Origin of the sequence: Coleofasciculus sp. E1-EBD-02, assembly GCF_040218245.1 — a bacterium.
Taxonomy (GTDB): Bacteria; Cyanobacteriota; Cyanobacteriia; order Cyanobacteriales; family Coleofasciculaceae; genus Coleofasciculus.
In genome coordinates this window covers 1-42,027 of the sequence record NZ_JAVJQN010000071.1, presented here as the reverse complement: position 1 = coordinate 42,027, position 42,027 = coordinate 1, and the positions used below count along the sequence as shown (strand labels likewise).

At 45.1% G+C, this 42,027-nt stretch carries 26 protein-coding genes and 1 pseudogene; 14 read left to right on the top strand and 13 right to left on the bottom strand.

Annotated features, from left to right (window positions below; all coding sequences use genetic code 11):
* Positions 1-493: 493 nt before the first annotated feature.
* Both alaS and RIC07_RS12395 read right to left on the bottom strand, forming a co-directional pair.
* Complete coding sequence (alaS, locus tag RIC07_RS12400; protein ID WP_446394808.1) at positions 494-3,130, bottom strand: alanine--tRNA ligase; 2,637 nt, start codon at positions 3,128-3,130, stop codon at positions 494-496.
* Positions 3,131-3,361: 231 nt separating this feature from the next.
* Positions 3,362-6,205, bottom strand: a complete 2,844-nt coding sequence (locus RIC07_RS12395) for a HEAT repeat domain-containing protein (protein WP_446394807.1) — start codon at positions 6,203-6,205, stop codon at positions 3,362-3,364.
* Between the two features lie 436 nt (positions 6,206-6,641).
* Here RIC07_RS12395 and RIC07_RS12390 point away from each other — a divergent pair, with 436 nt between their 5' ends.
* From RIC07_RS12390 to RIC07_RS12380, 3 genes are all read left to right on the top strand, one after another.
* The gene (locus tag RIC07_RS12390) at positions 6,642-7,808 is read left to right on the top strand and encodes an RRXRR domain-containing protein (protein WP_446343359.1); all 1,167 of its coding nucleotides are present in this window, start codon (positions 6,642-6,644) and stop codon (positions 7,806-7,808) included.
* A 55-nt stretch (positions 7,809-7,863) separates the two neighbouring features.
* Complete coding sequence (locus RIC07_RS12385; protein WP_446394806.1) at positions 7,864-9,216, top strand: ATP-binding protein; 1,353 nt, start codon at positions 7,864-7,866, stop codon at positions 9,214-9,216.
* A gap of 246 nt (positions 9,217-9,462) precedes the next feature.
* Positions 9,463-14,214, top strand: a complete 4,752-nt coding sequence (locus RIC07_RS12380; protein WP_446394805.1) for a WD40 domain-containing protein — start codon at positions 9,463-9,465, stop codon at positions 14,212-14,214.
* A gap of 69 nt (positions 14,215-14,283) precedes the next feature.
* Here the strand turns inward: RIC07_RS12380 and RIC07_RS12375 are convergent, their stop codons facing one another.
* From RIC07_RS12375 to RIC07_RS12365, 3 genes are all read right to left on the bottom strand, one after another.
* Positions 14,284-14,919 (bottom strand): restriction endonuclease subunit R, encoded by a 636-nt coding sequence (locus tag RIC07_RS12375; protein ID WP_446394804.1) that lies wholly within the window; start codon positions 14,917-14,919, stop codon positions 14,284-14,286.
* A gap of 132 nt (positions 14,920-15,051) precedes the next feature.
* Positions 15,052-15,666, bottom strand: a complete 615-nt coding sequence (locus RIC07_RS12370; protein WP_446394803.1) for a restriction endonuclease subunit R — start codon at positions 15,664-15,666, stop codon at positions 15,052-15,054.
* Between the two features lie 375 nt (positions 15,667-16,041).
* Complete coding sequence (locus RIC07_RS12365; protein ID WP_446394802.1) at positions 16,042-16,788, bottom strand: DUF6920 family protein; 747 nt, start codon at positions 16,786-16,788, stop codon at positions 16,042-16,044.
* Positions 16,789-17,051: 263 nt separating this feature from the next.
* Between RIC07_RS12365 and RIC07_RS12360 the strand changes: the two genes are divergently transcribed.
* Positions 17,052-17,951: a phosphodiester glycosidase family protein gene (locus RIC07_RS12360; protein WP_446394801.1), complete on the top strand. Its 900-nt coding sequence runs from the start codon at positions 17,052-17,054 to the stop codon at positions 17,949-17,951.
* A gap of 640 nt (positions 17,952-18,591) precedes the next feature.
* Here the strand turns inward: RIC07_RS12360 and RIC07_RS12355 are convergent.
* From RIC07_RS12355 to RIC07_RS12345, 3 genes are all read right to left on the bottom strand, one after another.
* Positions 18,592-20,172, bottom strand: a complete 1,581-nt coding sequence (locus RIC07_RS12355; RefSeq protein ID WP_446394800.1) for a BamA/TamA family outer membrane protein — start codon at positions 20,170-20,172, stop codon at positions 18,592-18,594.
* 128 nt (positions 20,173-20,300) lie between these two features.
* Entirely contained in the window at positions 20,301-20,603 is a 303-nt protein-coding gene (locus RIC07_RS12350; protein WP_446394799.1) for a helix-turn-helix domain-containing protein, read from the bottom strand.
* Entirely contained in the window at positions 20,600-21,202 is a 603-nt protein-coding gene (locus RIC07_RS12345) for a hypothetical protein (protein WP_446394798.1), read from the bottom strand. Before RIC07_RS12345 ends, RIC07_RS12350 begins: the two co-directional genes overlap by 4 nt.
* A 221-nt stretch (positions 21,203-21,423) precedes the next feature.
* Here RIC07_RS12345 and RIC07_RS12340 point away from each other — a divergent pair, with 221 nt between their 5' ends.
* From RIC07_RS12340 to RIC07_RS12320, 5 genes are all read left to right on the top strand, one after another.
* Entirely contained in the window at positions 21,424-21,642 is a 219-nt protein-coding gene (locus RIC07_RS12340; protein WP_446394797.1) for a hypothetical protein, read from the top strand.
* 191 nt (positions 21,643-21,833) lie between these two features.
* Complete coding sequence (locus RIC07_RS12335) at positions 21,834-23,114, top strand: restriction endonuclease subunit S (RefSeq protein ID WP_446394796.1); 1,281 nt, start codon at positions 21,834-21,836, stop codon at positions 23,112-23,114.
* On the top strand, positions 23,115-25,136 hold the full coding sequence (locus RIC07_RS12330) for an HsdM family class I SAM-dependent methyltransferase (RefSeq protein WP_446394795.1): 2,022 nt from the start codon (positions 23,115-23,117) through the stop codon (positions 25,134-25,136).
* A gap of 29 nt (positions 25,137-25,165) precedes the next feature.
* Positions 25,166-26,701, top strand: coding sequence for an AAA family ATPase (locus RIC07_RS12325; RefSeq protein ID WP_446394794.1), 1,536 nt, complete (start codon positions 25,166-25,168; stop codon positions 26,699-26,701).
* Positions 26,698-27,930 carry a hypothetical protein gene (locus RIC07_RS12320; RefSeq protein ID WP_446394793.1) on the top strand — a complete coding sequence of 411 codons (1,233 nt, stop codon included), beginning with the start codon at positions 26,698-26,700 and terminating at the stop codon, positions 27,928-27,930. Before RIC07_RS12325 ends, RIC07_RS12320 begins: the two co-directional genes overlap by 4 nt.
* A gap of 34 nt (positions 27,931-27,964) precedes the next feature.
* On the opposite strand, the gene RIC07_RS12315 is transcribed toward RIC07_RS12320, so the two are convergent.
* Positions 27,965-31,459 (bottom strand): alpha-mannosidase, encoded by a 3,495-nt coding sequence (locus RIC07_RS12315; protein ID WP_446394792.1) that lies wholly within the window; start codon positions 31,457-31,459, stop codon positions 27,965-27,967.
* 207 nt (positions 31,460-31,666) lie between these two features.
* Positions 31,667-32,344: a PEP-CTERM sorting domain-containing protein gene (locus tag RIC07_RS12310; RefSeq protein ID WP_446394791.1), complete on the bottom strand. Its 678-nt coding sequence runs from the start codon at positions 32,342-32,344 to the stop codon at positions 31,667-31,669.
* A 291-nt stretch (positions 32,345-32,635) separates the two neighbouring features.
* Here RIC07_RS12310 and RIC07_RS12305 point away from each other — a divergent pair, with 291 nt between their 5' ends.
* The 3 genes from RIC07_RS12305 (at position 32,636) to RIC07_RS12295 (ending at position 37,100) form a co-directional block, all read left to right on the top strand.
* Positions 32,636-34,597 (top strand): hypothetical protein, encoded by a 1,962-nt coding sequence (locus RIC07_RS12305; RefSeq protein ID WP_446394790.1) that lies wholly within the window; start codon positions 32,636-32,638, stop codon positions 34,595-34,597.
* Between the two features lie 411 nt (positions 34,598-35,008).
* Positions 35,009-36,343, top strand: coding sequence for a TrkH family potassium uptake protein (locus tag RIC07_RS12300; protein WP_446394789.1), 1,335 nt, complete (start codon positions 35,009-35,011; stop codon positions 36,341-36,343).
* 61 nt (positions 36,344-36,404) lie between these two features.
* Entirely contained in the window at positions 36,405-37,100 is a 696-nt protein-coding gene (locus RIC07_RS12295; RefSeq protein ID WP_446374477.1) for a potassium channel family protein, read from the top strand.
* Between the two features lie 234 nt (positions 37,101-37,334).
* Here the strand turns inward: RIC07_RS12295 and RIC07_RS12290 are convergent, their stop codons facing one another.
* Together RIC07_RS12290 and RIC07_RS12285 are read right to left on the bottom strand one after the other, a co-directional pair.
* A complete protein-coding gene (locus RIC07_RS12290) occupies positions 37,335-38,066 on the bottom strand; it encodes an HAD family hydrolase (protein ID WP_446394788.1) in 732 nt (243 codons plus the stop codon).
* Positions 38,067-38,337: 271 nt separating this feature from the next.
* On the bottom strand, positions 38,338-38,916 hold the full coding sequence (locus RIC07_RS12285) for a CAP domain-containing protein (protein WP_446394787.1): 579 nt from the start codon (positions 38,914-38,916) through the stop codon (positions 38,338-38,340).
* A gap of 146 nt (positions 38,917-39,062) precedes the next feature.
* On the opposite strand from RIC07_RS12285, the gene dnaG reads away from it, so the two are divergent.
* Positions 39,063-41,030 carry a DNA primase gene (gene dnaG / locus RIC07_RS12280; RefSeq protein WP_446394786.1) on the top strand — a complete coding sequence of 656 codons (1,968 nt, stop codon included), beginning with the start codon at positions 39,063-39,065 and terminating at the stop codon, positions 41,028-41,030.
* 214 nt (positions 41,031-41,244) lie between these two features.
* Here dnaG and RIC07_RS12275 read toward each other — a convergent pair whose 3' ends face one another.
* Positions 41,245-41,742, bottom strand: a complete 498-nt coding sequence (locus RIC07_RS12275) for a pentapeptide repeat-containing protein (protein ID WP_446394785.1) — start codon at positions 41,740-41,742, stop codon at positions 41,245-41,247.
* A 151-nt stretch (positions 41,743-41,893) separates the two neighbouring features.
* Between RIC07_RS12275 and RIC07_RS12270 the strand changes: the two are divergent.
* Positions 41,894-42,027: pseudogene (locus RIC07_RS12270) on the top strand (MerR family DNA-binding transcriptional regulator); the annotation flags it as partial.

Genomic DNA, 42,027 nt, shown 5'->3' with positions numbered 1-42,027 from the left:
TCCCGCCATCTCGGTTAAGATGTCTTGACTTAACAACAGCCCGACAAAAGGCTTTAGATTTAATCCGGACTAGGGAAACATCCGGGTGTCTGTACCAAACCGAGACTCTATGCGGTATTCAACGTTTAATTGTCGTTTGTCTGACAATCCCTGACTTCAAGCGTTAGCTAAGTCAGGGTTGTTGAATGTAATTCCTTTCATCTCGATCTTGCCGTAACGCACCACTATAAGTTGCCTAATTCATACGGCAAAAAAGGTGGGCAATGCCCACCCTACTGGCTTGGCAAGCTTAAAACAGTGGTCAAGTATTTTCTCAAACCCTTATGAGAGTAGCGATCCAGAAAAATTTTACCCACAACTTTAAGCTTGCCAGCCTACTGTCGTGACCCAGCTTAAGTGTGACTTTATAAAAACGCTACAACCCTTATATTACATGGCTTGGCGCTAATTTGCTATTGCACCATTTTAGCTGGGTCACGCCACTACTACATGATTACTGCAACTGTTCAATTAACTGACGTTTGGCTGTATCCAAGGCTTCCGGTAACTTACTGGAATCTCGTCCCCCAGCTTGGGCTAGGTTGGGGCGTCCCCCACCGCCACCGCCACACAATTTGGCAATTCCACCAATAAATTTACCTGCTTGTAGTTTCTTCTCTTTGTGGACTTTGGTACTAAACGCCGCTACTAAACTAACTTTCCCTTCTGTGGGTACAGAACCTAAAATAACCGCACTTTCGCCCAGTTTTTGCTGAAGTCGTTCCGCTGCGGTTTTCAGGGCGTCGGGTTCAATGTCTCCCAGATTGGCGACTAAAACCTTGAACTCACCCACGGATTCAGCTTGACTTAATACCTGATCCGATTTGGCTAATGCCAATTCTTGTTTCACGGCGTCTAATTCTTTCTGAGACGCTTTGAGTTCGTTCTGGAGATTGGTAATGCGATCAGGGATTTCTTCCGGTTTTGCCTTAAAGCGATCGCTTAATTCTTTGACCACTTTATCCCGCAGATTCAGATAATCCAATACCGCCGGACCCGCTACCGCTTCGATGCGCCGAATCCCGGACGCTACGCCAGTTTCAGCGACAATTTTAAACACACCTATTTCAGCGGTATTATTCACATGAGTTCCGCCGCAGAGTTCCATCGAAACACCGGGGAAATCAATGACTCGTACCTCATCGGCATACTTTTCACCAAACATGGCGATCGCACCTTTTGCCTTAGCATCTGTAAGTGCCATAATCGCCACATCTGCACCGTGGGCTTCAGCAATCCAGGTATTAATTTGCTCCTCAATTTGGGTTAATTCCTCTGGTGTCAGGGAACGGGAAGAGTTGAAATCAAACCGCAGCCGATCAAATGCGACTAAGGAACCGGCTTGGGAGATCGACGGATCAACAATCTTTTTCAGCGCCGCTTGTAATAAATGAGTCGCCGTATGATTGGCTTGGGCGCGACGGCGACAAGCGCGGTCAATTTGGGCGGTAACAGTATCGCCTAGGTTTAGGGTTCCCCGTTCCACGCGACCAAAATGGACAAAGAAGTCGGATTCTTTCTTAACATCTTCAATCCGTACCACTAAATTATCGCCCGACAAATAACCGCGATCGCCAATTTGTCCCCCAGATTCGGCATAGAATGGGGTTTGGTCTAAAATAATCTGCACCTCTGTACCCGATGGGGCAGAGTCTACCGCTTTCCCTTCGACTAACAAGACTTCGATTTGAGCCGTAGACTGGGGTTCACTATACCCTAGGAATGTCGTGCCATGGATATGTTCAGCTAACTTATCCAAGCTTCCCTGTACCGTCAAATCAATGGTTTTATGGGCATCTCTTGCCCGTTGGCGCTGCTTCTCCATTTCCACGTCAAAGCCAGCCAAATCTACCGGAATCCCTTGTTCTTCGGCAATTTCTTGGGTTAATTCCAAGGGGAACCCGTAGGTATCATAGAGGGTAAAGGCATCGATTCCAGAAATACTATCCGGCTTTTTCGCCAGAATCTCTGCCAATAGCTTCTCGCCGTTTTCGATGCGTTTCAGGAATTGAGATTCTTCGCGTTGCAATTGCGCTTTAATCGAATCATCCCGTTGTCGCACATTCGGATAGGCATCTTCAGCCAGTGCGATCGCGGTTTCGGCGACTTGGGTGGTAAACTCGCCTTGGGCAATGCCAATTAAGCGTCCATGACGCACCACTCGCCGGATTAAACGGCGTAGGATATAGCCACGACCCGTATTTGACACGGTAACGCCATCAGCAATCAGATGAACGACGGCGCGAATGTGATCCCCAATCACCTTTAGGGATACTTTGGTTTTCTCGTCACTCTTGGCGTAATCAAGTCCAGCAATCTCAGCCGCCGTCTTGATAATCGGGAAAATCAGATCCGTTTCGTAGTTATTAGGAACCTGCTGGAGGATTTGCGCCATCCTCTCTAATCCCAACCCGGTGTCAATATTTTTATTCTGTAGGGGGGTGAGATTCCCATCCGCATCCCGGTTGTATTGCATGAACACCAGATTATAGTATTCGATAAACCGGGTGTCGTCTTCTAAATCGATGTCCTTGTCACCCTTTTCCGGGTGGAAGTCGTAATAGATTTCTGAACAGGGACCACAAGGACCTGTAGGACCCGATGCCCAGAAGTTATCCTCTTCGCCCATCCGCTGGATACGATGGGCGGGGATACCAATTTTATCCCGCCAGATGGCAAAGGCTTCGTCATCCTCTCGAAACACACTCACCACCAGGCGTTCTGGGGGTAATTCAAAGACTTGTGTAGATAACTCCCATGCCCACGCGATCGCTTGTTCTTTAAAATAATCGCCAAAGCTAAAATTGCCCAGCATTTCAAAGAAGGTATGGTGTCGCGCCGTGCGTCCCACATTTTCAATATCGTTGGTGCGGAGACATTTTTGCGAGGTGGTGGCGCGGGAAAAGTCCGACTGGCGTTGTCCCAGGAATATCGGCTTAAAGGGTAACATCCCGGCGATAGTGAGTAAGACGGTGGGATCGTCCGGGATTAAGGAAGCCGACGGCAAAACCTGGTGTTGCCGTTTGGCGTAGAAGTCCAGGAATTTTTGTCGGATTTGGTTACCACTGAGGGATTTGGGAGATTTGGGCATGGTGTTTCACTCAAGGCTAGGAATGGATTGGTAGGATTTTGGAGTTTAGACGCTTAGAGTTATCCATCCTAGAGATAACAAGGTTTATCAGTTCAATTGGGATCTATTTTTACTTATGTTATCGATTGTTGCAGGGTTTTGGGTTCTCATCCCGGTATCCGAGTTAACTGGGCGGTTTAAACCGCAGCTACACAAAGTTGCACCCGCCTGCGCGGGTTTCCACACCCTCGATTAGTCCTTGTCAAGCGAACTTTGTTTCGTTTGGTTCCGCGATTTCCTTTTCAACAGGGCTGATTTCACTCCTCTTTTCGTGGAGCGTAAATCCTGGATGACTGCCTCAACCGTATCAGCTTGAGGGAAGTTTCCGGCTTTGAGGTTATTGTAATGGCGTTGGAGTACATCACTATCCTGGGATTGCCAAGAGACAAGACGAGTCACTACGGCTATCTTTTCGGCTAAGTCATTTTGCAGTTGGGGTAAATCCTGAGCATTGTCCCAAACTTGGAGAAACAGTTCCAGCGTTTTTTTGCCTTCTTGATAGTTGAGTGCAGTGGGAATTGATTTAGGCAAGCCAACCCATTTCAACAGGGTTTTTACTTCATCCGTTCCCCCACTTAAAAAATAGGTTAAGAATCGCCATCGTTCCAAATATGAATAATAATTATAATTAGTATGTTCATAGACATTACTCAGGATAATAATAGCCTCATTTAATCTCAGTTTTATGATATTGACTAATTCTTCAGCCGTCCGGCGACGAACCCATGAGGAAATGCCTTTATCCTGGATTAACATGAGAATATTAGGAATATATGCAGCACTATTTTTATCCATTTTTCCTAATAGCTCAGTTACCGCACCGCGAGCCTGTTCATAAACGATTTCATCCTGGAGTAAGTTAAGAACAGCAGGAATGTATTCGCTGCTAACTTCCTCAAAGTTGCTTAAGCGATAAACCAGATAGCGACGCGCATCGTTGCTAACAGTTTCATTTTGAATAAAATTGAGGAGTTCAGGAATGTATGTAGGTCTTGCTTCCCCCAAATCAACTAATTCTCGAGCTACCCAATAATGAGTCCTTAAGCCAGCGGTTTCATCCTGAAGGATTTTGGCAAGCTCAGAAGCATATTTTGTTCTGGATTCTCCTAGATTTTCTAATGTTTTAGCGACTTGAAAACGCACCCATGAGTTAAGGGTTTTATCCTGAATAATATTGGTAATTTTAGGGATATATTTGGCAGCAAATTCTCCCAGATTCCCTAATGCATAAGCTGCCGAACTACGAACTCCGTAATCAACAGTTTTATCTTGGATAATGTTGAGGATTTCAGGGATGTATGTGGCAGTAAATTCCCCCAGATTACCTAATGCTTCAGCCACCTCACTACGAACCTCTGAGTCAACGGTTTCATCTTGAATAATGTTGAGTATGTCAGGAATGTAGGGGGCGCTAACTTTCCCCATATACCCTAATGCCTCAGCCACATCACTACGAACGTAATCATCAACGGTTTCATCCTGGATGATGTTGAGAATTTTCGGAATGTATGGAGCGCCAGTTTCTCCTAGATTACCTAATGCCTCAGCCACATCACTACGAACGAATGATTCAACGGTTTCATCCTGGATAAATTTGAAAATATCAGATAGGTATGGGGTACTGGCTTCCCCCAAATTTATTAATGCCTCAGCCGCCTCAGCACGAACTTCATCATCAACGGTTTCATCCTGGAAAATCTTGGCAATCTCAGGAGCATATTGGGTTGCGGCTTCTCCCAAATTCCCTAATACATTAGCCGCCCAACGACGAGCGTATGGCTCAATGGTTTTATCCTGGAGTAACTTGAGAATATCAGGGATGTATTGGGCGTCGGCTGTATCCAAATTCTTTAATTGATAAGCCACCCGGGAACGAACTCTATGATCAACGGTTTTATCCTGGAGGAAATTAAGAATCTCAGGGATGTATGGGGCGCTAGCTTCCTCCATATCCTCGAATACCTCAGTCGCCGAGACACGAACCCCATCATTAACAGTTTCATCCTGGAGGAAATTAAGAATCTCAGGGATGTATGAAGCGCTGGCTTTCCCCAAATACCTTAGTCCTCTAGCCGCTCTTTCACGAGCGTTATGATCAGCGGTTTCATCCTGGAAAAAGTTGAGAATCTGTGGGATGTATGGGACACCTGCTTCCTCTAGATCTAGTAATGCATAAGTTGCCTCGACACGAACCTGAGCATTAACTGTTTTATCTTGGACAAGGTTGGCAATCTCAGGGGCATATTGGACAGCGACTTCTTCCAGATTATCTAATGAATCCGCCGCCCAACGACGAGCGTCTGAATCAACGGTTTCATCCTGAAGGAAATTAAGAATCTCAGGAATGTATAGAGCGCTAGCTCCTCCTAGACTAAGTAATGCCTCAGCTAACTCGCCACGCACGCTATCATCACAGGTTTCATCCTGAAGAATGTTAGCCATTTCCGGGATATATTTGGCGGAAGCTTCCCCTAGATTCCTTAATGCATTAGCTGCCAAGTCACGAACTTCTGAGTCAATGGTTTCATCCTGGATAAAGGTGAGAATCTGTGGGATGTATTGGACACTTGCTTCCCCTAGATATCCTAATGCATAGGCTGCCGAGATACGAACCTCTGAGTCAATGGTTTCATCTTGAAGAAAGTTGAGAATCTGCGAGATGTATTGGGTGTCTGCTTCCTCTAGATATCCGACTAGATGTCCTAGTGCATAAGCTGCCGAGCCACGAACTTCTGAGTCAACGGTTTCATCTTGAAGAATATTGGCAACTTTCTTGGCAATATCTTCGGGTGTGTCCACCACAGCTTGAAAGTCGCGAAACTTCGAGTAATCAGCTAATTTCTGCAAAGCATACTCTTTTACCTGGTCATGCCCATCATCCAGAGCCGCGACTATGCCGTCAATCTCCCAAGGTTGAGGCTTAGGTAGTTCTTGAGCGCTAACCCAAGGAAAGGCAAGCTGAAGCGTCAAAAATAGGGTAAAAAGGAAGATAAAAAAGAAAGAAAATGGTTTGGTTTTATGAATAGTTTTTAACATAGTAAAAATTGTGCTAAACCAGAAAGGCAGAACACTCCAAGACAGAAAGAAGCAGGCAAAGGATGTAGCTGGTTCCTTATCAGGAGCGAGTAGGACGTAGCTTGGTTAGCACTTCGCGAGTAGGACAAATGACCAATGACCAATGACTGACCAATGACCCATAACTAAGCTATGGTATCGAATAATGCGTTAAACGCGAAGGAACTGGGAAATTCAACAACCCTGACTTGAGGAACGCTTGAAGTCAGGGATTGCCGAGCAAACGGTGATTTAAAACGTTGAATACCGCATAGAGTCTCGACTTGGTACAGACTACCGGATGCCTCCCTAGTCCGGGTTTATCTCTAAAACTCTTTGCTGAGTTGTTGTTAAGACAAGACATCTTAGTCGAGATGCGGGAAGGGACTAAATACTTTCACTCGTGAGGTTTATCACCATGCTACGAGTACCAGTTTTATCAAAATCGGGTAAACCCTTAATGCCCACCAAGCCTAGCCGCGCCAGACGTTGGCTAAAGGAAGGCAAAGCCAAAGTTGTGTACAACGACTTAGAATGCTTTGCCATTCAGTTAACTTTTGAAACAGGAGAGGAAACGCAACCTATAGCCGTGGGCATAGATCCCGGCAAAAGGTATTCGGGAGTTGGGGTTCAGTCGAGTTCCGTCACCCTTTGGATGGGACATTTAGTCTTACCGTTTAAGACGGTCAAGGAGCGGATGGAACTGCGGCGAGTGATGCGCCGAGCAAGACGCGGTAGACGGATTAACCGTAAACTCCCCTACTCTGAACGTTGCCACCGCCCAGCCAGGTTTGACAACCGAAGACAAGGCAAGTTGTCTCCATCAATCCGAGCCAACAGGCAGTTAGAGCTACGAGTAATCAAAGAGTTGTTCAAGCTGTTTCCCGTTAGTGCTATCCACTATGAGCTAGTCATGGCTGATGTGGATAAAACCAGTGGTCGCAAATCGGCTCGTAGGAGTGTCGGATTCTCTCCAGTTATGGTGGGTCAACGGCAAATGCTCAACTGGCTATCCGAATTAGCTCCGGTGATAACCCATCAGGGATGGCAACGGAATGGTAACGGAACTAGCCAGCTAAGGCAGTGGTTGGGATTAGCCAAGGACAAGAAAAATAAGGACAAACAGATACCTGCAACCCATGCTGTTGATGGTGTGACCCTGGCAGCGTTTGAGTTCACTCAATGGCAAGAGTGGCACTCTGACAATGCCAAGCACGGCGGATGGTGTGGTGATGTTCAAATCACACCTGCACCATTTGCAATAATCCGTAGACCGCCAATCAGTCGTAGGCAGTTACACCTGTGCGTTCCATCTAAGGGTGGTAAACGGCGCAAGTATGGCGGTACAGTTACCCGCCATGGGGTCAGCAAGGGCGACAAAGTTAGAGCCGAAAAATCCGGAAATACTTACATCGGTTGGTGCTCTGGAGACACCGAGAAACAAGTTTCAGTTAGCGATGCTAAATGGAAACGACTAGGACAGTTTACCGCCAAAAAAGTCCAGTTGTTGCAGCGAAGCACGGGATTAATCGTCGTGCCTACAACTGGATCGTCAAACCTTACCACATTGAGTGGTTTGGTTTGACCTCTATCCCTCCCCGCATTGCTTCGCTGAATGCGGGGTCTCACGAGGCAAAGCGATGAAGGTAGAGTTACAGACATTTTTTAAAGCAACGAACCCTAGCCGGACGTTGGTTGTGGACAATCCGGAAGACCAGAAATTTTATATCGACTTTTCCCCAGTGCGCGGGGGGAAGATTATTGAGGAACTTAAGGATAATATTACCTTTTTCTCCCCCGATGAACCCACCTGCGCCTTATTTACCGGACATATTGGTTGTGGCAAATCCACGGAGTTATTGCGACTGAAGGCAGAACTAGAAGAAGATGGCTTTCATGTCGTCTATTTTGAGTCCAGTGAAGACTTGGAAATGGCGGATGTGGATATTGGGGATGTGCTACTGGCGATCGCACGGCGGATTTCTCAAAGTTTGCAAACCATCCAACTCGGCAAATTGGCGGGGTTACAGACGCTGGTACAAGGCGCAGCCAGGGTATTAAACGCCGAGGTGCAGGGGGTGAGAATTAAAGTGCCTAACCTGGGAGATGTGGGTGTTGTCTCTCAAAATGATACCGTTTCCCTGGCGTTTGGGATTGGTGAAATCACCGCGAAGACGAAAAGTGATGCGACAATGCGACAGCGGCTGAATCAGTACCTCGGACCTCAGAAAACCCAACTCTTGCAGATGATTAATCAGGAACTCATCGAACCTGCGATCGCCAAACTGAAACAGCAGGGTAAAAAGGGGTTAGTCGTGATTGTCGATAACCTGGATCGGATCGATAATAGCCCAAAACCGTGGGGGCGTCCACAACAGGACTATTTATTTGTGGATCAGGCTGAATGTTTAACCAAGCTGCATTGTCATCTCGTTTATACTATGCCCTTGGCGCTGAAATTCTCCGATGATTATGGTGTATTGACGCAACGATTTCCCGAACGACCGAAAATCTTGCCCATGGTTCCGGTACAGTTAAAAGATGGCAGTGATTGTCAAGCCGGAATCCGTTTACTGCGACAGATGGTTCTCGCACGGGCATTTCCCGATTTAGGCGAACAGGAACGCCTGGAAAATTGTACTGAAATTTTCGATAATTTGGAAAGCTTAGACTATCTCTGCTACCGGAGTGGGGGTCATGTGCGCGATTTGTTAAAGTTACTCAATGATTGGATTAAAAAGGAACGGACGTTTCCCTTGTCACGCCCGACGCTGGACAAGTTAGTTCGACAATATCGCAATGAAATGACATTGAGAATATCGGATAATCAGTGGGAGTTATTGCGACAAGTGCAGCAACGAAAATGGGTGAGTGATGATCAGGGTTATGAACTGTTGATTCGCAGTCGGCTGGTGTTTGAATATTATTATGAGGATGAGTCTTGGTTTGATGTTAATCCGATTTTGGTTGATGCTCAAGAGTTGCAGGGATAATATTTGAGGTAGGGGCGCAAGGCTTGCGCCCACTATTTCAGCCCTCACCCCCAATCCAGCCCTCACCCCCAGCCCCTCTCCCAAGCTTGGGAGAGGGGAGCAAGAAAAGAGCAAAAGGGGAACCTTATAGAGACTTGTCCTGGCGCGTCTGGAAGTGATGGTTCCCCTTCTCCCATCCAGGGAGAAGGGGTTAGGGGATGAGGGTGAAACGGTTAAGAAAATAGCCTCCATTATATAAAATGTAATATGGATAACTATATAGACGAGAGTACCATTGATAATCAAGAAGCTTTAGAGGAATTAACCTGGGCAATTGAAGCCTCTGAAGGACGTTTTTACATCATGCTGGCGCGGTGTAATTATGCGTATTTGCAAGACCGTTTAATCCAGCAAGTGCAAGACCAATGCGCCCTTAATATTCGAGTCATTCACCTGAAGCAATCAGATAGAACCCTTTACTCGACCATTTGCGCTCAATTAGGACAGGAAAAGCCCGCCGCTTTGATGGTGTCTGGATTAGCCACGGTGGATAATTTAGATGATATGCTGAGGGCAACCAATCAGGTGCGGGAGGAGTTTCGCAAGAATTTCCACTTTCCGGTTATTTTGTGGATTAATGACGCCGTTCATGTCAAATTCCTGAGAATTGCCCCCGATTTTGAGAGTTGGACAACCACAACTCGATTCGCCATACCCACAGATGAGTTAATTGAGGTTCTCCAGCAGAATGTCGAGTCGTTATTTGCCACGGCATTAGCTGTTAATTCCTCTCAATCCTTATACAAGTTAACCGATGTTTTAGCGCAAGGGTGCTTAAGTCATTCAGAACTTGACTTGGCGTTAAAAGAGTTACCTTATCGCGTGCAAGACTTAGACCCCCAGCTTGAGGCGGGATTACAGTTTATTCGCGGGTTAAATGGTGGGGATAGTCCCGAAGCATTAGAGTATTTTCAGCAAAGTCTCAGGTTTTGGCAGCAGGTAGAGGCGGGTTTAACCGATAAGGTGTCTAATCAAACCGATAACCTAACTCAACCCGCCCCGATTGACCCAAATATCGGGGAACTTGATAACGAAATTCAACCCACCCCGATTAATGCCAAATTAAAAGCTGGATTGGTTTTATTTCAGATTGGACTCTACCACTATCGCACAACTGACCGCAAAAAACACCAGGATGTTAACTGGCAAACATCTAAGATTAACCTCCAGCACTGTCTAGAAATATTTGACCAAGAAAACCGCCCCGATTTAGTAGCAAAATGCATTACTCAATTAGAACGAGTGCTGCAACGGATGCAAGCGTGGGATGAATTAGAACAGGTAGCGAAAAAGGCTTTACCTTTACATAAACAGTATGGCAGTACCAGTAAATTAGCCCAAGATTATAGCTTTTTAGCCGAAGTCGCCTTACAGCAACAGCGCTGGGATGATGCGCGTCAAGCGGCACAGCAGGCGGAGGAAATTATCACTCAACTTCCGAAACATAAACAGTGGATTCAGGGATTAAATTTGCTGTTTTTAGCCCAAGCAGAACGGCAGTTAGGAAATAAGCAAGCCGCAATTTATCATTTAGTTAAAGCCAGAGAGTTGGGTGATTTTGGACATCCCCTGATTTATGTCCGTATATTAGAAGAATTACGAGACCTTTATTTTGAAGACAGGCAATATTTAGCCGCGTTTGCCACAAAACAACTCCGACGTTCCATTGAACAGCAATATGGCATTCGTGCTTTTATTGGTGCGGGACGACTGCAACCACACCGACAAGAAGCTTCAGCCAAAACAGATAATCAGGAGTCAGTCGCGCCGGAAATTGTCGCCTCTGGACGACAGCGAGATTTAGAGCGATTATTAGAACGGATTGGACGGAATGATTGTAAATTAATTGTTATTCACGGACGGTCTGGGGTGGGAAAAAGTTCGTTAGTGAATGCGGGATTAGTTCCAGCATTGAAGCAAAGCATTATTGGCACTCAGAAGAATGTTCCGATTGCAATCCGAGTTTATACCAATTGGATAGAGGAATTAGAAAAGCAGCTACTTAATGACGATGAACCCGTAGGGGCGGGTTTAGACGATAACCTTTCGGTAAAAACAATAACCGCTCAACAAAACCGATCTAATTCTTCTGATTTAGAGGATAACTGTCCCGAAAAACCAACAACATATCCACCCAATCCCCCTTATGCCAAAATCCTGGAACAGTTACGAAAGGATGAACAGCGCCAGCGGCGGACGGTGCTAATTTTTGACCAGTTTGAGGAATTCTTTTTTGTTTATACTAATCCGGCTGAACGGCGACTATTTTGGCAGTTTTTGGCAGACTGTTTGAATATTTTATCCGTGAAGGTGATTCTGTCGCTACGGGAAGATTATTTGCACTATTTGTTAGAGTGCAATCGCCTAGATAGCATGAGTGTGATTGGTCATGACATTCTGGGGAAAAATGTGTTGTATGAATTGGGGAATTTTTCGCCAACCGATGCCAGAGCCATTATAGAAGATTTAACCACGCGATCGCGCTTTTATTTAGACCCTGCTTTAATTGACCAACTGGTCAAGGATTTGGCGGTTACAACAGGGGAAATCTTACCGATTGAGTTGCAGGTTGTGGGGGCGCAGTTACAGGCGGAGAATATTAAAACGCTGGCGGAGTATCGGGAGTTAGGGACAAAAGAAGAATTAGTCAAGCGGTATTTAGAGGAAGTGGTTGAGGATTGTGGTGCTGAGAATCAGCAGGCGGCGGAATTGGTGCTGTATTTGCTTACGGATGAAAAAGGAACTCGTCCACTAAAGACTCATGCTGAATTGGAACGGGATTTAGAGGGATTAGCGGCAGATTTGACAACGGAAGCGAATAAGTTGGATTTGGTATTAAGAATTTTTGTTGATTCTGGTTTAGTTTTTCTGTTGCCAGAAACACCTTATGAGCATTATCAATTAGTTCATGATTATTTAGCAGAATTTATTCGCAAAAATCAAAAAATTGGATTATTAGCGGAATTGGCAGAAGCGAAAGAAAAGCAGAAAGTAACCGAAGCAAAATTAAGGCAAGCGCTACAGGATAAAGAGGAACTTCTGTGCCAGGAAAAACAGGATCGTAAGCGTGCAGAAATTGCTGAGATTGAAGCCTTAAGTTCATTATCGCAAGCTTTACTTTTATCACACGATCAGTTAGGAGCATTATTAGCTAGCGTCAAGGCAGGTAAAAAATTACAGCAGACAGAAGTGCCATCTGAGAGTAAGACTCGGATAGTGGGGAGATTATGGCAGGCAATTTATTCAGTACAAGAATATAATCGCTTTCAAGGTGATAATAGCGCTCTTAAGAGTATCAGTTATAGTCCTGATGGACAAATACTTGCCTCTGGTAGCGAAGACGGTATCGTGAAACTTTGGGGTAAAGATGGAACAATCTGGCAAACTTGGCATGGACATAGTAAAGAGGTGTGGAGTGTCGGCTTTAGTCCCGACGGACAAATAATTGCCTCGGCTAGTCTTGACTGTACAGTTAGACTCTGGCGTTTAGATGGTACAGAAGTGCAAACTTTTCGGGGGCATAGTGCTTGGATTACCAGCGTCAGTTTTAGTCCTGATGGACAGATGATTGCTTCAGCCAGTCGTGACCGTACTGTCAAACTCTGGCGTTTAGATGGTACAGAAGTGCGAACTTTTCGGGGGCATAGTGCTTGGATTACCAGCGTCAGTTTCAGTCCTGATGGACAGATGATTGCTTCAACCAGTCGTGACCGTACTGTCAAACTCTGGCGTTTAGATGGTACAGAAATACGAACTTTTGAGGGACATACTGATCAGGTTTGGAGTGTTAGCTTTAGTCCAGATAGTCAGATGATTGCTTCAGCTAGCTATGACCAAACCATTAAACTTTGGCATCTAGATGGCACACTGTTACGAACTTTCCAGGGACACAGCAATTGGGTAATCGGTGTTAGTTTCAGTCCCGATGGACAAATGATTGCCTCGGCTAGCACAGATCATACTGTAAAAGTTTGGCGTCTAGATGGCAAAGTCGTGCGAACGTTTGTGGGACATAGTAGTTCCGTTTATAGTGTTAGTTTCAGTCCTGATGGTCAGATGATTGCTTCGGCTAGCCGTGACCGTACTATCAAAGTTTGGCGTCTATACGACACCGCTATGCAAATCTTTCAGGGACATAAAGATTGGGTCAACAGCCTCAGTTTTAGTCCTGATAGTTCCACATTTGTCTCAGCCAGCCGTGACCGTACCGTTAAACTCTGTCATTTAGATGGCACGGTTGTGCAAACGTTCCGAGGACATAAAAGTTCGGTTTATAGTGTCAGTTTTAGTCCTAATGGTCAGATGATTGCTTCGGCTAGCCGTGACTGTACCGTAAAACTCTGGCGTCTAGATGGTACACTTATACAAACTTTTAAGGGACATAGTAGTTGGGTCAATCATCTCAGTTTTAGTCCCGATGGGCAGATGATTGCCTCAGCTAGCACCGACCACACCGTAAAACTCTGGCGTCTAGATGGTACACTTGTGCAAACTTTTGATAGACATAGGGCTGGAGTTAATAACCTCAGCTTCAGTCCCGATAGACAGATGATTGCCTCGGCTAGCACAGATCAAACTGTTAAACTTTGGCGTCTAGATGGCACTGTTTTACAAACCTTTCACGAACACAGCGCCGGGGTCAAAAGCGTCAGCTTCAGTCCTGATGGGCAGATGATTGCCTCGGCTAGCGATGACCGCACTGTCAAACTCTGGCGTTTAGATGGCACTGTTGTACAGACCTTTTACGGACATAGTGCTGGGGTTAGAAGTATCAGTTTCAGTCCCGACGGTCAGATAATTGCCTCGGCTAGTGATGACCGCACCGTGATCCTACGAAATTTGGATCTAAATAATTTACTGATAATTGGTTGCAATTGGTTACGAGATTACCTGAAGACTAACCCAAATGTGAGTGAGAGCGATCGCCGCATCTGCGACGGTATTAATAGTAACAGTTAGTTGTATAGTCAGTGCGCGTAGGCGCACCATTCTTTGTATGGCTGCGATTTCCAATCGCCAGGTGTTATCTTATGGCTGATTACCTATTAATTCTTGTTGCCATCGCTTCAATACTCCCAACACTCCATATAACTCATTCCCTCGCCGCCTCAGCGTAAACTCATCCGACAGACCATATTGAGGCGTATCTTGCCGCATCAATTTAATAAACATAAAGTGACTCCCATTTGTCACCAATCCAAACGTGGGTTGTAAAGGATTCGGACTATTGAGCATATAAAACAACGCCTGCGGTAACGCTTCACTCAAACTAAACCGCTTACTTTTTGACTCAATCAACGTCACCCACAATTGCTGATGTAGCACCAAAACATCAATCCGTCCCCGCACCACTTCATCCTTTTCTTCAATCACAATTTCCACTTGTTTCTCAGCTACCGGACGAAAGGGATAGCGAAACAAGCCAGCTAGGGACAATAACGGCGACAATACGACCATTTTGACAATTTCTTCATGGACGGGATTTTTTTCTAGTGCCAAAAAATCTGCCTTAACTTGGTCTAGCCATTCCTTTTGAGTTGCTGTAATTTCGGGTAATTCACCCTGCCATTCCCCAAAAAACTGCTCATCCTCAACTTGTTGCAGGTGAAATTTCTCTTCCACATCATGCAAGGTTAATTCACTCGCTTGAATTACTTGTGCCATAAGTATTGAGTCCTTGGCTAGCATTCTTTTAGTATAAGGGTTTGAGCCGCTGATGGAACGGGACGCGATCGCTCATCCTTGTAGTGCGAGCATCTTGCTCGCTACTAATACCCAATTTAAATGCATGACAGCTTATTCTGTTTGTTGCCATCGCTTCAATACAGCCAAGACTTGATACAACTCATTTCCTCGCCGCCTCAGCGCAAACTCATCCGACAACCCATATTGAGGCGTATCTTGCCGCATCAATTTAATAAACATAAAATGACTTCCATTCGTTGCTAATCCAAATGTCGGTTGAGACGAATTCGGATTTCTGAGCATATAAAACAACGCTTGCGGTAATGCTTTATCCACACTAAACTGCTTATTTTTTGCTTCAACCACCGCTACCCATAATTGCTGCTTTAACACCAAAACATCTATCTTTCCGCGCACAAGTTCTTCCTCATCCTTTGCTGCAACTTGTACCTCAGCATCTGGGTGAAAAGGATAACGAAAGAAGCCAGCCAGTGAAAGCAAAGGCGCTAACACGACCATCTTTACAACCTCCTCATGTAGAGGATATTCGGAAATTGAAATAAAATCCGCTTTGACCCGATCTAACCATTGCTTTTCCGCATCCGTTACCTCTGGCAAATCATCCTGCCATTCTCGGAAAAATTGTTCATCATCAATCTGCTGGAGGTTAAACTTTTCTTTGACATCATGCAGGGTTAATTCACTTGCTTGAATTACTTGTGCCATAATCGTTGAGTTCTTGGCTAGCATCCTTTGATTATAAGGGTCTGAGCCGCTTATGGAATGGGACGCGATCGCACATCTGAAAGGTGATCATATAAGCGCTTCCGAATTTAACCCTTAATGTCAATAATAGCGCCATCTTTGTAGTACGATAATCTTGATCGCTACTCATGAGAAAAGGGCGACCCGATCAAATTGAGAGGACTGGAGTTTTTAATTAATGCAAGCGGGTCGCCCCTACAAATGATTTAACGTTCAAATTGAGAGGACTGGAGTTTTTAATTCGTGCAAGCGGGTCGCCCCTACAAATGATTTAACGTTCAAATTGAGAGGAATAGTGTTTTTAATTCGTGCAAGCGGGTCGCCCCTACAAGAAATTTAACGATAGATTGCCTGATCAATAGTCACTCGAAAAAATGCTCCCTCTGACTCAAAACGTTCGCTACCAAAGTGCCATCCAACCAACAAGCAAGTGGGGATAGTGTAGCCGCCAAACGTCCCTTCTGCTTCCACCAAGCCGCCGAAGTCTACATAATGAAACTCAGCACCTTCAGGATTGTTCCAGCGCCTCAGCTTGACACTCTCCAACTGCCCCTGATTATCAATTGTGAGGATAAGATCGGTACTCTCGCCAAATAGGGTTAAACTAGCATGGGCATGAACTGCATCTGGTGTCGTCCACGATACATCACGTTGGCAAAGAACAGACGGTAACCAGACAAGTTCTGCCAGCATTCGACCCACAGTTGATCGCGTAATATCTGCACCCGAAGCTGTCATCACCGGAAACAGCCCTAACAGTTTCCACCGCATCCCGCCAACGCCATCCACCATCCGATCAGAACCCCACACAGGTAAGCCATTCATCCGTACCGCCGCCCGCCAGATAAAACCTCGACGCCAACAGATGACTTGTTCGGCGGTGAAAGGAAGCCAACCCCGCAGTTTAATTTCACCATGCATCCGCAGTCGCACCGCAGAGGCTAATTTTGTTCCTGGCGCGATCGCATGGTTCAGATAGCGTTGTACCACATCAGGAAGCCCCACCAATTGATCAGCTTGAAAAACCGACTCGCTGGGTGGCGTTGACTCCCACAACTCCTCTAGGGAAACCGCTTGACTCATAATTACCTCCAACCCCGATTCATAAAAACAATTGTCCGGATTAAATCTCTATAATCCAGTATTTATTGTCAGCGAAGCAAACCGATTCATCAGGTTGCTAGAGGAAGAAAAAAATCTGTTCTCAGACTACACAAACCTTCCCTCTTCCGTAATCAGCATTCTCCAATCACGAATCATCAATTACCAGGTTGCAATCCACCGAGTCATAAACCTAGCCAATTCAGTTGGCGTTTATAACTGCTAGTCCTATTGAAATTGTACCGATGTCACGTCAACATTTATCCAGTCCTCAGCGAAAATTCACTCGACGTTCATTTCTAGTCCTGGGTGGTGCGGCTTTAGCCCAAGGGTTGGGACTTGTTTCCCCAGTCGCCGCCGAATCAGTCAGTCTTCGTCGCAGTACGATTCTCGGTGTTCCCCTCTATCAAACTCATATTGATCTGACGAACCCCGATACATTTATCGCCATTGGTTTAGCCAATAATTCCACTCTGGGAAATCATCAAGGGGCGATTGGTGAAGAATCGTTTGGTAATATGGTTCGTCGCTATCACGCGGCTGTCGTCGCCAGTGGCACATTTTTTAGTAAAAAAGACCCAAAACGGCTGATGGGAAATATGGTATCCGCCGGAACGTTTCTTAAATACAGTCCCTGGGAAAATTATGGCACGACGCTGGGATTGCGGGTAGGAAATAAACCCGAATTGGTGACAGCGCGAGTCGATGGAAAACCAGACTGGGGTCAACATTGGTTTTCGCTGACTGGGGGTCCAAGACTGCTGAGAAAGGGAAAAGTCTGGTTAGCGCCGCGTAGTGAAGGATTTACTGACCCCCGTGTTATGGGTGTGGCGCATCGCTGTGCGATCGGGTTTCCAGCTAGTGGCAAAAAATTAGTCTTAGTCACGTTTCTCGCACCGTTACCCTTATGGAAAGAAGCGAAGGTAATGCGGGCAATTGGCTGTAGTGAGGCGGTGAATTTAGATGGCGGCGCATCTAGCGCATTATACAACAGGGGGAGGATTTTGGTGAATCCAAAACGGACGCTGACGAACGCGATCGTTGTGTATGATTCCCATCATCCTGCACCAACATTCTTACGCGAGACTTGGCAGAAGTTTCAACGGGGAGAACGACCTGTTGTTCCCCAGTTATTCAGGGTTTGAAGGATTAAAAAATATATCGTTTTAAAAAGAGCGATCGCCTGTCAGATCCCTGTAGGGGCGACCCGCTTAGCCTAATTAACACCACCCGTCCATTTAATTTTATCGGGTCGCCCTCTCCTCAAACCTTTGGGTTAAAACGTGTTTATGTAAGAATGTTTGCCCAGGACTATTTGAAACACCAAGTAATTGTACTTATGTTAATGCCATTTGGTTCTGAGTTATCAAAACTAAATGCCATCTATAAAATTAATTTAGATTAGATAGGATAATGGTAACTTTTAATGGCAGAGAATTAATATGAAACGAATCCTAGTAATAGTTATTTTGAGTGCAGCCGTTGTTAGCGTTAATGACCAACCGATTTTCCCAAGGTAATATACTCCTGTTTTTGATGGAATTGACAAGACTGGAAAAATGTTAATTCGTGACCCTTAGCCAGCCCTCACCCCCAGCCCCTCTCCCAAGCTTGGGAGAGGGGAGTAATGTTTTAGCTGATGATGGTAAAATCCGCTTCTGTTAATTTGAATCAGGGCGGGTTTAGTCAAGTTATCCGTTTTTGCCAAATGTTATCAGTAAAACCCGCCCCTACACGATAACGTTTGACAGATGCGCCATTTTAGTATCTATATACCGTTTAACTTCAAAACCGTTCCCCTACGCCAAAATGCACCTGAGAGTCCCCCTGATCATTTAAGCCAAAATCAACCTGTACTGGACCAAAGGGCGATCGCACTCTCACCCCAACCCCATAACCCAATCCACTCCCTGGCTTATCCCGCACCTCTCCCGGTTCCCCAGTAACGGTATCTCCTGAGCCTAAATCTGTGGCATAATCTGCAAATATCCGACCCCCCAACCAAGTAAACACCGGAAACCGATATTCCGCCGTGGCTTGCAGGTAAGACCGACCTGCACCTACTTCCCCACTCTGATAGCCGCGCACGGAACTCCCTCCGCCAAGGCTAAAGGCTTCATAAGCAGGTAAATCCCCAATCACGGTTCCTCCCTGAAGATTAAACACTAAGGTTTGATCGCCAGTCGTGAACCCAAATAACTCCACGGGAACATACTGGGTATAACTTCCACTGAGACGATTAAAAATAATATCCGCTTCACCCACAGGAACCGACTGATCCATCCCGACTCTGACATTAGTCCCTTGGCTGGGATAATCGGTATCATCGCGGTTATCTTGCACCGCCGATACATTCACCGTCAATAAATCATCTTGACCGCGATCGCTTAAACTCAACGGATTGCCAAACTCATCCACAGGCTGCACCTGATCAGTAAACGCCTGATCCCGAATCGACACGCGCTGATAGGATAATCCTACCCCAGCCTGCCAATTCCCTCCCAGAGGGCGAAACAGTTCCCCACTTCCCCCCAAACGATGCACCCACGGGGTTTCCCCATTCGGCAAATCCACGTCGCGATCGCCGCCAATAAACACTTCCGATGGAGAACGCTGATTAAATACTGCCAAACTGTACCCTGTCCGCAACGGATCACCGGCAATCCACGGATCAGTAAAACTCACCTCAAATCCGGCTGTATCTTCGCCCCCTTCCAGTTCTAACGCCAAGTTCTGATTATTTCCGCCCAGATTCTCCTCCTCTAACCGCAACACCCCATAAATCCCTTTTGCCCGACTTGCACTGGGAAAAGCGGTGACATTAAACGATGAATCCTCCACCACATTCACAATCATGACAATTTGATTGGGTTGATTCGTCTGTTGGAGACTGAGGGTAGCATCCTCGACACTATCTAACTGCGTGACTCGTTCTAACCCTTGCTGGGCGACTTCTGGACGATACACGTCTCCAGGTTCCAGTTCAAATTCTCGCGTAATGATATACGGACGAGTGTTTCCGGGAGTGGGTTGACCGTCTTCATCGACAAAGCGAACTTGGATATCCGCGATCGCAACAGGTCTTCTGGAAGGAATAGGATTACGGTTTGGTGATTGAGGAAGTTGAGGCACATCGGGGAGATCATTCTGCTTTTGGAACGGTTGCGATCGCCTCTGGCGGTACGTGGGGTTTAATTGCGCTTCGATTGGCATCCCCTGATTATCCACAAACGAACCATACTCAACTGGCGAAACTGCCTCTATTTCCTGTCCCCGACTCGATGCAGCCGCCAATAATTCTGCACCTACCCCAGCCAATACTAGGGGAAAAATAAACCACTTGCGCCACCGTCGGTAAAACCCCATCAGCCACCTTACCCGCTACGTGCCAGTTCCGCTTTTACAACCGATGTTATCAGTATATTTCCGATCAGGGAAGGTAGAGACATTCCACCGGAACATCTCTACAATAATGTTACGATTTGTTGAAATTCCTAGACATTCCCAAAACCCGGACAAAGCACATTCAAAAGTTCAGGCGGAATCTCCTCGTAATGTTCCAGCACAAAGTCCATAAAGGCGAGATGGCGCAAATCTCTGGGTTGAGGACGGCGGTAATGGCGACCTCTTCTGAACCAACTATCAACAGTAGACATGGAACGGGAACAGATAAAAGCCATCGTTTCATGATTCACCAGCCATTTCGCATAAAACTGTTGCGGCGTCATTCCCAGTTGACAGTAACCGTAGAGGTCAATTAAAGCCTGTTCGCGTTCAGTAATAGGACGAGGTGTCATCGGCTTTCCTCCCAAGGTTCTAGGTCATCTTCCCAAGCCGTATCAGCCACCGTCCACCGGGAACTGGGGGAACATTTGTCCAGCCAAATTAGGTAACACCATGTCCAACCACAATGGTGAGACGCAAAGCCGTAGAATCTGCCGATCGCAGTTCCCCAGTCTGGAGATTTTGGCGGGTTGGGGAGTTTCGGGTTGAGGCTGTTTGCGCGATCGCGAATCCATTGCAGTTTGTCCCCATAGAGGAATCTCGGTGGTTTGACGTGAGGGAAGTCAGTGGGGAGTTCAACGGCTGAGAATCGCTTGTGACTAAAGCTGATGGGCAAGTCGCCGCCGCCGTAACCCATAGCTTTGAGGTAGCCGGATACAATTTTGCCATTGAGAGTCGCGGTTAACTCTTGGATCAGGATCGCGGCGAGGCTTTCGAGTTCCGACTGGCTTACATTCATCCCGACTGCATCAAACTCAGTGTCACAGAGGGTTTGCAAGCGAGAGAGGAGGAAGGCGATCGCAAAATCATCCAAGGCTTGCTGATAGCCTTTCTGGTTGGTGGATGGGCGAATTAAGCCGCGATCGCACGTACTTTTTGAGAAATTTGGCATAGGATTGAAATTGCTCCTATTGATGGGAGTCAATGCCAGACCTGATGCCGTCCAAAGCTGTGGGGCTGGCATTGTTTTTATTTTCATACGTATATTCTAAGTTCCTTTCCGGCAATATACCAGTTGATACGTATAAACAAACATAAAACAAATACCCCGCAACCAAAAAAGTCCAGATGTTAGCATGACGTGCAGAATATGCGCGTGAACTAACAGTAGATATGCCCAAGGGAAAAAAACGAATGCGGGGGAACCCCGTTGATCAGGATGAACTCAAGCAAAGACTCAATCTAACGGTTACACCGACGGGGGCGCGTGGACTAGAAGAAATCGCGCAGGAATTGGGGCTAAAATCAAAAAGTGAGTTAGTGGATCAAATTGGGCGTAGGCGGCTAATCGTTTCTCCGAATCCAGCCGTTGAGAAGGATACAGAGGAGTGAGATTAATCTCTTTTCGGGGTTTTCCTGTCCTCAGAAAAGATATAGATACAAAAAGACGAGCTGCTTTGGTAAAATAATAGGTTTGTCTCAACCTTAGAATCAGAGACAGCAACGCCATTACCGCGAGGAGACTAGGTGAGTACGTGAATTTCAGATTAGGTTAGAACAGTGACATAATAGGTTTAATTGTCGTGATTAGTATCAACCAAGAGAAAAATGATAAAATTCATGAATTATGGAATTTGCCAGAGGGCTGGCAATGGAAAAAATTATCGGAAATAGCTGATACAACAAGCGGAGGTACACCTAGAAGAAAGCATTTAGAATACTTTCAAGGAAATATTAATTGGTTTAAATCGGGGGAATTACAAGATGCAGAAATATTTGAAAGCCAAGATAAAATAACTTTGGCAGCCCTAAATAATTCAAATGCAAAAATTTCCCAAAAAGGTACTATTTTGATAGCTATGTATGGTGCTACGGTTGGCAAATTAGGAGTTTTAGGAGTAGAAGCTGCTACCAATCAAGCCATTTGTGCTATTTTTCCAAAAAAACAGTTCGGTTTACCATTGCTCAACAATTGGTTCTTGTTTTATTACTTTAAATCCATTCGCCAGCAACTGATAAATCGTAGTTTTGGTGCAGCTCAGCCCAACCTAAGCCAAAGGTTAATTAAAGAGACTTACATACCAATTCCATTTCCTAAAGATATTATTCTCTCTCTTGATGTTCAGAATCGCATTGTAGCCCGCGTCGAATCCTTACTCGGTGAATTGAAAGGCGATCACCAGATTCTGGACAAAATGCGTCGGGATACTAGCCGATTTATTGACATGAAATTGGAGGAAATTTTTGAAAATTTGCAGTCAGCTAGACAACCACTGATTGATGTTATTGAATCACCTCCCAGAAACGGATGGTCGCCAAAATGTGATGATAACCCCAATGGAACTCCTGTACTTAAGCTGGGAGCAGTCTTAAGGTTTCAGTATAACCCAGATGAATTTAAGCGAACAAGCCTACCCACTGATCCGAATGCACATTACTGGCTGAAACCAGGGGATGTTTTGATATCTCGAAGTAATACACTTGAACTTGTCGGTCATGCAGCTATTTATTCAGGAACTCCTTTTCCCTGCATTTATCCAGATTTGATGATGCGGATTAGAGTGGATAAATCAAAAGCTGACAGCCATTTTCTAGTTTATTGGCTACAGAGTAAAGAAGTACGCCATTTTATTCAATCTCGTGCTTCTGGAGCCAGTCCTACAATGAAGAAAATTACCCAGAGTCATGTGCGTAATATTCCATTTCCAGTAATTTCTATAGATCAACAACGTCAATTTGTTCATCATTTAGACTCGATTAAATCTGAGGTTAACGAAATGTTGAAAACAATGCAACAAGATAAAAAACTACTTGAACGATTAGAAAATTCAATTCTAGAGAAAGCATTTCAGGGGCAACTGTAGATGATAATGAGCGTCGGCGAACAGCTTAACAAGGTTTGGTCGGAATTCCAAAAAGCTGGAATCACCGACGACTTAAGAGTTATTGAATACATTGCCAGATTGCTACTAGAAGAAAGTGGTGTAATAGTAGCTTCCGCAGATGACTCACGAATTCCAAGACTTGTACATAACGAAACAGAAGATTTTGTATCAGAGGACATCCCTAGAAGACCACCTAGGGATTTAAACATAGATATAGAAGCGATTAAACAGTATCTCCGTCAAGCAGCAAAACAAGCAGGAGACATCGCCACACTATTTGACCGTCATGTTCTCTTTCGCTTGCCTTCCATGCTTCCAGGAGGAAGGTTTCCGACTCCTAGACACATAGTCAAGTTTATGCAGCGTCTTGCCCAAGTTGACCCCAATAATCATAGTGTGGCAGACTTGGCTTGTGGCAGTGGTGGCTTTTTAATTAATCGCGAGATAACTAATCCTAGCAATGATGAAGTAACAATCGGTATTGATATTTCTCCGGAATGGAAGCGACTTGCCTGGGCTAATACTAGACTGCATCATTTTACTCCACGTTTGATCAACGGAAATGCGCTTCAGGTTTGCGGTTCCGAAGAATTCGCTAAAAAAGCTTTTGACCGCATACTCATCAATCCGCCTTTCGGTGAAAAGATTGATGAAAAATTAGCAGAAAAGACTCTGGGGTATAAAGTTAGTAGCCGCAGCGAAACTGCACTGACTGCACTAGCTCTCAAAAAACTCGCACCCGCAGGAAAAGCAGCCATCTTAGTTCCTTCAGGTCTGCTATTTAGTAACAATACAGGTGAGAGAGAATTACGAAGACAGCTACTCGTTGACTATAAACTTGAAGCGGTCATCTCCTTACCCAAAGACGCTTTACAACCCTATAGTCCGTTACAAACTCACCTGCTGCTTGTGAGTAAACCCGATAATTCCGCCCAACCCTCAAAAAATGGAGAGAATCTAATCTGGTTTTGGCAGCTTGAACAGGATGGCTACCCTAGTGGTCGAGGTCGTGACTTAACTCAAGACCCCGATGAATCAGCAAGTGACTTACCCTTTGTCACCCAATTTTTCACCAATCCGAATCCCCCTCTTTTATTTCCCCAACAAAATCCTCGAATAGCCATCAGCAGAATAGCTGAAGGTACTTCGCTATTAGGCTTTGTTTGCCAAGCGACCTCGACAGAATTGACCTCGGTCACGTTTTATCCCCAACCCAATGAAACGACATCTGCATTCCTGTTAACTGAGACTGCACCCCTAGGTGAACAGCGCATCTGCGATCGCATCCCTTTGGATGGTAGTGAACCCTCAAAGGTTGAAAACCCACAGCAGCTAATTAAAGACCTATACAAACTCACAAAGAAAGACCCCGATCCGGGTAAGCGGCTATTCTCTCAACCCGTAAAAGCAGCAGCAATGTCAGTTTTACCGGAAAGCCAAGCTATAGGAAGCAATAGAGTCAGACTCCTCGGTGTAGCGGTGCGGTGCGACACGATTCAAGCGCCAACCTACGATTTACGCCCAGAGCGTTATGTTGAAAAGCAGGAAGAACCGCGTTCGACGGATTCTCCGGCTGAACTCCTCAGTCAAATTTACCAAAACCAGAGAAAGCTGTCTGGGCACATTGAGAGCCTATTTGGTCGCTTAGAACTCCCTGCGATCGCCAATCAACAACTTCCTTCTCCCTTGGCAAATATAGCATCCCTGGGAATTCTCGAAAAACTGAATTTAGAACAGAAGACCATTTGGGAGCGCATTCAGGCAAAAATAGAAAAAATTGATAGCCGTGATCAAGATAACCCACAAACCGCAGTACACTTTACCTTAGAGGAGTTGATCCAAGAGGATGACAGCGAGATATTAGAAATGACTCGCTCAACTGTCGATCTCCTGGAACGCCTAGGAGTAATTGTCCCAGTGACGATTACAACTCCTAGCACCGATGAGTCAATTCAGTGCTATCGTCGTGTTACAGAGCGAGACTTGTGGCAGTTCGACTGAAGCGAATCAGAATCAGAGGGGGAGAGTATATGAAATTGAAACGACTCTACCTAGGAGATTATCGGGTCTTGCGTGACCTAGAGATTAGCTTTTGTCCACCGACTGAACGCCGCCTAACTTTTACTCGCAACTATAGCCTTGATTTTCTCGTTGGTGTCAACGGCACAGGTAAATCAACGGTGCTGAAGATATTATGGAACTTAATGCAGCAATTAGAGGGAAATCCTTACATTGAATATCCCTTTGAACTGGAATATGAACTGGGAACGGATAACCAAAAGCGCACGATTAAAATTTCTAATCGCCACGAAGATCCGGAAACCGAAGAAATGATTTTTACCCCAGTTCCCTCAGCTTGGGAAAATGACCAACCTATTGCGATAAGTCGTGATATCTTACCGGAACTCGTTGTTGCCTTTACAACAGGTAGCGAAGGAGAATGGGATTTGGGTGGAGATCAAAAAAGTTTTGACAGTGGCAATTTAGCTGAATTACAAGACTTGTCTCAACTCGAACGGGCAATTCGAGAGTTACCCGGAAAGCGAACCAACTTGGGAATCACGGAGGGACAAAACACAAGCGAAGGTAGTCGCTGTTTGTTTATCAAAAACCATCAGCTTCCTTTACTCACGCTTTGTAGCCTATTAGTCGATTTAGCCGAAAATTATGATCAATCAGGTTTAAAGGACGTTTTTCAAAAAGTATATATAAAACCCATATCAGGCTTTTCTCTGAAATTCCGTAAAACGCACGATCCAGCTTATTTAGGTGACTGGGATGATGTCAAGAGTTTAGCCCGGATAGCATCTTTGTGTCTGCATCAAGGAAGTGATTACTTATTGGTGTTTGATTTGACTAGCACTGGACATTCCATTGCTAAAGATATTTTGAACAACTTCTCTAGTGGTTTGGAGTTGTTCAAAAAACTCTCCTTACTCGCTAATGTGGATGAAAATGGACAATCCGTCTTGAGAGAAGTCAACATCTTTTTAGAACGGACAAATTCCCCGCATCCCGAAACCCATCTAGACATTCCGCCCTTACACCTGTTTGAGTGGCTCAGTGACGGGGAACGTAGTTTTTTAGGTCGGATGTGTCTATTTACTTTGTTAGGTACTACCGAAGCTTTGATTCTTCTAGATGAACCAGAAGTTCACTTTAATGATTTCTGGAAACGTCAAATTGTGCAACTCTTAGACGCCAAGCTCAAAGATCGCCATAGCCATGTTTTAATTACGACTCACTCCAGCATCACCTTAACTGATGTTCCCAAAGAAGATATTGTCGTCTTAGATCGGAATGGCAACTACACTCAGAGTTCATTTAATCCAACATTGCGAACCTTCGGAGCTGATCCTAGCGATATCATGGTGCATGTGTTTGGTGCGCCACATCCTGCTGGAGCATCCAGTGTACACCGTATTGAGCAAGAGTTAGAAAACTCATTAAATCGAAGTCCCCATGAACGGCGAGAGGTACTCGAAGAATTGCTGAATAATGTCGTTGCTCAAGGATATTGGAGCTATCTAATTCGTCGCGAATTGCAAACAATTGAAAAGGAATGATTTATCAAGTAGAGTTACCTGAACTCACGCTTAAACGACTGACGGATGTAGTTTACCTACAAATGCGTTTACTAAGATACGCTGCTTCTACGGAGACTCTAAGTCGGCAAACCTGTGAGCGTTACCTGCAAGGATATAAAAGGTTTCGAGGACGACATAAACAAATTGCTGATTGGCTTTGGCGAGGTTCAAAAAGGCGCGAACGTTTAGAGGATTTTGCTCAAGGTTCACGTCCAGAAAAACTTGAATGGAGCAGATGTTTGTTTCGAGAAGCGCTGGCATTTCTGACTAACCCAGTCGGTTCTCTTACACCATATAGGCAAGAAGCCGCCCCAGCTTGGCAGAAGGCGGGGGCAGAGTTTCTTCGCAAGTTCTATGAATATCTGGGTCGAGGATTACCTGATTACTTTTTTTCAGAAAGAGGAGCAACCCAATTTAATAAAAATAACCTCAAATCTAATTTTTTTACAACTAATAGTCAACTTGAAGTTTGCCCTGCTTGTGACTTTTCAGCTACTCGTAGTCAAGTGGATCACTATCTTCCCATTAGTCTCTATCCACACCTTTCTTGTCATCCTTTTAACTTAATTCCTATCTGTAGCGAGTGTAATTCGTTAATGGTTAAGGGAGATCATGATGTACTTCAGAGAAACTCAGGGAATCGACGTAAATTAGAAGATATATTTTTAATCTACAAAAATTATGGACTTGGAGACTTAACTTATTTAAAGCTTGAACTAGAAAAAGGCTATAGGTCTATAAGCGTGATGGAACTTAAGCCGCGTAAAGGACAAAATCTCCGTGACTGCATCGACGCATACTGTGATGCATACCAAATTCCAGATAGATGGTTGGAAATAGTGAAAACAATTGAAAATCAGCTTTTCAGTCAAATTAAACAATTTATGAAAGCAGCCAAAAGACAAAGAGAATCACTTAACATTTTTGACGTAGACCGTGAACTTACAGAACTACTACAAAGCTTGTATGAAAACCAAGGTAAAATACCCTTTGCATTTCCCATGTCTTGGTGGCTTGCCACTTTAATTGAGAGAGAATTAAAACCAGCTATCAGCAGTTCTCAGCCGATAGAGGTTAAAAATTTTCCCTTACTTGAGGAAATAGCTAATTGGATACATCAGGACAACATACCACACCCGGCTTACATTAAAGAACCACACCTTGAGCAAGCCCGAAATTTAAGGAACATAGTAGCAGAAGAAGGGTAGATTTATATTCTTTCTAACCCACCCGACAAGCAATTTATGTTTTCTCGATCAATGGTTTTTGAACGATCGCGTAACTCCGAATCTGCCAAGGCGCTATCCTCAAAGCTTGCAGCGTCGGGGATTCTGGAGACTGATCCACAGGACGTTCTAACAAATCAACGCAACCCTCTATCGCCAATCCTAAATCACTATTGAATGAAAATTCCGCTTCCTCTCCCTGACATTCATAACACCGCAGAATCCAACGGTGGGGATTATCTTGCGATCGCTTGAACGCCATCACTACTAAATTTTCCGCCGATAACTCTAGCAAGGAACCCCCAGGGGGCAAAGCGTTACCACCCTGATTCGCCGTATCTTCTAGCCGGACGACTTGCAGGGGGAAATTTAACTCATACCCTCGCTGAACGGTTTTCGCGGCTTGCCAAGTTCCCGCATGAGGATAAAGGGCGTAGGTGAAGTGGTGAATTCCGCGATCGGCATCGGGATGGGGCCACATGGGACTTTTGAGTAGGGTTAATCGGAGTTGAGAGGGTTGGGCGTCATAGCCGTATTTACAATCATTGAGTAGACTCACGCCGTAAGTTTCATTACCCAGATCCGCCCAACGTAATGCTGGAACCTCCCATTTGGCTTGTTCGGCGGGGGTTTGGGGTTTGGTGGGGCGTTGGATGGCGGCGCAGGGAATCTCATACGTGGCATAGTTGGCTTCTAGGTTTAAGGGGAATGCGGCTTTGACTAATACCTGGCGTTCCTGCCAATCTACGGTTGTGGCTATTTTGAGAATGGGTGAATCCGATGTCAGGATGTACTCTTGGCAAAATTGGGATTGTCCTAGTTGACGAATGACTTGGAGACGCGATCGCAGATTTCCTTGTTCTAGCCATTGAATCGATTTCAGTTGGGTTGGCGGTAAGGGATGTTGATGGTAATTGGGGTCAATATTCCAGGCGTCCCAATATTGTCCTTTGTCTTCAAAGGCTTGCAGTTGATTTCCTGCGCCGCTTAAGTTTTCTCGCTGGTTTGGTTTATCAAAGATGCTGCTTAAGTCGCCAGTATTGGGATTGACGATAACTCGCAGATATTCATTTTCGAGGATAAATTCGTTATCGGATGGGGGATTGGGGTTATCGTCTTCTGGGGGAGTATCTGTGGGACAAAGCCAGACTATTTTATAGCCGATCGCGGGGATATCTTTTGCCTGAAATAGCAGATAGGTTTTAGTTTGATGTAGAGACGTCTCATGGCGCGTCTGTAGGGGCGGGTTTAGGGACTTTCTTAGCACTATTGATGATAACGTTTCTTCAAAACCCGCCCTGACTAAGGTTTGGCTGGGAATTTTTTTGCCGTTACTATCGTATAGTTGCCAGGTTTGATTGTTGGTGATTGGGAACTGTTTTTTCAACGCAGAGGTTCGCAGAGGTTCGCGCAGAGGGACGCAGAGGGAGATAGTAATGAGTTTTGAACGTTGCCAGTTGAGGGGGTTGAATATGATTAGGGGTTTGGCGTTGGGGTGAGGGGGTGAAGGGAGGGTGATTTGGGACGCGATCGCGTTTAGGGATTCGGCTATGATGGTTTGGGTTATTGTCTCGGCTTCTTGCCATGCTTGGTTGGCTTCAATGAAGACTTCGGGAATGGATGTTCCGGGTAAGATATCGTGGAATTGATTAAAGAGAACGTTTTTCCATGCGGTTTCTAGTTGAGATTGAGGATAGTTTTTGTTGGTGATTAGGGTGGCGAGAGAGGCAAATAGTTCGGCTTGATATAGTAATCCTTCGCAGCGACGATTCCAGCGTTTTTGATCAGCGTGGGTGGTATAACAGCCGCGATGGAGTTCTAGATAGAGTTCGTTAGTCCAAATCGGATTAGGAATTGAATAGTTGTAGGGGCGGGTTTTACTACTATCGTTATTTGTTACCCCGATGTGACTAAACCCGCCCTCATTTCCTCTATCTCTCATGTCTTCCCTATCTCTCATATCTTCCCTATCTTCCCTATCTCTCATATCTTCCCTATTTTCCCTATTTTCCCTATCTTCCCTATCTTCCCTATCTTCCCTATCTTCCCTATCTTCCCTATCTCCCTCATCTCCCCTATTTTCTAACTGTTTCTCTAGATTCTGCAAATATTTAAACGCGGTGGTAAATTCTAAATTGGGGAAGAAGGGAGATTGTTGCCAACGCTTTGCCACGTTTAACATATCGCGAGTCGGACCACCACCATGATCGCCCACACCAGGTAACCAAAATACATCCTTAATTTTGGTTTGGGTTTGCCACTTAATCCCATAATTGGTCATGGTAATCGGATTCGTGTCCATGACTCCAGTAATATTGGGGGGTGACATTAAACTGAGAATTTTAGTCCCATCCGGTGATTGCCACCAAAAGAGGTGATAGGGAAATTCAGTGGTGTCATTCCAATGCAGTTTTTGGGTGACAAAATAGTTGATTCCGCCTTGTTTTAAGAGTTGAGGTAATTGCCACGTAAAGCCAAAACTATCCGTTACCCAGGCAATTTGACTAATTTTACCGAATTTTTCTTGGGTATAACGTTGACCATAAAGAAGTTGCCGAACAATGGATTCACCGTCAATTAAGTTGAGTTCGGGTTCAACCCACATCCCGCCAACTATTTCCCATTTTCCGGCTATGACTTGTTGTTTTATTCGGCTAAATAAGTCGGGACGATTCTGTTCGATCCAGGCATAAAGGGCTGGTGTCGTATGGCAATAGGTTAAATTAGGAAAGTCTTGCTGTAAACTGAGAACGGATTCAAAGGTTCGCACGGCAACATCCCAGGTTTCCTGAGTTGACCATAACCAAGCCATATCTAAATGGGCATGACCGAGTAGGTGGAATGTAGCGTTAGGAGTGAGGTTTTGGGATAGAAGAGTTTGCCGCAATTGAGTTAGCGATCGCGTAAACTGATCGGCATCAGATACCCTCTGCCAGTTAATCTTAGCTACAGCCGTCGCTAGTGTTTCTAATTGTTCGGGTGCAAAGGCGGTTAAATAGTTCTGCAATACGGTTAATTCATCCGCAACAAATCCCGGATCAATCGAATTTATTGATTCATAAATACAGGACGATCGCATTAAGCCACCGATATCATGACCTGGACTCACTAACCGCACCATTACGGTAATAATTTCCCCAGGACTAACGGCTGAACTGAGGAGGACTCTAGCGGAAGAATCAAATAAGTCTCCTTGTTGGACTAACTCACCATTAACAAAAATCTTGGCATCTTCCGCCCACCAGGTTAGGGCTAGTCGTAAGGTTAATCCGGCTAAGGGATAACCTTGTAAATTGTGGGGAATGATAAATTGTTGCCCGAACCACATTACTTGGTGTCCGGCTGACCAGATAATATAGCCTTTTTCATTGAGTTTGCCACTTGACCTGTTGGCAAAAATGTGGTTAATTATCTCCTCCAGAGGTAGGTCTTCAGACCACAGTTTCCAATTGGTCTGCACATTCACCTGAGTTAAGGCGCGGAGTTTAGCAATAGATTCAGAAAGGAACATGTTGAGATTGACAAAAGTTTATATACTCCACACGGGCATCAATTGTGTTTTTAACTACAAAGGCTCTAAATGAGGGGGTAGTTTATGTTAAAAACTATCCCCCATTTAATTTGAGTTAATCTTAGGGACTTCTAAGAAATAAATACTTCCCAGATAGGCTACTCAAAGGCTAGTAGAATATCGATAAACATTTTTTGAGTTCCCTGATCACTTCGCTTTCTTTTGTTTTTTTGAATGCTCTCGTTTGAACAAAGCTCCAAAGCCTAGAGCTGTAGCTGAACCTAAAATTGTGAGAGGTTCAGGGACTGCAGTAACAACTCTGATCCAGTCACCCGGTTCACGCACCCTCATTGTCACTGTTAATGTATTGGTACCGACTCCGCTATGAGTGTCTATGGGAGACCCCCCTCCCAAGCCCCGACCACGGAAGCTACCCGGATAGGCTGTACCCGGTGCACCTAATATACTATTGCTTGCAGCTTCCAGTGTTCCGTTGAAATCAGACATCACGCCGAGAATTCTGCCATTAAACGTCCATTCAATATCTTCCAGTGTAGTCCACCCAGAACCTGGCGTATTTAGTAAAATCATGTGACTGTTTACTCTCGTTCCCGCAGCGATGAAACCGTTGTCAACTTGAAGATCGTCGGTCAACAGAACGTTTTGTCGTTCATCAAAACCTAACATCTCATCAGCATCTTCAACACCTGGAGCATCATCAAATACAGAATCGGGTGCAGAAATAATCCTTCCACCATTACCTACGCCAACTATAGCGGCTTGGGCTGGAATGGCTATCATACCTAGGGCTATAGTGCCAGAAATAGCCAATAATGTCTTTTTCATGGCTTTGCTATTAATTACAAAATTTGTTTCCTCGCTCAAGTAGCTACTTAACCAATACTTAGACTTTAATACATAGATGATTTTAGGGCAAGTTTCTCAAATTAATTAAAATATAAATATAAACAATTAAACTAAAATTCATAAAAATTAAAATTGTAAAGCACATCTCTTTTGATATCGCTGTGTTTCAGGGATTTTAGTTAACTTAAACTTCATAGAGTAATATTTAATGACTTCTACTGACTTAACCGATATTTGATCCATGACCAATAAGGAATAACTCATGAAATAATAAAGAGATGAGTTATAGCTGCTTCTGCTTGCATCGCCATGTCTGCTTCTACCCCAGGTCGCTACCGCAGCCGATTGTTCAATCTTATCAATCATCATTCTCGCCGATTCATCGATCGCGGTGAACGGGCAATCCGACATCTGAAAGTCGCGGCTGTTTGGGGAACGCAGATTCTCCTCTATCCTATCTATATGGTGGTTCAAGCCAGTCTCACGGTGGGACGACAACTTTCGGCAGAGGCAAAAACGGGATGGACTCGATTAAAAGCCTTGACCCAATCCCAACCGCCAGAACAACCGCCTGCTGTTGATACGCCGATTCAACGGGTTCTTCAGGAAGTCGCAACCTTACCTCTACCTGAACCATCCCCATGGAATTCGACTGGGCGGTTGAAACCGCAACTACACAAACAAAACCTGCCTACGCAAGTTTCCCAATCCTCACGGGTAGAAATTCAAGGTGTAGCCACCCTCCTCGCAACCCGAACCCTAGTTCTCGTTTCCGTTGCTAATGAAATTCTGGATATCCTCACCCCAGAACAACAGCAAAAACTGACGGCGAGAATAAGCTGGGAACTGGCTAACCTTTATCGTCAGTGGCGCTTAGTTGACAATTTAAAGGCTTCCAGGGTGCAACGCCAACTCAGTCACTTGGCTAAACCCTCTCTGTTTCTCCCCTTCAGACTATTCTGGCAACTCATGGCATGGGTGCAAACCAGTCCGGTGGCGATCGCGATTAATCTCTTTGGTGAGTCTACTTTAGTCCCTGTCAGGGATTCAGCCTTCTCAGAACCCGTATCAGACGCCGACATTCCCCAAAACCTTGCTTCTTCCTGGTTGGAACGATTGACACTAGGGGGAACCTTAGCCGCGATCGATGACACCATTGCCCAGTGGGAATTGCACCCTCTACAGACATCGAATCATGTTGCGATCGCACTCCGTCACCGCAGCCAAAGTTTACTGCAAACCTTCAAAACCTCGTTCATCACCCCTCGACAGTCAACTGATCCAACCCAAACATCAGCATCTCACCCCTTTTGGCTGGTAGGATTAATTTACGCCGCGATCGACTACTTTTTTGGTCAGCGTAGTTCTCACCCATTCCATCACCAAGACACAACCTCGGTTAATCCCACTGAGGACATTAATCAACGATTCGCTAACTCAACAACTTCCGTCACCCTTCCTGGGGCAGAATTCACGTATAAAACTGAACCTGATCCATGGTTAACCTGGGATGATTTATTTGGGTGTCCAAACCCCACGTTCACACCAAATTCTGCTGTCACTAACTTTATGGGGTTGCAGGGAAACTTTCAACCAACCTTACCCCAACGTTTCCCAGAATTTACAGTCAAAACAATGACTATCCGGAACAACCTTATTGATGCTATCCTCCAGCGTTTTGGTTTCTATAAACAAGCTGAACCCCTACGGGTAACCGATCAAGAACAATCCAAGGTACAACAACAATCTGTTAGGCTTGTACAGAGTATTCAAGCTAAATTACTACGTTGGATTCCTCTGCTGAACCTAACCGAAAACGTTGATCAAATCCACAACCAAGTTACTCACACCCAAACGCAAATCGTTAACTCTTCCCCTCCACTGTTATATCCAATAGCATTACAAGTTTCAGGACTTTCGACATTAGAAGATAACTTAAAATCTGTAACAGTAGTCAATGTATTTCCGGCGACATTATCAAAGCAAAGTCCGACAAGTTTACCTGAGCATTTACCCTCCTATTCATCTTTGCCATTATCTTTTCATTCTGCCTTATCTTCACCATCCGAACCACCCATTTCCTCTGCCCAAAACCATGATATCGAACCCGCGCCCGACTGGATTGAAACGGAGGCAATTTCCACAGGATATGTTAAACATCCCTTAGAAAAAATCCTAGAATGGTTGGATGTAGGAATGCTTTTGCTGGAGGAGGTAACGATTAAAGCTTGGCAATGGATGCGACAATTTTTTACCAAGGACAATACATGATATTAAGTGAAGTTGAATGGCACTGACTGGTATGTTGGTGGGCAATGCCCACCCTACGGTATATCAAGGGTTGCAGCAATCCAAAACGGCTTATTTCAGTGCCATTGAAGTTAGGTTGAAGGTAGTGGGGGAGATGGGGGAGTCATGTTCCAGACGTGATCCAAGAAGCGTCTGTGTGTAGGGGCGGGTTTAGGGACTAATATTGAATGTTATCCCTAGCTTGGCTGCAAAACCCGCCCGACCAAATGACGTAGCTTGCTTCTCGCGATAGCGAGTATGACAAATGACAAATATAGGGAATTAACTTTCAGTGTAATCAGTGTGACTCACCCCTCACTTCCCTACCCCAATCTCTCCAATAAATCTGTGAAATCAGTGTTTTGACAAATGACGAATGACAAATGACGACTTATGACTATCCCGCGCACAATTTGCCTCGGATTCTTAGCCATGATTACCGTAGGCACATTTCTGTTAATTCTACCGTTCTCTACTCAGGATGGAACGTGGACTGATCCAATTACCGCCTTATTTACCGCCACCTCTGCTGTCTGTGTCACGGGTTTAGCTGTCGTCGATACGGGCAGTTATTTTTCGGGTGTCGGTCAGTTTTTTGTCCTTGCCTTATTCCAGCTTGGGGGATTAGGCTATATGACAACCACGACCTTTATGTTACTCTTAGTGCGTCGGAAGTTTAACTTGCGCCATAAAATAGCCATTCAGCAAGCATTTGATCGTCCAGGCTTAGAAAAAAGTTCGTTTGTCATTCGCTCAATTATTGCCACAGCACTGATTTTTGAATTAACCGGGTTTTTCCTGTTGTTACTCGTATTTGTTCCAGAGCAAGGCTGGAATCAAGGATTGTGGTTATCTATTTTTCACAGTATTAGCGCTTGGAATAATGCTGGATTTAGTTTGTTTTCCGATAGTTTAATGGGTTATCAGTCCTCTGTTTGGTTACTTGTGATTATTTCAGGACTGATTGTATTGGGAGGAATTGGTCAACCTGTGATTTTTGAACTGTATCTCTGGTTACGCGATCACTTTCGGTATAAACACGAAAAACTCACCTTTTCTCTGAATTTTAAAGTGGTAACCAGTACAACACTATTCCTGTTAATCTTAGGCACAATTGCCTTCTTCTTTGTCGAAGTCAATAACCCCGACATCTTAGGAAATTTGAGTTTCCGGGATAAACTCTTAAACGCCTGGTTTCAGTCGGTGACAACTAGAACGGCAGGATTTAACACCATTGATATCGGTAAAATGACAGCAGCGGGTTTATTTATGACAATTGCTTTCATGTTTATCGGAGCCAGTCCCGGCGGAACCGGGGGCGGTATGAAAACGACAACGTTTCGGGTGTTGGCAAGTTGTACAAAGGCGATTTTACAAGGAAAAGAGGAAGTTTATCTATACAGACGTCAGGTTCCGCTCAACCTAATCTTAAAAGCCACGGCGGTTCTGGTTGGTTCTGTCACCACTGTAATTATTTTGACTATTTTAATCGCGATTACTGATCCCCAGGTTCCGTTTATTCAACTCCTCTTTGAAGTGGTATCGGCTTTCGCGACGGTGGGACTTTCAACGGGCATTACCGCCAGTCTCTCGGCGTTGGGAAAACTGATTTTAGTGGCAACTATGTTTATCGGACGGGTAGGAATTATAGCATTTATGGCAACCCTTCTCGGCGATCCGCATCCTAGCCACATTCGTTATCCGGAAGAAAATCTACTCGTAGGATAATGCTAATCTAATGGGTATAGGGTTATGATCGATAGTATTTCATTGAGGAAAGGACAAGGGTGTGAGTTGGTCATCTGTAGGGTTCTGGCGGAATCTGCATCGCGAAAATAAGCAATTTGCTGTCATTGGTTTAGGGCGTTTTGGTCGAGGCGTTTGCTCGTCCTTACACCATCTGGGACATGAAGTTTTAGGAACGGATATTAATGAAAAACTGGTTAGTCAAGTCTTGACTGACCAAATCGCCGCCCATGCGATTCAACTCGATTCTACCGATCCCAAAGCCTTGAAAGAGGCGGGGATTTTTGAGTTTGATACGGTGATTATTGCGATTGGCAACTATTTACAGGAAAGTATTATTACCACGCTCAATATTAAGGAAGCGGGTGTCCAATATGTGGTGGCTAAAGCGTCTTCAGAAGTTCATGGTAAATTGTTAGAACGGGTTGGCGCGGATCGGGTGATTTATCCAGAATATGAAGCGGGTTGTGCTTTGGCGCGATCGCTGACTCAGCCTTCTATTTTAGATCGCTTTGAGTTAGACCCGAATCACAGTATTGTGGAGATATCCGTTCCCGAAGAGTTTAATGGCAAAACCGTGATGGAACTGCAACTGCGAAATCGCTATGGCTTAAACTTGTTGGCAGTTGGTCAAGATGATCAGTTTGAGATTAATCCCGCCCCCACAACTCGTCTATTTAAAGGGTTTGCCATGGTGGTAATTGGTTCCAATCGAGATATTGAGCGTTTGCCTATTTAAGTAGGGAACAGGGAACAGGGAACAGGGAACAGGGAACCGAGAAGAGGTACTGTAGGGGCAGGTTTCACGATTATCCTTTCTTCTCTCACCTAAATGGAATGCCAAGAGTTTGTAGTAAGCGCTAAAGCGCTTCTGGCACTAAAGTGCCTACTACGAACCCAGCTTAAGTCAGTGACATTCCACCTAAATGTGACTAAACCCACCCCGATTCCCCTATCTTTCATCATTAATAATTCATAACACCTGAATTTCATCCAATTGTGCGATCGCGACATCTGCATCTGGGAAATGAACTGATGTTCCCCAGCTAATTCCAATACAACCCGCCGCACCCGCACGACTTGCCATCGCCATGTCTCCTGCTGAATCTCCCACCATCAGCGTTGCACTCGCAGAAACGCCCAAACGTTCACAGGCTTGCAGAAATAACGCCGGATCAGGTTTACTAAGGTCTGTATCAACCCCTTGTTGTAATTGAATATAAGGCTCTAACTGGTGACGTTTGACAAAGGCTTGTACTCCTGCTGTTGAAGCCGCCGACAGAATTCCCAATTTTAAACCCGCTTCAGACAAGGATTTGAGGACATCTAAACTCCCAGCAAATAACGGAGAAGTCCCGGCTGCATCCTTGAGATATCGCTCTGCTTCGACAAAGGCATTACGGGCAATCTCTAGAGATTCTATCCAACCTCGCCCCGTTTCGGCAATATAAGCCGCTGCTGCAATTTCACTTTCCCGACGGCTACCCACCGCCATCAATCCCGTCGGATCAAGGCTATCATCCTGAATGCCAAACGCCATCAGCAAGGGTTCACCCACACCAGGAATTTGAGCATCAATCAAGCGCGATCGCTTATGCGCCAATTCTCGCAAAAAGGCTTGTGAATCTTCTAACGTCCCATCTTTATCAAAAATGATCGCTTCTATATTCGGGAATGTCATCTCCCGACAGCGAATAGTTACCAAGGGTTACACTCCTAGAACACGGCACATCAGCTATCAGAGATTATCTTCCCATGTTGCTGATGATTCGTACAGGAGTGCAGGGGGTACAGGTGTAGGGGCGGGTTTTACCGATAACATTTTGCCACAAACCAATAACGTGACTAAACCCGCCCTTGGGAAAACAGGTAGAAATTGTTTTGTTACAAAATCCGGGGTCATGCATTTAAAGTAGGGGCGCACAGATGTGCGCCCTTTTAAGTAGGTTGGTGGAAATAAAATCAACCCTTCTGCCTTATGCTGTCTTGTACCCCCCAGCATAAGTAATCACACACATATTTTGATACTGAATATGATAGCCAAAGGCTACACCTGCAACTTGAAACGCGGAATTAAAGATATTGTTTCGATGCCCGCGATCGCGAACCCCATCATCGATAATTAATTGCATAATAATGTCATCCGCCCGTGCCACACCATAAGTAATATTTTCACCCGCTGTGAGCTGCCAACGCCCATACCGATTCAGACGGATAAACGGAGTGCTGTTATCGCCACCAATATGTCCGATATTGCCCGTTTCTCCTTGAGCACGAACATGATCCCTCGCCGCTTGCGACATCCCTAGAGATAGCTTTAACGGCGATAAAGGACGAGTGGATTGGAGAAAATCAATCGCCTCATCAACCGCATTGACACCTTCAATGGTACGTAAAAATACCTGTTGCGAAAGTTTGACCTGGTTCCCCGAAAAGCGCTGTTTCCAGTTATCTAAAAGCGGAATATAAGACCTGGGCTGAGTTCGCACTTTATTCATTTCCTCAATCACTCTCAATTCCAATGGCGAGAGAATAATTGTCTGTGCTGAATTCATGATTGATCCTTGGGTGTGGGATATCACATAATTACAATAGACGTATTGGGTTCTGGAAAAACGGCTCACGGAAGCTACCCTATCCCTGCTGTCGCCCAGAACCTTGATATGTACTCGCCCATTACCAATTTCTCAGGAACAACGCTGTGCAAATTCCTCGGCTGCACCCAGACACCATCGCCCAAGTCAAAGAACGAGTAGACATTGTTGATATCGTCTCGGAGCAAGTTGTGCTGCGAAAGCGGGGTAAAGACTATGTGGGCTTGTGTCCCTTCCATGGCGAAAAGACACCCAGTTTTACCGTCAGTTCCAACAAACAAATGTACTACTGCTTCGGCTGCGGTACGGGTGGAACTGCGATTAAATTCCTCATGGAAGCGGGAAAACAGTCCTTCAGTGAGGTGGTTCTGGACTTAGCTCGGCGCTATCAAATCCGAGTGAAAACCCTGGAACCTGAACAACGTCAGGAATTACAGCGTCAGCTATCCTTACAGGAGCAACTGTATGAGATTTTGGCACTCGCCGCCTCATTTTATCAGCACGCACTCCGACAACCCCAAGGACAGCAAGCGCTGGAGTATTTACAATCGCAGCGACATCTGGGTGAGGAAACCCTACAACAGTTTCAGTTAGGCTATGCACCAGCGACGTGGGAAACCCTGTACCGTTATCTGGTGGAACAAAAAGGCAAACCCGTACAACTGGTTAAAGATGCGGGATTAATTTTGCCCCGCAAATCAGGAGACGGCTATTATGATCGGTTTCGCGATCGCATCATGATTCCGATTCATGATCGTCAAGGGCGAGTGATTGGGTTTGGCGGGAGAGCCTTGGGGGATGAACTTCCCAAATATCTTAATTCCCCGGAAACGCCGCTATTTAATAAAGGGAAAACCTTATATGCCTTAGACAAAGCCTACAACGCCATTGGGGATAAGGATCAAGCCGTAGTGGTGGAAGGCTATTTTGATGCGATCGCGCTGCATCGGGTAGGGATTCACAACGTCGTCGCCTCCTTGGGTACAGCCTTAAGTTTGGATCAAATGCGCCTACTGCTGCGTTACACCGAATCCAACCAAATCATCCTCAACTTTGACGCCGACAAAGCCGGAACCACAGCCACCGAACGCGCGATCGGAGAAATTGCCGACTTAGCCTACAAAGGACAAGTACAACTGCGGATACTCAACCTCCCTGATGGTAAAGACGCCGACGAATTCCTCACCCATACCCCCGATGGGGCAGAACAATACCAACAGCTACTCCAAAACGCGCCCTTATGGTTACATTGGCAGATTGATCAACTCATAATCGGAAAAGATCTCAAGCAAGCCCCCCAATTTAAACAAGTTGCTCAGAAAATTGTCAAATTGCTGTACAAATTAGAGGACGTTAACCAGCAAAGCTATTACATCAACTACTGTGCCGAAAAGCTGAGTCTGGGAGAAACCCAAATGATTCCTCGACTCGTCCAAGCGTTACAGACGCAACTGAATACATTACGCATCACTCCAATTAAGAAAGATGATAAGTCCAATCTAAAGCAGCAAAACTTACCCATTTCGATTGACTTATCCATTAGCCAAGAACACAGTCTACTCGAAGAAGCGGAAGCCTTACTCTTACGAATTTATCTACATCGTCCCGAATATCGCCAGACGATTATCGACATCTTAGATGCAAAGGATTTGTTGTTTAGTCTTTCTCCTCACCGATTTTTATGGCAGCAAATCTTAGACGTGCAATCTGTCGCGCAATCTATCCTATTACAGCACCCTGAAAAGCTAATTTCCCTATTACAAGATCGGAGTATCCAGTTTCCAGAGGAAATGGTTCTGGTGGAACATTTATTCCACTTAAATGAAAAGCGTAGTCAAGATCTTACGCGCACACCCTTAGCCATTCGCACCGCCGCTGCTTGTTTAGAAGTCGTGACCTGGAACAAACACAAGCGATATTGTCTAGAACAATGGCAAAAGCTAAATTTCACTACTGACCCGAAACGTAAGGAATACTATTCTCAAGGAATTCGGGAAGCCTATAAACGCTTGCAAGAGTTACAAAAAATGCGTCAAACTAATATCTTAGATATCCATAAATTTGCCCCCATATAGTTAGGGATTGCTGAATAAGTTGTGGTTGTGGGTGGAGCTGGGGAAGCAATGTAGAGACGCGCCATGGCGCGTCTGGAAGCAGGGGGAGCAATGGTACATTTTTTCTGATTCCAATCGCCACAAACACCGAATTGGATGAATTAACCTTACCCCCAGAATCCGTAGGGGCGCAAAGCTTTGCGCCCAATTTAATGGTAAGCTCTAGTCTTAACAGTTAAAAACAGAATAAAGTATCGCGAGTTTGGCGACCTGTGGTGGGGTTTGTACCTGTAGCCATTTGACACAATTTTTCTTCAGCTTTGGGATCAAGAAAAGCGTCCGTAAAATCAGCTCCCTCAATCGTCGCACCATCAAACTGTGCATTGAAAGCGTAGGCTCCTTCAAGCACAGCATTTTTCAAATTAGCACCATTCAAACGCGCTTTATCTAACGTTGAGTAACTGAGATTTGCCCCTTCCAAATTCGCCAATTTCAGATTTGCCCCAAAAAAACTAACGCCCTGCAACTCCGCATGGCTAAAATTACTTTCCCGCAAATCGGCTTGGTTAAAACTGGCATCAGTCAGCACGCGATCGGAAAAATCTGAATTAACCAAATATTCTTTGTTATAATCCACAGCCAAAGCCGGGGCAGCGTGAAGCATCGCTAGGGTAAAAGGACTACCGATAAAAATTAAGAAGCTAGCTATCCCAACTAAAATACATCTGAACATAATTTGTGAAATCTGTAGATGTTTCTGACCAATTATATAAGGAGTCGGACTTGGAGCCTGCCCTCGAAGGTCGTGAAGGGTTAACTAACAGTCCGTAAATATCTAGACAATTAGTGACATAACTAGACATTTTCTATGATATAGTCAGGCAATGTCTAGTTTAACCCCCCAAGAAGCAGCCACTCGACTAGGTGCCACAGTCTTGCACTTTGCACCGATGGGAACTCAATGGTAAAATACAATCTTCTCGGAGCGCTGGTGGTCATCGTCTTATCGATATTGTTG

What these genes read in the sequence shown, in the direction of transcription:
- alaS (WP_446394808.1), bottom strand. Translation starts at nt 3,130, where the DNA reads ATGCCCAAATCTCCCAAATCCCTCAGTGGTAACCAAATCCGACAAAAA.
- RIC07_RS12395 (WP_446394807.1), bottom strand. Translation starts at nt 6,205, where the DNA reads ATGTTAAAAACTATTCATAAAACCAAACCATTTTCTTTCTTTTTTATC.
- RIC07_RS12390 (WP_446343359.1), top strand. Translation starts at nt 6,642, where the DNA reads ATGCTACGAGTACCAGTTTTATCAAAATCGGGTAAACCCTTAATGCCC.
- RIC07_RS12385 (WP_446394806.1), top strand. Translation starts at nt 7,864, where the DNA reads ATGAAGGTAGAGTTACAGACATTTTTTAAAGCAACGAACCCTAGCCGG.
- RIC07_RS12380 (WP_446394805.1), top strand. Translation starts at nt 9,463, where the DNA reads ATGGATAACTATATAGACGAGAGTACCATTGATAATCAAGAAGCTTTA.
- RIC07_RS12375 (WP_446394804.1), bottom strand. Translation starts at nt 14,919, where the DNA reads ATGGCACAAGTAATTCAAGCGAGTGAATTAACCTTGCATGATGTGGAA.
- RIC07_RS12370 (WP_446394803.1), bottom strand. Translation starts at nt 15,666, where the DNA reads ATGGCACAAGTAATTCAAGCAAGTGAATTAACCCTGCATGATGTCAAA.
- RIC07_RS12365 (WP_446394802.1), bottom strand. Translation starts at nt 16,788, where the DNA reads ATGAGTCAAGCGGTTTCCCTAGAGGAGTTGTGGGAGTCAACGCCACCC.
- RIC07_RS12360 (WP_446394801.1), top strand. Translation starts at nt 17,052, where the DNA reads ATGTCACGTCAACATTTATCCAGTCCTCAGCGAAAATTCACTCGACGT.
- RIC07_RS12355 (WP_446394800.1), bottom strand. Translation starts at nt 20,172, where the DNA reads ATGGGGTTTTACCGACGGTGGCGCAAGTGGTTTATTTTTCCCCTAGTA.
- RIC07_RS12350 (WP_446394799.1), bottom strand. Translation starts at nt 20,603, where the DNA reads ATGACACCTCGTCCTATTACTGAACGCGAACAGGCTTTAATTGACCTC.
- RIC07_RS12345 (WP_446394798.1), bottom strand. Translation starts at nt 21,202, where the DNA reads ATGCCAAATTTCTCAAAAAGTACGTGCGATCGCGGCTTAATTCGCCCA.
- RIC07_RS12340 (WP_446394797.1), top strand. Translation starts at nt 21,424, where the DNA reads ATGCCCAAGGGAAAAAAACGAATGCGGGGGAACCCCGTTGATCAGGAT.
- RIC07_RS12330 (WP_446394795.1), top strand. Translation starts at nt 23,115, where the DNA reads ATGATAATGAGCGTCGGCGAACAGCTTAACAAGGTTTGGTCGGAATTC.
- RIC07_RS12325 (WP_446394794.1), top strand. Translation starts at nt 25,166, where the DNA reads ATGAAATTGAAACGACTCTACCTAGGAGATTATCGGGTCTTGCGTGAC.
- RIC07_RS12320 (WP_446394793.1), top strand. Translation starts at nt 26,698, where the DNA reads ATGATTTATCAAGTAGAGTTACCTGAACTCACGCTTAAACGACTGACG.
- RIC07_RS12315 (WP_446394792.1), bottom strand. Translation starts at nt 31,459, where the DNA reads ATGTTCCTTTCTGAATCTATTGCTAAACTCCGCGCCTTAACTCAGGTG.
- RIC07_RS12305 (WP_446394790.1), top strand. Translation starts at nt 32,636, where the DNA reads ATGTCTGCTTCTACCCCAGGTCGCTACCGCAGCCGATTGTTCAATCTT.
- RIC07_RS12300 (WP_446394789.1), top strand. Translation starts at nt 35,009, where the DNA reads ATGACTATCCCGCGCACAATTTGCCTCGGATTCTTAGCCATGATTACC.
- RIC07_RS12285 (WP_446394787.1), bottom strand. Translation starts at nt 38,916, where the DNA reads ATGAATTCAGCACAGACAATTATTCTCTCGCCATTGGAATTGAGAGTG.
- RIC07_RS12275 (WP_446394785.1), bottom strand. Translation starts at nt 41,742, where the DNA reads ATGTTCAGATGTATTTTAGTTGGGATAGCTAGCTTCTTAATTTTTATC.